The organism is Arthrobacter sp. AG367 (assembly GCF_007828995.1).
Taxonomy (GTDB): domain Bacteria; phylum Actinomycetota; class Actinomycetes; order Actinomycetales; family Micrococcaceae; genus Arthrobacter.
This window is the reverse complement of record NZ_VIVE01000003.1, coordinates 227550-285220: the sequence shown is the minus strand read 5'-3', so window position 1 is coordinate 285220 and position 57671 is coordinate 227550. Positions and strand designations below refer to the sequence as shown.

General features: G+C 67.7%; 44 protein-coding genes and 1 tRNA gene (1 of these 45 only partly in view). 20 read left to right on the top strand and 25 right to left on the bottom strand.

Features of this window, described 5'->3' with window-relative positions; all coding sequences use genetic code 11:
- From FB478_RS11010 to FB478_RS10990, 5 genes are all read left to right on the top strand, one after another.
- Positions 1 to 147, top strand: partial view of a TatD family hydrolase gene (locus FB478_RS11010; protein WP_144600457.1) — the 3' portion only. 759 nt of this gene lie to the left of the window's left edge; the window shows 147 of its 906 coding nt (coding positions 760-906); the start codon falls outside the window, past its left edge; its stop codon occupies positions 145 to 147.
- Positions 148 to 404: 257 nt separating this feature from the next.
- Positions 405 to 1598 (top strand): resuscitation-promoting factor, encoded by a 1194-nt coding sequence (locus tag FB478_RS11005; protein ID WP_186447783.1) that lies wholly within the window; start codon positions 405 to 407, stop codon positions 1596 to 1598.
- A gap of 113 nt (positions 1599 to 1711) precedes the next feature.
- A complete protein-coding gene (gene rsmA / locus FB478_RS11000) occupies positions 1712 to 2584 on the top strand; it encodes a 16S rRNA (adenine(1518)-N(6)/adenine(1519)-N(6))-dimethyltransferase RsmA (protein ID WP_144600456.1) in 873 nt (290 codons plus the stop codon).
- Entirely contained in the window at positions 2581 to 3558 is a 978-nt protein-coding gene (locus tag FB478_RS10995) for a 4-(cytidine 5'-diphospho)-2-C-methyl-D-erythritol kinase (protein WP_056393518.1), read from the top strand. Before rsmA ends, FB478_RS10995 begins: the two co-directional genes overlap by 4 nt.
- Before the next feature lie 37 nt (positions 3559 to 3595).
- Entirely contained in the window at positions 3596 to 5419 is a 1824-nt protein-coding gene (locus FB478_RS10990) for an ABC-F family ATP-binding cassette domain-containing protein (RefSeq protein WP_018770134.1), read from the top strand.
- Between the two features lie 108 nt (positions 5420 to 5527).
- Here FB478_RS10990 and FB478_RS10985 read toward each other — a convergent pair whose 3' ends face one another.
- The gene (locus FB478_RS10985) at positions 5528 to 6154 is read right to left on the bottom strand and encodes a TetR/AcrR family transcriptional regulator (protein ID WP_018770133.1); all 627 of its coding nucleotides are present in this window, start codon (positions 6152 to 6154) and stop codon (positions 5528 to 5530) included.
- Positions 6155 to 6286: 132 nt separating this feature from the next.
- Here FB478_RS10985 and FB478_RS10980 point away from each other — a divergent pair.
- From FB478_RS10980 to sufU, 9 genes are all read left to right on the top strand, one after another.
- A tRNA-Gln gene (locus FB478_RS10980) sits at positions 6287 to 6358 on the top strand.
- A 104-nt stretch (positions 6359 to 6462) separates the two neighbouring features.
- The gene (gene glmU, locus FB478_RS10975; protein WP_142067958.1) at positions 6463 to 7941 is read left to right on the top strand and encodes a bifunctional UDP-N-acetylglucosamine diphosphorylase/glucosamine-1-phosphate N-acetyltransferase GlmU; all 1479 of its coding nucleotides are present in this window, start codon (positions 6463 to 6465) and stop codon (positions 7939 to 7941) included.
- Positions 7942 to 7943: 2 nt separating this feature from the next.
- On the top strand, positions 7944 to 8924 hold the full coding sequence (locus FB478_RS10970; RefSeq protein WP_018770131.1) for a ribose-phosphate diphosphokinase: 981 nt from the start codon (positions 7944 to 7946) through the stop codon (positions 8922 to 8924).
- 225 nt (positions 8925 to 9149) lie between these two features.
- A complete protein-coding gene (locus FB478_RS10965; protein WP_018770130.1) occupies positions 9150 to 9764 on the top strand; it encodes a 50S ribosomal protein L25/general stress protein Ctc in 615 nt (204 codons plus the stop codon).
- Positions 9765 to 9872: 108 nt separating this feature from the next.
- Positions 9873 to 10478, top strand: coding sequence for an aminoacyl-tRNA hydrolase (pth, locus tag FB478_RS10960; RefSeq protein WP_018770129.1), 606 nt, complete (start codon positions 9873 to 9875; stop codon positions 10476 to 10478).
- Between the two features lie 208 nt (positions 10479 to 10686).
- A complete protein-coding gene (locus tag FB478_RS10955; protein ID WP_082581843.1) occupies positions 10687 to 13323 on the top strand; it encodes a LuxR family transcriptional regulator in 2637 nt (878 codons plus the stop codon).
- Positions 13324 to 13393: 70 nt separating this feature from the next.
- Positions 13394 to 15967, top strand: coding sequence for a helix-turn-helix transcriptional regulator (locus FB478_RS10950; protein WP_235509879.1), 2574 nt, complete (start codon positions 13394 to 13396; stop codon positions 15965 to 15967).
- 542 nt (positions 15968 to 16509) lie between these two features.
- The gene (locus tag FB478_RS10945) at positions 16510 to 17835 is read left to right on the top strand and encodes a SufS family cysteine desulfurase (RefSeq protein WP_144600454.1); all 1326 of its coding nucleotides are present in this window, start codon (positions 16510 to 16512) and stop codon (positions 17833 to 17835) included.
- Between the two features lie 23 nt (positions 17836 to 17858).
- Positions 17859 to 18308 carry a Fe-S cluster assembly sulfur transfer protein SufU gene (gene sufU, locus FB478_RS10940; protein WP_018770125.1) on the top strand — a complete coding sequence of 150 codons (450 nt, stop codon included), beginning with the start codon at positions 17859 to 17861 and terminating at the stop codon, positions 18306 to 18308.
- 90 nt (positions 18309 to 18398) lie between these two features.
- On the opposite strand, the gene FB478_RS10935 is transcribed toward sufU, so the two are convergent.
- Genes FB478_RS10935 through FB478_RS10925 form a run of 3 tightly spaced genes read right to left on the bottom strand, consistent with a single transcriptional unit; the run spans position 18399 to position 20671 of the window.
- The gene (locus FB478_RS10935) at positions 18399 to 18620 is read right to left on the bottom strand and encodes an SCO4848 family membrane protein (protein WP_056393524.1); all 222 of its coding nucleotides are present in this window, start codon (positions 18618 to 18620) and stop codon (positions 18399 to 18401) included.
- Between the two features lie 3 nt (positions 18621 to 18623).
- Entirely contained in the window at positions 18624 to 19121 is a 498-nt protein-coding gene (locus FB478_RS10930) for a DUF2505 domain-containing protein (RefSeq protein ID WP_018770123.1), read from the bottom strand.
- Between the two features lie 44 nt (positions 19122 to 19165).
- Positions 19166 to 20671 carry an SDR family oxidoreductase gene (locus FB478_RS10925; protein WP_056393527.1) on the bottom strand — a complete coding sequence of 502 codons (1506 nt, stop codon included), beginning with the start codon at positions 20669 to 20671 and terminating at the stop codon, positions 19166 to 19168.
- Between the two features lie 311 nt (positions 20672 to 20982).
- Between FB478_RS10925 and mfd the strand changes: the two genes are divergently transcribed.
- On the top strand, positions 20983 to 24747 hold the full coding sequence (gene mfd / locus FB478_RS10920; protein ID WP_261377382.1) for a transcription-repair coupling factor: 3765 nt from the start codon (positions 20983 to 20985) through the stop codon (positions 24745 to 24747).
- A gap of 6 nt (positions 24748 to 24753) precedes the next feature.
- On the top strand, positions 24754 to 25566 hold the full coding sequence (locus FB478_RS10915) for a metal-dependent hydrolase (RefSeq protein WP_018770120.1): 813 nt from the start codon (positions 24754 to 24756) through the stop codon (positions 25564 to 25566).
- A gap of 81 nt (positions 25567 to 25647) precedes the next feature.
- On the opposite strand, the gene FB478_RS10910 is transcribed toward FB478_RS10915, so the two are convergent.
- The 6 genes from FB478_RS10910 to nirB all read right to left on the bottom strand — a co-directional run bounded on the left by FB478_RS10910 (position 25648) and on the right by nirB (position 32728).
- Positions 25648 to 25911 (bottom strand): hypothetical protein, encoded by a 264-nt coding sequence (locus FB478_RS10910; RefSeq protein ID WP_018770119.1) that lies wholly within the window; start codon positions 25909 to 25911, stop codon positions 25648 to 25650.
- A 52-nt stretch (positions 25912 to 25963) separates the two neighbouring features.
- Positions 25964 to 26683: a deoxyribose-phosphate aldolase gene (gene deoC / locus FB478_RS10905; protein WP_056393529.1), complete on the bottom strand. Its 720-nt coding sequence runs from the start codon at positions 26681 to 26683 to the stop codon at positions 25964 to 25966.
- An 89-nt stretch (positions 26684 to 26772) separates the two neighbouring features.
- Positions 26773 to 27645 (bottom strand): FAD-dependent oxidoreductase, encoded by an 873-nt coding sequence (locus FB478_RS10900; RefSeq protein WP_144600452.1) that lies wholly within the window; start codon positions 27643 to 27645, stop codon positions 26773 to 26775.
- Positions 27646 to 27870: 225 nt separating this feature from the next.
- A complete protein-coding gene (locus FB478_RS10895) occupies positions 27871 to 29037 on the bottom strand; it encodes a uroporphyrinogen-III synthase (protein WP_018770116.1) in 1167 nt (388 codons plus the stop codon).
- 14 nt (positions 29038 to 29051) lie between these two features.
- Positions 29052 to 30083 carry a uroporphyrinogen-III C-methyltransferase gene (gene cobA, locus FB478_RS10890; protein ID WP_018770115.1) on the bottom strand — a complete coding sequence of 344 codons (1032 nt, stop codon included), beginning with the start codon at positions 30081 to 30083 and terminating at the stop codon, positions 29052 to 29054.
- 2 nt (positions 30084 to 30085) lie between these two features.
- A complete protein-coding gene (gene nirB / locus FB478_RS10885) occupies positions 30086 to 32728 on the bottom strand; it encodes a nitrite reductase large subunit NirB (protein WP_056393533.1) in 2643 nt (880 codons plus the stop codon).
- Positions 32729 to 33000: 272 nt separating this feature from the next.
- Here nirB and nirD point away from each other — a divergent pair, with 272 nt between their 5' ends.
- Positions 33001 to 33381, top strand: a complete 381-nt coding sequence (nirD, locus tag FB478_RS10880; RefSeq protein WP_018770113.1) for a nitrite reductase small subunit NirD — start codon at positions 33001 to 33003, stop codon at positions 33379 to 33381.
- 70 nt (positions 33382 to 33451) lie between these two features.
- Here the strand turns inward: nirD and FB478_RS10875 are convergent, their stop codons facing one another.
- Both FB478_RS10875 and FB478_RS10870 read right to left on the bottom strand, forming a co-directional pair.
- A complete protein-coding gene (locus FB478_RS10875) occupies positions 33452 to 35200 on the bottom strand; it encodes a phospho-sugar mutase (protein ID WP_056393535.1) in 1749 nt (582 codons plus the stop codon).
- A 57-nt stretch (positions 35201 to 35257) separates the two neighbouring features.
- Positions 35258 to 36076 (bottom strand): purine-nucleoside phosphorylase, encoded by an 819-nt coding sequence (locus FB478_RS10870; protein WP_056393537.1) that lies wholly within the window; start codon positions 36074 to 36076, stop codon positions 35258 to 35260.
- 103 nt (positions 36077 to 36179) lie between these two features.
- Between FB478_RS10870 and FB478_RS10865 the strand changes: the two genes are divergently transcribed.
- Entirely contained in the window at positions 36180 to 37595 is a 1416-nt protein-coding gene (locus FB478_RS10865) for an NAD(P)H-quinone dehydrogenase (protein WP_056393538.1), read from the top strand.
- 20 nt (positions 37596 to 37615) lie between these two features.
- On the opposite strand, the gene FB478_RS10860 is transcribed toward FB478_RS10865, so the two are convergent.
- The 3 genes from FB478_RS10860 to FB478_RS10850 are packed head-to-tail and all read right to left on the bottom strand — an operon-like array spanning position 37616 to position 42793.
- Positions 37616 to 39175, bottom strand: coding sequence for an FAD-dependent oxidoreductase (locus FB478_RS10860; RefSeq protein ID WP_056393540.1), 1560 nt, complete (start codon positions 39173 to 39175; stop codon positions 37616 to 37618).
- A complete protein-coding gene (locus FB478_RS10855; protein WP_056393542.1) occupies positions 39172 to 41379 on the bottom strand; it encodes a molybdopterin oxidoreductase family protein in 2208 nt (735 codons plus the stop codon). The genes FB478_RS10860 and FB478_RS10855 overlap by 4 nt, the downstream gene beginning before the upstream one ends.
- A gap of 1 nt (position 41380) precedes the next feature.
- Positions 41381 to 42793, bottom strand: coding sequence for an MFS transporter (locus tag FB478_RS10850; protein ID WP_144600450.1), 1413 nt, complete (start codon positions 42791 to 42793; stop codon positions 41381 to 41383).
- Between the two features lie 278 nt (positions 42794 to 43071).
- Here FB478_RS10850 and FB478_RS10845 point away from each other — a divergent pair, with 278 nt between their 5' ends.
- Complete coding sequence (locus FB478_RS10845; RefSeq protein WP_056393544.1) at positions 43072 to 44481, top strand: MFS transporter; 1410 nt, start codon at positions 43072 to 43074, stop codon at positions 44479 to 44481.
- A gap of 58 nt (positions 44482 to 44539) precedes the next feature.
- Here the strand turns inward: FB478_RS10845 and FB478_RS10840 are convergent, their stop codons facing one another.
- The 6 genes from FB478_RS10840 to FB478_RS10815 all read right to left on the bottom strand — a co-directional run bounded on the left by FB478_RS10840 (position 44540) and on the right by FB478_RS10815 (position 51581).
- Entirely contained in the window at positions 44540 to 45271 is a 732-nt protein-coding gene (locus FB478_RS10840) for a glutamine amidotransferase (protein WP_056393546.1), read from the bottom strand.
- Positions 45272 to 45314: 43 nt separating this feature from the next.
- On the bottom strand, positions 45315 to 45752 hold the full coding sequence (locus FB478_RS10835; RefSeq protein WP_018770100.1) for a nuclear transport factor 2 family protein: 438 nt from the start codon (positions 45750 to 45752) through the stop codon (positions 45315 to 45317).
- 18 nt (positions 45753 to 45770) lie between these two features.
- Positions 45771 to 47582 carry a biotin carboxylase N-terminal domain-containing protein gene (locus FB478_RS10830; protein ID WP_051081389.1) on the bottom strand — a complete coding sequence of 604 codons (1812 nt, stop codon included), beginning with the start codon at positions 47580 to 47582 and terminating at the stop codon, positions 45771 to 45773.
- A gap of 129 nt (positions 47583 to 47711) precedes the next feature.
- Positions 47712 to 48356 carry a nucleoside triphosphate pyrophosphatase gene (locus tag FB478_RS10825; RefSeq protein WP_018770098.1) on the bottom strand — a complete coding sequence of 215 codons (645 nt, stop codon included), beginning with the start codon at positions 48354 to 48356 and terminating at the stop codon, positions 47712 to 47714.
- A 9-nt stretch (positions 48357 to 48365) separates the two neighbouring features.
- A complete protein-coding gene (locus FB478_RS10820) occupies positions 48366 to 50888 on the bottom strand; it encodes an MMPL family transporter (protein ID WP_144600448.1) in 2523 nt (840 codons plus the stop codon).
- 18 nt (positions 50889 to 50906) lie between these two features.
- Entirely contained in the window at positions 50907 to 51581 is a 675-nt protein-coding gene (locus tag FB478_RS10815) for a TetR/AcrR family transcriptional regulator (protein ID WP_144600447.1), read from the bottom strand.
- Positions 51582 to 51744: 163 nt separating this feature from the next.
- On the opposite strand from FB478_RS10815, the gene FB478_RS10810 reads away from it, so the two are divergent.
- Positions 51745 to 52305, top strand: coding sequence for a hypothetical protein (locus FB478_RS10810; protein WP_144600445.1), 561 nt, complete (start codon positions 51745 to 51747; stop codon positions 52303 to 52305).
- Positions 52306 to 52398: 93 nt separating this feature from the next.
- Here the strand turns inward: FB478_RS10810 and FB478_RS10805 are convergent, their stop codons facing one another.
- The 4 genes from FB478_RS10805 to FB478_RS10790 form a co-directional block, all read right to left on the bottom strand.
- Positions 52399 to 53847, bottom strand: a complete 1449-nt coding sequence (locus FB478_RS10805) for a dicarboxylate/amino acid:cation symporter (protein ID WP_144600443.1) — start codon at positions 53845 to 53847, stop codon at positions 52399 to 52401.
- Positions 53848 to 54031: 184 nt separating this feature from the next.
- Positions 54032 to 55717, bottom strand: a complete 1686-nt coding sequence (locus tag FB478_RS10800) for a DUF885 domain-containing protein (RefSeq protein ID WP_144600441.1) — start codon at positions 55715 to 55717, stop codon at positions 54032 to 54034.
- A 68-nt stretch (positions 55718 to 55785) separates the two neighbouring features.
- Complete coding sequence (locus tag FB478_RS10795; protein WP_018770092.1) at positions 55786 to 56037, bottom strand: acyl-CoA carboxylase subunit epsilon; 252 nt, start codon at positions 56035 to 56037, stop codon at positions 55786 to 55788.
- Positions 56037 to 57620: an acyl-CoA carboxylase subunit beta gene (locus FB478_RS10790; RefSeq protein WP_018770091.1), complete on the bottom strand. Its 1584-nt coding sequence runs from the start codon at positions 57618 to 57620 to the stop codon at positions 56037 to 56039. Before FB478_RS10790 ends, FB478_RS10795 begins: the two co-directional genes overlap by 1 nt.
- Positions 57621 to 57671 lie beyond the last annotated feature (51 nt).

Here is a 57671-nt window from a genome sequence, read left to right as displayed (position 1 = left end):
CCGCACCCGCACAGGGGGCGTCCCAACGCGAGCTACACGGTCCCGTACACCGTGCGGGCCATGGCAGAATTGACAGGCTCCGACCTGGCCGGCCTGTGCAGCGCAATCAGCGAAAATACCGTACGGGCATACGGATCCTGGGCCTGACACTCCTTCCCCTGCGGGCTGCTAAATGCATATCTGGTATGCAAAAATGTTGGCCACTTTATAACGCTACGGTTACAGTGGGAAACTATTAGCCGGGGTCGGGGAAGGCCAACGGGTAATTTCACTTCATTCGCAGCCGGCCCGGCTTGTCCAGTATCCGGCCATGCCGCTGCGCGGAGTGTGGCGGCGCACCGGTGCCCGGACTGTCCTTTTCAAGGTTGCTCCGGGCATTTTATTGCGCGTTTCCCCGTGCCCGGATGGACCGAGAGTTACGGGCAATCGTGATCAAGTTCTTCACATCGGACGGCAAGTTCAGCTATATCAAAGTTGGCGCCCAGCTGCTGGTGCTTTGCGGCCTGGTCGCAGGCCTCGTAGCCTTCGTGGGCAATAACAAAACAGTCACGCTCAACGTGGACGGCAAAGCGTCGTCCGTGCAGTCCTTTGGCGGAACAGTGGAACAGGTGGTCAAGAGTGCCAACCTGGAACTGAAGCCCGGCGACCGCGTGTCGCCTTCCCTCGACGCGACGGTCCAGAACGGCACCGTCATCAACATCAACCAGGCCAAGGAAGTCAAAGTCAGCCTTGACGGGGCTGAAAAGACGGTGAACACCACCGCCCAGGACGTCGAAGACCTGGTGACAGAACTCGGCGTCGCCAGTGCCTCGTCCGTTTCAGCGCCCAAGGATGCCACCCTTTCGCTGGCAGGTTCCTACGTCTCGATCTCCACGCCCAAGACCGTCAGCATTGTGGCTGACGGCAAAGTGAACACCGCCACCACCACGGCCCCCACCGTTGGCAAGGTGCTGGAGGATTCCGGCGTGACCCTCGCCGCCAACGACCGCACCTCGCAGCCGGCCAACGCCAACGTGGTGAACAACATGGTCATCAAGGTGTCCCGGGTGGACACCAGCCAGACCACGGTCACCAGTGAAGACGTGCCCTTCGAGACCGTTACCGCCGAAAGCGCAGACATGCTCAAGGGTGAAAAGGAAGTGACCCAGGCGGGCGCCGCCGGAAAGCTGGAACGCACTTTCAAGCTGGTACTCGTGGACGGACGGGAAGCGTCCCGCACGCTGGTGTCCGAGAAGGTGGCCGTGCAGCCGGTCACCGAGAAAGTCACCGTTGGCACCAAGGCCAAGCCTGCACCCCAGGCCGCACCGGCGGCCGCTGCCGGCGCCAACACCGGCGCAGCTGCACCGGCCATGATGAACGAGGCCATGTGGGACAAGATTGCCCAGTGCGAATCCAGTGGAAACTGGAGCATCAACAGCGGCAACGGCTACTACGGCGGCCTCCAGTTCGACATCCGCACCTGGATCGGAGCCGGCGGCGGCGCCTACGCCCCTAACGCCAGCCTCGCCACCAAGGCGCAGCAGATCGACATCGCCAACCGCGTCTACGCGCAGCGCGGCCTGTCGCCCTGGGGCTGCGGCTGGGCAGCAACCAGCTGATCTACCGGACATAAGCGCAGAGTCAATGGCCGTGGCCGGGCCCGGGGTACCCGGGCCCGGCCACGGCCGTTAACCCGGCAGGGCGGACGTGCCGCGCGGGATAGGATACCTAGGTGACTGAACCGATCCCCGCCGTGCCCGCACCGTTGTTCGGTGCCTCCGACATACGCCGGCTGGCAGAGGAAATCGGGATCAGGCCCACCAAGACCCTGGGGCAGAACTTTGTCATCGATGGCAACACCATCCGGCGCATTGTCGCCGCGGCGGGCGTGGGACCGGATGAAACGGTGCTTGAGGTGGGCCCGGGGCTGGGGTCCCTCACGCTGGGCCTGCTCGACGCCGCGGCGGCAGTTGTCGCCGTCGAAATTGATCCTGTCCTTGCCGCGAAGCTGCCCGAAACCGTGCAGGAATGGCGGCCGGCCGCCGCCAACTCCTTCCACCTGGTGCATGCCGATGCGATGAAGGTCACCGAGCTGCCTGTCGAGCCGACAGCACTGGTGGCCAACCTGCCCTACAACGTGGCGGTTCCGGTGGTGCTGCACCTCCTGCAGTATTTCCCAAGCCTGCGGCACGGCCTGGTGATGGTGCAGGACGAGGTGGCTGACCGGCTGGCAGCCGGCCCGGGATCCAAGACCTACGGGGTGCCGTCCGTTAAGGCCGCCTGGTACAGCCAGATGCGCAAGGCCGGCGTGATCGGCATGAACGTTTTCTGGCCGGCACCGAAGATCCATTCCGGGCTGGTGGCCTTTACCCGCCGCGAACCGCCCGCCACCACCGCCACCCGCGAGCAGGTGTTTGCCGTGGTGGATGCCGCGTTCGCGCAGCGCCGCAAGACGCTCCGGGCCGCCCTGGCGGGCTGGGCCGGGGGAGCCCCGGAGGCCGAGCGCTGCCTGCTCGCAGCCGGCGTCGACCCCACCGCACGCGGCGAGGTCATCGACATCGCCGCGTTCGCCAGGATCGCCGAAGCCCGGGAAAAACGGCCGTGAGCGCGGGACTGGACAAGGCAGGCAGGGGGCGGTTCGCCGCCAGGACGGTCCGCGTCAAGGCGCCCGGTAAAGTCAATGTTTCCCTGGCCGTCGGTCCGCTCCGGCCGGACGGCTACCATTCCGTGGCCAGCGTCTACCTCGCGGTGTCCCTCTACGAGGAAGTGGCGGCGACCAGCACCGCCGAGCCCGGGATTACCATCAGCCTCAGCCCCGAAAGCACCCTGGACCTCGACGCGGTCGATATTCCCCTGGACAGCAACAACCTTGCCCATAAGGCGGCTGCCATCATGGCTGACGTCTCCGAACACGCCACGGGGGTGCACCTGGAGATCACCAAGCGGGTCCCGGTGGCCGGCGGGATGGGCGGCGGATCCGCCGATGCCGCCGCCACGCTCCTGGCCTGTGACGCACTCTGGAACAGCGGGCTGTCACGGGAGGAACTGGCGCACCTGGCGTCCGAACTCGGCGCCGACGTCCCCTTCTCGCTCCTGGGCGGGACCGCCGTCGGCCTTGGCCTGGGCGATGAACTCTCTCCGGCGCTGGCCAAGGCGCAGACCCACTGGGTGCTGGTGGTGGCCGACTACGGCCTGTCCACCCCCGAGGTGTACCGGACGCTGGACCGGCTGCGTGAGGCCGAAGGGGTGGAGGCCAGTGAGCCCACCGGAGTGGATCCACAAATCCTGACGGCGCTGCGGGGCGGGGATGCCGAATCCTTGAGCCGGGTGCTGGTCAACGATCTGCAACGGGCTTCCATTGAGTTGTCGCCGGCGCTGCGCGATACGCTGGGAATCGGCGAATCCCATGGGGCCATTGCCGGAATCGTTTCGGGTTCCGGCCCCACCGTGGCTTTGCTGGCTGATGATTCCGTTGCTGCGGAGGCGCTGGCGGAGGACCTGCGGCGCTACGGCCTGACAGCCCTTCCCGTCCACGGCCCGGTCCCCGGCGCGCGCATCATCTCCGACATCCTCCTTTAATTAAGACTTCCAGTCCGGCAGCAGAAAGCAGTTCCCTTTGGCACACCTTCTTGGCGGCGAGAACCTCACGGTTTCCTACGCAACCCGCACCGTCCTGGACGGCATCACCCTGGGACTGGAGGAGGGGGACCGGATCGGCATGGTGGGCCGCAACGGTGATGGCAAGTCCACGCTCATGCGTCTGCTGGCGCTGCGCTCCACCCCGGACTCCGGCCGCGTCACCAAACGCGGCGACGTCAATGTGGGGTACCTGGACCAGAGCGACGTGCTCGACGGCGACCTGACGGTGGGTGCCGCCATCGTGGGTGACCAGGCCGACTACGAATGGGCCCGCAACCCGCAGATCCGCGAGATCATGGGCGGCCTGGTGTCCGACGTCGACTGGCATGCCAACGTCCACGCCCTCTCCGGCGGCCAGAAACGGCGGGTGGCCCTCGCCAAACTGCTCATCGAGGACCACGACGTCATCATGCTGGATGAGCCCACCAACCACCTCGACGTCGAGGGCGTGGCCTGGCTTTCCCGGCACCTGAAGACACGCTGGCGGCCCAACCAGGGCGCCTTCCTGGTGGTGACCCACGACCGCTGGTTCCTGGACGAAGTCTGCACCAAGACCTGGGAGGTGCACGACGGGATCGTGGACCCCTTCGAAGGCGGCTACGCGGCCTACGTCCTGGCCCGCGCGGAGCGCGACCGCATGGCGTCCGTGGTGGAGGGCAAACGCCAGCAGCTGGTCAAGAAAGAGCTCGCCTGGCTGCGCCGGGGCGCCCCGGCCCGCACCGCCAAGCCCAAGTTCCGGATCGAGGCCGCCAACGCGCTCATCGAGGACGTTCCCGCGCCGCGCGACTCCATGGCGTTGAGCAAGATGGCCACGGCGCGCCAGGGCAAGGACGTGCTGGACCTGGAGAACGTGTCCCTCAACTTCCAGGGCGCCGACGACGGCCGGAAGCTTTTCGACAACATCACCCTTCGCCTGGCTCCGGGGGAGCGCCTGGGCCTGGTGGGCGTCAACGGTGCCGGAAAAACCACCCTCCTGAAGCTGCTCAACGGCGAGATCACACCCGATGCGGGCAAGCTGAAGCGGGGCAAAACGGTGGTCACCGCCGTTCTCACCCAGGAGGTCAAGGAGCTCGACGACGTCTCGGACCTGCGCGTGATCGAGGTCATCGAGCGGGAGAAGCGTTCCTTCAACGTCGGCGGCAAGGAATTCAGCGCAGGGCAGCTCGTGGAGCAGCTCGGCTTCACCAACGAGAAGCAGTGGACACCGGTCAGGGACCTGTCCGGCGGTGAGCGGCGCCGCCTGCAGCTGCTCCGGCTGCTGGTGGGTGAACCCAACGTGCTGATGCTCGATGAGCCCACCAACGACCTTGACACCGACACCCTCGCCGCCGTCGAGGACGTCCTTGACGGCTGGCCCGGCACGCTGGTGGTGGTCAGCCACGACCGCTACCTGCTCGAACGCGTCACCGACCACCAGATGGCGCTGCTGGGCGACGGCAAGCTCCGCGGCCTCCCCGGCGGCGTGGACCAGTACCTCGAGTTGCGCGAAGCCGCCCTCGCCGGTTCCACCGTCACCGGCGGTGGAAACCCGGTCACCAGCGCGGGCCAGGCGCCGGCCACCGGGACCGGCCCGTCCGAGGCAGAGAAGCGCGACGCCCGCAAGGCCCTCAACAGGATCGAGCGGCAGATCAAGAAGCTGGACCAGCAGGAAAAGAAGCTTCACGACGACATGGTCAAAAGCACGGAGAAGTCCGATTTCGACGCCCTGGCCGAACAGAACAAGCAGCTCAAGGACCTGGCCGACGAAAAAGACGCCCTGGAAATGGAGTGGCTCGAGGCCTCGGAACTTCTGGGCGACTGACCCTCACAAGCGGGGAGGGGGGTTATCCGGCAGCATGCGTCAGAGGCGAGGAACGAGCCAGCATGCAGAGGATGACCCCCTTCGCCGCGGACGCAACCACGGCGAGGCCTAGAGTTCAGACTGCAGTTCCGGCTCCTTTTTGAGGCCGGTCAGGCCGTTCCAGGCCAGGTTGACCAGGTGCGCGGCGACCGTGTGCTTGTCCGGCTGGCGGCTGTCCTGCCACCACTGGCCGGTCATGGCCACCATGCCCACAAGCATCTGGGCGTACATGGCACCGTCCTCGCCGCTGAAGCCGCGGCGGGAGAATTCGTCGGAGAGGATGTGTTCCACGCGCGCGGTCACGTGCGAGAGGAGGGTGGAGAAGGCGCCCTCCGGCTGGGACGGGGGAGCATCGCGCATGAGGATCCTGAACCCTTCGGTGCGTTCCTCGATGTAGGTGAGCAGTGCCAGCGCGGCGCGTTCGACGAGGACGCGGGGTTTGGCTTCCTCGGTGAGGGCCGCGTTGATCGAGTCCAGGAGAATGTGGAATTCACCGTCCACCACCTCGGTGTACAGGCCTTCCTTGGACCCGAAGTGTTCGTAGATGACCGGCTTGGACACTCCTGCGCAGGCGGCGATTTCCTCGATGGTGGTCCCGTCCAGGCCGCGGACGGCGAAAAGGCCGCGCCCGACGTCGATCAGCTGGCTCCGGCGCTGCAGGCCAGTCATCCGCGTCCGCGGAAGGTTGTTGCTCACCTTCCCATCATGCCTCACCGCCGGGGACGGGATTCCGCGGGACCGGCAGGACCCAACGCCCCGTGTCGCGCGGTGGCCTGAACCCATGGCAAAATAGGGACTTGTGCCCGGGCCTCGAGTCTTTCGGCACGGTCCGCTCTGGTGTAACGGCAGCACCCCGGCCTTTGGAGCCGTGGAGTATAGGTTCGAATCCTATGGGCGGAACTGCTGCGCAAGGAGCGATCATGAGGATGGCACCCGGTGCCCGGCGGGCTGGCCCGCCGGCTGCCGCAAAGCGCAAGCACAACCAAGCAAGGAGAACCCGTTACGTGATCCCCGAGAATACCGGCCCGGCCGCTGTAATCGTCCTGGCAGCAGGCGCCGGTACCCGGATGAAGTCGCGTACACCGAAGATCCTCCACGAGATCGGCGGCCTGTCCATGGTGGGCCACGCCCTCCGCGCCGCCCGCAGCATCAACCCGCAACGGCTCGCCATTGTGGTGCGCCACGAACGGGACCTGGTGGAGGGACACGTCGCAGCACTGGATCCGCAGGCCGTCATCGTGGACCAGGACGACATCCCCGGCACCGGCCGCGCCGTGGAGGCCGCGCTGCAGGCGCTGGACGCCGAACAGGAACTGTCAGGCACCGTCGTGGTCACCTACGGTGACGTGCCCCTCCTGTCCGGGGAACTGCTCACCGAACTCGTCGCCACCCACGAACGCGACGGCAACGCCGTCACCGTCCTCACGGCAGTCCTTGACGACGCCACCGGCTACGGCCGCATCCTCCGCGGCGAAGACGGCTCCGTTACCGGCATCCGCGAACACAAGGACGCCACCGAGGCAGAGCGGCTGATCCGGGAGGTCAACTCCGGGATCTACGCCTTTGACGCCGCGGTGCTCCGCGGGGCACTGGGGAAGGTCACCACTGACAACGTGCAGGGGGAGAAATACCTCACCGACGTACTGGGGCTGGCCCGCGAATCAGGCGGCCGGGTCGCGGCCGTCGTGACTGCGGACCGGTGGCAGGTGGAGGGCGCCAACGACCGCGTCCAGCTTGCCGCGCTCGGCGCCGAGCTGAACCGGCGCACGGTGGAAGCCTGGATGCGGGCCGGCGTCACCGTCGTCGACCCGGCCACCACCTGGATCGATTCCTCCGTCACCCTGGACGAGGATGTCCGCCTCCTGCCCAACACCCAGCTGCACGGCGCCACCTCCGTGGCGCGGGACGCCGTCGTCGGCCCTGACACCACCCTGACCGACGTCACCGTCGGCGAGGGCGCCACGGTGATCCGCACCCACGGTTCCGGCTCCGTGATCGGCCCGCGCGCCGCCGTCGGCCCCTTCACGTACCTTCGCCCCGGCACCGTGCTTGGTGAAAAGGGCAAGATCGGTGCCTTCTACGAAACCAAGAACGTCACCATCGGCCGCGGCTCCAAGCTGTCCCACCTGGGCTATGCAGGCGACGCCGAAATCGGCGAGGACACCAACATCGGCTGTGGAAACATCACGGCCAATTACGACGGCGAGAAGAAGCACCGCACGGTCATCGGCTCGGGCGTCCGTACAGGCTCCAACACCGTCTTTGTTGCCCCGGTCACCGTGGGGGACGGCGCCTACAGCGGCGCCGGCGCGGTGATCCGCAAGGACGTGCCGGCGGGCGCGCTGGCGCTCAGCGTTGCCGCCCAGCGCAACGCCGAAGGCTGGGTCCCCGCGCACCGCCCGGGAACCCGCTCCGCTGAACTGGCCCAGGCGGCCATCAATGACTCCTCAAGTACCCCGGCATCTACAGAAGAGGGCAAGTAACCATGAGTGAAATTACGGCGCACGGCGAGAAGAAGCTGGTGCTCGCCACTGGGCGGGCCCATCCGGAGCTTGCCCGGGAGATCGCCAAGGAACTCGGCACTGACCTCCTTCCCGTTGATGCCTACGATTTCGCCAACGGCGAGATCTATGTCCGGGCCGGCGAGAGCGTACGCGGCACCGACGCGTTCGTGATCCAGGCGCACCCCGCACCGCTGAACAACCACCTCATGGAACAGCTGATCATGATCGATTCGCTGAAGCGGGCCTCCGCCAAGCGGATCACCGTGGTTTCGCCGTTCTACCCCTATGCCCGGCAGGACAAGAAGGGCCGTGGCCGCGAGCCCATCTCCGCCCGCCTCGTTGCCGACCTCTACAAGACCGCCGGCGCGGACCGCATCATGAGCGTGGACCTGCACACTTCCCAGATCCAGGGCTTCTTCGACGGGCCGGTTGACCACCTGATGGCCATTCCGCTCCTGGCCGACTACATCCGCACCCGTGTCGCTGCCGACAACATCACCGTTGTCTCCCCGGACACCGGACGGGTCCGGGTCGCGGAACAGTGGGCTGAGCGCCTGGGTGGCGCGCCCCTGGCCTTTGTCCACAAGAGCCGTGACCTCACCGTCCCCAACCAGGCTGTCTCCAAGACCGTGGTGGGCCAGATCGAGGGACGCACCTGCGTCCTGATCGACGACATGATCGACACCGGCGGAACCATCTCCGGCGCCGTCACGGTCCTGAAGAACGCCGGCGCCAAGGATGTCATCATCGCCGCCACGCACGCCGTCTTCTCGGATCCGGCCGCACGCCGTCTCTCCGAGTCCGGCGCACGCGAAGTGGTGGTCACCAACACCCTCCCGCTGACGTCCTCCCAGCGCTTCCCGCAGCTGACAGTGCTCTCCATCGCACCGCTGATCGCCAGGGCCATCCGCGAAGTGTTCGACGACGGCTCGGTCACCAGCCTCTTCGACGGCAAGGCATAGCCCCGCACCAGGCCGGGGACGTTTTCAGGGAACGGCCCCGGCGCTGGTAAGCTGGTCAGCGATACCTTGGCGAGGGAGGGCATAGCCTCCGTTATCGACTGGGTCTGATCAGTCCTTCGGTTGAAGGACTGCCTTCTTGAAGGGCCGCCCTCCGGCGCCCGGCGTTGAAGGTCACACCAGACCTCCGCCCTTGCTGAACACCGTTTAGTCTTCAAGGAGATATCCATGTCTGAGCAGAAGCTCGCAGCAGAACTGCGCACCGAATTCGGCAAGGGCTACGCCCGCCGCGCCCGGATGAACAACCTGATCCCCGCCGTCATCTACGGCCACGGCGCAGAGCCCATCCACGTCACCCTGCCGGCAAAGGCCACCACCCTGGCCGTCCGCACCGCCAACGCCCTGCTGTCCCTGGACATCAACGGCGAGGGCCACCTGGCCCTGGTCAAGGACGTCCAGCGCGATCCCGTAAAGCAGATCATCGAGCACATCGACCTCCTGACCGTCCGCCAGGGCGAGAAGGTCACGGTTGACGTTCCGGTCCACGTTGAAGGCGAAACCGCTCCCGGCACCGTCCACAACCTGGAACTGACGGTTGTGTCCCTCGAGGCCGAGGCAACCCACCTGCCCGAGTCCGTCGTCGTCAGCATCGAAGGCCGCGCCGCCGGCGAGCACATCCACGCTTCCGACCTGGTCCTGCCCAAGGGTTCCGCCCTGCTGACCGACCCCGAAGCCCTCGTGGTGAACATCTCCGAAGCCATCGAAATCGCCGAGGAAGCAGAAACCGAAGCTGCCGGCGAAGCAGCAGAAGCTCCCGCAGCAGAAGAAGCCGCAGCAGAGTAATTTCACCGCAATTCATGACAGTGGCCGGACCCCCACGGGCCCGGCCACTGTCATGTCCGCACACCGCCGTTCCATTTCCGCGTAGCCGCCCCCAATAGGATTGACTCCATGACAGATACCTGGCTGATCGTTGGCCTCGGCAACCCAGGCGCCCAGTACCAAGGCAACAGGCACAACGTAGGCCAGATGGTGCTCGATGAACTGGCCGGCCGCATCGGCGCCGGATTCAAGACCCACAAAGCCCGCGCGCAGGTCCTTGAAGGCCGGTTGGGGATCGGCGGCCCGCGCGTGGTCCTTGCGAAGCCGATGAGCTACATGAATGTCTCAGGCGGCCCGGTCTCCGCCCTGGCCAATTTCTACGGGATCCCCGCAGACCACGTGGTGGCTGTCCATGACGAGATCGATATTCCGTTCAACACCGTCAAGCTCAAGCTCGGCGGCGGCGAGGGCGGCCATAACGGGTTGCGGGACATCTCCAAGGCCCTGGGTACCAAGGACTACCTCAGGGTCCGCGTGGGGGTGGGAAGGCCGCCTGGCAGGATGGACACAGCCGATTACGTGCTGCGTGATTTCGGCACCGCGGAACACAAGGAACTGCCCTTCCTGCTGGACGATGCCGCCGACGCCGTGGAGTCCCTGTTGCGCGATGGATTGACGGCTGCCCAGCAGAGGTTCCACCCGGCCAAATCGGGATCACAACAGCTGGAATCGTAAAAGTTCCTTTTGACCCTGTTTCCTTGTCTGTGGCAGGGGGTACTCTTCTTCCTATGCGGGGGAGCAATGGGGCTACATCCCGCTATTGCAGGATGTAGGGGAAAAGTTCATGTCAATCGAGCCACTCAGCTGGGGACGTGGGTCAACACCTCAGGGTGACAGGCTGCCCACACCACCCTCCGCGGCGCCGGAGGGCCAGCAATGGTCCATGCCTGCACGAAGCGCCAACCTGGATGCTGTCCGCACCGCACTGACCAGCGAAAACTCCCTGGGCGTTGTCATCACCGGAGCCAGGGGCGTGGGCAAGTCCTCCCTGGCGCGCGCTGCCGTTGCGGACCTGGGTCCCGATGTCTGGTCGCTGCAACTCCGGAGCGGCCCCTCCGGTCCCAGCACCCCGTACGGCTGCCTCTCCTTCCTGCTGGCCCGGCTCCCGCAGGCCTACATGGGCTCGCCCACCGCCATCCTCCGTGGCATAACCTCCCTGATCCGCAGCGACGCCGCCGGCAGGCCCTGCGTCATCACTTTGGACACGTCGGCCTGCATCGACGACATGAGTGCGGGGGTGCTGTTGAATGTCCTGCTGACCGGCACGGCAAAGATCATCGCTGTGGCCCCCAATGCCAGCGACCTGCCGGCAGACTTCCACTGGCTGCTGACGGAGCGGAAGCTCACGGAAGTGCGGCTCAACAACCTCAACGAACTCCAAACCCGGCAGGTGCTCCTTTCCCTGCTGGGCCACCGCGTCGCCTCTTCCCTGGTGACCACCTACCACCAGATGGTGGGTGGAAATCCCTTGCTGCTCAAAGCGCTTGTCACCGAACAGCAGCTCTCCGGAAACCTGGTCCTGTCCGATTCGGTCTGGACGCTGCGGGACAAAGTGGTGCTCGACGGCGCCGCCAGCCTTGACGACATCGTCCGGTCCCGCTGGTCACGGGAGACACCCGAAACCCGGGACGTCATCGAAATGCTTTCCTGTGCCCGGCGGGTGGAACTGGCCGCCCTTACCGCCATCTATGGCGCGGACGTGGTTGCGGACATGGAAGACGGCGGCCTGCTGGAGATCGACGACTCCGAGCACCGCTGGGTGTCGCTGCGGGAGAAGTACATCGGTGACGTAGTCCGGACCTGGCTGAGCATTTCCCGCCGGCGGGAGCTGCGCAGCGTCCTGCTGGGCGGCCAGGAGCCGGACCCGGCAGCCATGACGGTGGAAGAATTGATGTCTTTCGCCGCGTGGACCCATGAGTGCGAGGCCGAGCTGAGCCCGCAGTTGGCACTCGCGGCCGCCCAGGCCGCAGTCCAGCTCTTCGACCCCCGTTTTGCCCTGACGTACGCGGAGATGGTGCAGAGGACCGACGCCGGGTGGGCATCGGCGCAGCGGCAAAAGGCTGCGGCGTACCTGCAGCTGGACATGCCGGTCCAGGCGCTTTCCGCCCTGGATGGCATCTCCCAGCCTGAACTCGAGGCTTTGGATCCCCTGGAGTACGCCGAAGTCGTGGCCGCCAAAGCGCGGGTCATGCTCTGCATTCCGGAGCGTGCGGGCAAAGTCCGGGAACTGCTCGCCGCGGCGCGGGAACGGCTCGGGAAAGCGGACAACAACTCCTCCTGGCCGGCAGCGGCAGCGGTGGCGGCAAACCGTATCTCGTTGAGTGAATTCGAATACCAGGCCCATGCCGGCGATTACGCCGCCATGATCCCGGCGCTCGAGCGGGCTGCCGATCCCGCAGGCAATCCGGACACCGGGTTCCGGCTCCAGTGCGCGATCATCCTGATGGGCGCGCTGGCCATGACCGGGCGCGAGATGGACGCGCTGGGCCTCATGCGAAAGCTCGGCGGCCAGCTCACGGACGCCTCGCACGTCGTGGGCCTGCGCGAGCGCTACGCCAGGGAGGCCTACTTCGTCGCACTGATGGCTGGCCAGTGGCGCCGCTGCATCGACCTCCTCAGCCCATTCAGCACGGGCCAGCCCCACCGGCTTCCATACCGCAGCGCCGCCACCGAACTCGCAGCCGGCGTGGCCTTTGTCTTTTCCGGGCGCGGCGAGACCGCCCTGGAGCCTTTGATCTCAGCCGCCGCCCAGCTGGAGTTGCAGCCTGTCCAGGCCGCACTGCGTACCGCCTACGCAGCCACGGCTTTGGCGTACGCCCAGACCGGCAACGCCGCGTTCGCCCGCAAGTACCTGACCAAACTGCAAAGGGCGCCGGGCAAGGCAGGATTTGCCACGGAGAGCATTATCGATTTTTGTTCGCTCGTGGCGGGGCGCTGGCTGGGCGACTCCGAGGCAGTGGCAGCGCTGAAACAAGGGGCCCGCCGGAACCTGGAGGCGGGCAGGCACACAGTGGCCGGCATCTACCTGCTGGCAGCAACGGTGAACGGCAGCGACGCCGACTTCCGCCTCCTGGAGGAGATCGCAGGCCGCCGGCAGGGACCGCTGGCCGATGTCTCGCGGCTGATCGCAGTCGGCAGCAGGACAAAGGATGCCAAAACCCTCCTTGCCGGCGGTGAAATTGCAGCCACGCTCGAACTCGATGCGGTCGAGGCCAGGTGCATGGCGCTGGCAGTGGACTTTGCCCGGCAGGACGGGGATGCCCTTTCGGCGAGGACTGCGCAGGCCCGGCTGGACATCCTGGCTGCCACCGTGGCCAACCTTCCCATTGTTCCCAGCAGCGGAAGCCCGCTGCTGACCAGCCGGGAACGGCAGATTGCCCGCATGGCCGGCCGCGGCGTCTCGAACCGTGACATCGCCATGGAGATGGGTGTTTCCGTGCGCACCGTGGAAGGCCACCTGTACCAGGTCTTCACCAAGCTTGGCGTAACTTCAAGGGGTGATCTGACTGGACTCGTCTAATGGCCACAAGCCGGCGACTGCACACCGGCTCCTGACCGGCCGCCGCGAGCCGGTGGACCGCATCTGCACCATGGTCCGGAACGGAACCCACCGGGCCGTCTTCATCATGGCCGGCCCGGGCATCGGAAAGTCGGCCGTCACTGACGCCGTGACCGAGCGCCTGGCCGGAAACATGAAAATCCTGCGCATCCACGCCAGTTCGGCCCTGGCCGGAGTGCCATTCGGAGTCCTGACACCCTATACGGGGGAACTCAGCGCCGAGGAGTCCGTCTCGCCGGTCGCGGTGCTGCGTTCCATGTGGTCCTACTTTGAGAAGCTCAAGGCCGGCAGCGGGGGAGCGGTCCTGCTGGCGGTGGACGATGCCCACCACCTCGATGATGCTTCCGCGGGGGTGCTGGCCGAGGTGATTTCAGCCGGATGGGCAACGGTGCTTGCTGCCGCCCGGCCACGTCCGGGTCTCCCACAGCCGCTCGACCAGCTCTGGTACGACGGCCTGGCCGAACGCGTGGACCTCCGGCCCCTCAACCGTGAACAGATTGAAGAAGTCCTGGACCACGTCCTCGACGGGACCGTGCCGGCTGCAACGGTGGACTCCATCTGGAACGCATCAAGCGGCAATCCCCGGATCCTCGACGCCCTGCTGCACGACTCCGCCGAGGCCGGCGTCCTCGCCAAGCGCAACGGAATTTGGATGCTGCTGGGCCCGCTGCCCGCGGATGGGGACCGCCTCGCAGGCGTGGTGGCCAAAGACCATCTCCGGCGCCGGACCGAAGAGCAGGAAGCACTGAAGCTCATTGCCCTTGCCGGGCCGGTGGGCAGGAAGGTCATCGAAGACATCAGCGGGGCAGCCGTGGTCCGGTCCCTGCTGGACCAGCAGATCATCGTCGAAGCCCCCGGCATCCCGGCGGAGCTTTCCATCTGGAACGGACTCTTCGCCGGCGCCATCCGGAACACCGTGTCGGTCTCCCGCAGCCTCCAGCTGCTGGAGAAGGTCAGGGCCCACCAGGACCCCACCCAATTGCGCGGGGAGGGCCGGTTGCGGGCAGTGGAGTGGGCCCTGGAGTGCGGCGTCAGGGTCAGCGACGACGAGATGCTGGCCGCGGCCAAGGAAGCCTTGCTGCGGTTCCGCAACGACAGTGCACGGTCCATTGCGTCCCGTATCCACGACCCCGCCATGGTCCCGCTGGCCCAGGCCATCCAGGCGCGGGCCCTGTATAACGAGGGCGCCTATACCGGGGCCGCGGCACTCCTTGACGAGTGCTGGCTCCGGCTGGCCGATGATCCCCAGGGACCGGCCGTCCTGCTGCTCCGGGTTTCGGCCCACCTGGCCATCGGCCATCCCCTGGGGATGATCGCGGACGACGTCGAAAAGAACGTCCCGCTCTCCAGCGACGGCGAAAGGAGCTGGCAGGAAGGGCTCCTGCACCTGCTCCACCTCGGTGCCGAGGTGAACTTCCCGGCGCTGAACGACGAAGTGGACACGATGCGGAAGCGCCCCCCGGCAGAAGCCGGAGAACCGCTCCGCGCCTTGGCTGAGGGCCTTCTCTCCCACGCCCTCGGCTCGGCGGGACGCCCCGTGCAGGGGCTGGAGGCCGCACTGCTGGCAGCCTCGGAACTTCCCCCGCTCGAAGGCAGCCTGTTCTTCTTCCCTGAGTTCGTGCTGGGAAGGCTCGTCTCCGACTACCTGGCCATGGGTGAATGGGAGCCGGCGGAGCGCGAGATCGACCATTATGCGGCCGGACACACGCTTGGCGCGGCCACCTTCAACGGAAGCCTCCAGCTGCTGCGGGGGTATTCGCTGCTGCGGCAGGGGAGGATGGAACGCGCTTATCAGGTCCTGCTGCCCGCTGTTGAGGCGCTGAGGCTCAACGACCCGCTGCAGCTGTACCGGTTCGGCACGGCCCTCGGCTTCTACGCCGCGGCCCGGCTGGGCGACACGGAACAGGCACAGCGCCTTGAACAGGATCACAAGGACGCCGACGCCGGCTGGCCGGCGCATGATCTTTTGGCAGAGGCCTACATGGCCGCTGCCGCCGAATACCTGGCCCGCGACGGCAAGGGATTGGCCGCACTGCAGACGCTGATGACCACCACCCAGGCCTCTGCACGGAAGGGAAACCTGCTCCAGGTCCTGGCCATGTGCTGGGACCTGGGCGACCCCTCGGTGGTGCCCATGGTGCAGGCGGCGGCCCGGGACGTGGAAGGCCGGTGGGCAGAAGCTCTTCTGACGCTGGCCACCGCCTGGGAAAATGCCGACGGCGACACCCTCATGGCAACAGCTGCCTCGCTGGAGGAGGCAGGCTTTGTCAACCTGGCCCGCGAAGCCTATGCCCGTGCCAGCACGGTGCTGGAGCAGGCCGGTGAACGCCGGCGCTCACGCCAGGCCGTGGCCCAGCGCGAAAAGTGCGACCACGAACTGGGCGAGCGGTTCCGTGAAGGACGCTTCATCGCCGCGGCGCCCACCGTTCGCCTCACCAGGCGCGAACAGGACATCGTGGAGCTGGCCGTGCAGGGCCTGACCGACCGCGAGATCGCACAGCGGCTCATGGTCTCCGTCCGGACCGTGGAGGGCCACCTCTACCGCACCTACGTCAAGCTCGGCGTCCGCAGCCGCGATGAGCTGGAAGCGGCCCTGCCAAAGTAGGCCTGGCCTCCCAAACCGGCCCTGCCGTGCCTCCGTGCTGCCAGTCGGGCATCGGAATCCCTGCTGACCGCCCGACGTCGAAATCCCTGCCCCCGGCCACCCGCTGCCCACGGTGTTTCCACCCGGGAAGCACCGCCGGGCCGCCGTCGTACCCAAGCCCGCCAACCATCCCGCCCGGAGGGTGCGCAGGAGCGCCAACCCGGTAGTGCACCCGCCTGGATTCGAGTACACCCTACTCGTGTACGTAAGGGCCCCACGGGATTTACTTAAGGAGGCAAAGCAAAGCGGCACGCCGGAAGCCGCAGAGCAGCCAATCAGGACAGTGAGGCCCTCTCAACTTCCGGTCCCCAGGGACCGGGTCAAGACGGGGCCGGCGACGTCAGAGTCTTCTGAGACCGAGACTCTCCCCCCAGCCGTCGCCGGCCCTTTACTCCCTCGGCCGAAGCCCGGGGCAGCGGTGGCGGCCGCCCCTTCCGGGCGGCCGCCACAGCCGTGTGTGGGACAATTGGGTTGTCAGACATGGGCAGCCCAAGGAGTTCGTTTTGGCCGTAGTATCAACGCCAGCCACACTGGAACGTGCCGTACCTGTCATGGACAACGCCGAGGTGCTGCGCATCCGCAATGACTTCCCGGTCCTCAATCAACTGGTGAACGGACAGCCGCTGGTCTACCTCGACTCCGGGGCGACATCCCAGAACCCCGTGAGCGTCATCGAAGCCGAGCAGGAATTCTATGAGCAGCGCAACGCTGCCGTGCACCGGGGCGCCCACCATCTTGCGGTTGAGGCCACCGAAGTCTTCGAGGACGCCCGCCAAACCATCGCCGACTTCATCGGTGCGGACTACGAGGAAACCATCTGGACCTCGAACGCGACGGAGGGACTGAACCTCCTCTCCTATGCGCTGTCCAATGCCGGACTGTGGGCTGCCCAGGGCCGCGGCGACCAGCGGCTCGGGGAGCTGTCCCTGGGGCCCGGGGATGACATCGTGGTGACCGAGATGGAACACCATGCCAACCTGATTCCATGGCAGGAGCTGGCATTCCGCACAGGAGCCACCCTCCGGTACATCCCCATCGGAGATGACGGCAGCCTTCGCATGGACCAGGCCGCCGGGATTATCGGCCCGCGTACCAAAGTCCTGGCCTTCACCCACGCTTCCAACGTCCTGGGAATCATCAACCCGGTAGCGGAACTGGCGGCCCTCGGGCATGCGGCCGGCGCCTTGGTTGTCCTGGACGCCTGCCAGTCGGCTCCCCACCTGCCCTTGAACGTCAAGGAACTCGGCGTGGACTTCGCGGTTTTCTCCGGCCACAAGATGCTCGCCCCCACGGGGATTGGCGTGCTGTACGGGCGGCAGGAGCTGCTGGACATCCTCCCGCCGTTCCTGACCGGCGGGTCAATGATCACTACCGTCACCATGGAGCGGGCCGAGTACCTCCCGGCGCCCCAGCGCTTCGAAGCGGGCACCCAGCGCATCTCCCAGGCGGTAGCCATGGCGGCCGCAGCGAACTACCTGACGGAAACCGGGCTGGCCCGGATCCATGCGTGGGAGGCCGCACTGGGCCAGCGCATGGTGGCGGGGCTGGAATCCATTCCCGGCGTCCGGGTCCTGGGCCCGGCAGCCGGAAAGGAACGGATCGGCCTTGCCGCATTCGACGTCGAAGGCGTCCACGCCCATGACGTGGGACAGTTCCTGGACTCCCGGGGAATCGCCGTCCGCGTGGGACACCACTGCGCCCAGCCGCTGCACCGCAGGCTTGGACTGACCGCCACGACCCGGGCCAGCGCCTACCTCTACAACACCACGGACGACGTGGACCGCTTCCTTGAAGCCGTTGCCGGCGTCCGGGCCTACTTCCGCGCATAGCGGAGAAGACGAAAGGTGACACCATGAGCCTTGACCAGCTGTACCAGCAGATCATCCTGGACCATTCGAAGGCCCGCCACGGCAGCGGGCTCGCCGCGACCGAAGCGCCCCAAGGCACCTCCACCGGGCAGTCGCACCAGCTCAACCCCGTGTGCGGCGACGAAGTCACACTCCGGCTCGCCGTCCAGGACGGGAAAGTGGCACAGGTGGCGTGGGACGGCGCCGGCTGCTCCATTTCCATGGCCTCGGCGTCCGTCCTCAGCGACCTCGCCGAAGGCATGACCGTGGCTGAACTGCACGAAATTATCGACAGCTTCCGGGAGGTGCTGAGGTCCCGTGGGAAGGTCCATGCTGATCCTGAGCTGCTTGGGGATGCGGCAGCGTTCGAAGGAGTGGCACGCTACGCAGCCCGGGTCAAGTGCGCCATGATCTCCTGGGTTGCTGCGGAGGACGCGCTTAACCAGGCAGCCTAGGCCAGGCAACCCAGGCCAGACGGAAACAGCCCGGACCTTGCTCCAACAGGAGTAAGGTCCGGGCTTTTTCCGCGCCGTGGAACGGCTGGTTCAGCCCAGCAGGCCGAGAACGCCGATCACCGCTGTGGCGAGTCCCAGCACCATGGAGATGCTCACCAGCACCACGTGCACGGTCAGGAATTTGGTGGCCTTTCCTGCCGCATCGCGGGCGCGGGGATCCTTCATCACGCGGCGCAGGAACTGCGGCCAGACCACCAGGGACCAGACGCCGGCGACGATGAGGACCAGCGCTGCGAGGACGGGAAGCTGCATGGGTTAGTGGCTTTCCAGCCAGGCCTGAGCCTGTGCGGCCTGCAGGTTCAGGGCTTTGGCCACCATGGGTTCGGCGGCGTCGGCGATCTTGCCGCCCAGGAACGGAACAGAGGACTTAACGGCGCCCTCGAGCTCCACCCGGGTTCCACCGGCATCGGCCACCAGGCGCTGGACGGCCGTGACATCCACCGGGGCGCCGGCGATCTTCAGCGAAATGTTGCTCTGGCGGGAGCCGTCGGCGGCCGGGGCCTCCCAGTTTTCAACCTGCGTCACCTTCAGGTGCTCACCCACGAACTTGCGGGCAATCTCGGGCAGGCGCGTGGTGGGGAGGGTACGCACCGAGGTGGCGTTGAAGGCCCCTGCGATGTCACCGTCCACGCTGAAGGACTCCAGGGTGCCGCCTACCAGTTGGCTGACGTGGCGCTGGAAATCTTCGTTCACCAGCACAGCAGCAACGCTGTCAACGGAGTGCGGAAGGGTTGTGGTTGCGCTCAGCGCCATGGGTCCTCCTGGGATTTGGGGAAAGGATTTACGCCTCCAACATCCTACGGGGTGACCGGCGAGGGCTCCGCATCGGCAAGTTTCTGGGCGGCAGCGGTGATGTTCCGGGCCATGGCCGGGAAGATCAGGCTGTGGAACGGAAGCACGGCGAGCCAATAGAGCCGTCCGCTCAATCCCTTGGGGAAGAAGATGGCGCGCTGCCGGTAGCGGCTGCCCGCGCCGTCGGGCTCCACGGAAAGCTCAAGCCAGGCCCGTCCCGGCGCCCGCATCTCGGCCCGCAGCCGCAGGAGCCTGCCCCGGTCGATCTGCTCCACCCGCCACCAGTCCACCACTTCGCCGATGGCCAGGGTGTGCGGGTGCCGCCGGCCACGCAGCAGGCCCGCGCCGCCGGTCAGTTTGTCCAGCCAGCCGCGGACCTGCCAGGCCAGGGGCAGGGAATACCAGCCGTTGCGCCCGCCGATGCCCTCGATGATCGTCCAGACGTGGGCCGGGTCCACATCGCCGTGGAAGGTCCGCTCGTCGATGTACACCTTGTGCCCCGACCAATCGGGGTCGCTGGGAAGCGGATCGGAGTCGGCACCGGCGTTGGCCCAGGTGGTCTCCACCTGGCCGTCCCGCTCCTTTCCCAGCGCCAGGGCCACCGCCGTGCGGTAGGGGGTCAGGCCGCCGTCGGGCTGGGGAATGTACTGGTCGATGTCGTGCTCGTTGGCCACCGCGTCATGCTGCAGGGACTGGACCAGCGGCACCGCCATGGAGAGCGGGATGGGTGTTGTCAGGGCCACCCACATGCCTGCCAGCTTGGGTGCCGGTACCGGCAGCGCCAGCACCACCCGGTAGGGCAGGCCCGCTTCGGCGGCGTACTCCTGCATCATCCCCGCGTAGGTCAGCACCTGCCGGCAGCCGATGTCGAAGGTGCGGTTGATGGGGCCCTCCAGCGACGCTGCGGACACCAGGTAGTAGAGGACATCACGCACGGCGATGGCTTCGATCCTGTTGCGCACCCAACTGGGCGCCGGCATCAGGGGCAGCGTTTCGGAGAGGTGCCGGATCATCTCGAAGGAGGCGGAGCCGGAGCCGATCACCACGCCTGCCTGGAACACTACGGCGTCCACCGGGCTGTCCAGGAAGACCTTGCCCACCGCCTCCCGTGACCGCATGTGGGTGGACAGCTCCACCCCCTGGGGGTGCAGGCCGCCAAGGTAGACGATCCGGCGGACCCCCGCGGCCGCTGCAGCATCCGCGGCCGTCCTGGCCATGGCCTTTTCCTTGGCTTCGAATCCCGCGCCGGCGGCCATCGAATGCACCAGGTAGTAGAAGACCTCGACGCCGGCCAGGGCGTCGCGGAGGGCGTCGCCGTCGTCCAGGCTGCTTTCCACCACGTCCACTTTGTCCCGCCAGGGCACGCCGGCGATCTTGTCCGGCGAGCGGACCAGCACCTTGACGGTGTGGCCTGCTTCCAAAAGCCGGGGCACCAGGCGGCCGCCGATGTAACCGGTGGCCCCGGTGACAAGGACAGTCTTTGGTGCTGGCTGGGCGCTCATTGCAGTCATGCTGGCTCCTGTATGGTCCTGGCCCCTGTTCGTGCCGGCCTGGCTTCGTCCTTTGTAGTTCGGAGCCGCGGCCCGTCCGGACGGGCCGCGGCGCCGGACCACGGGGCGCCCAACAAAAAGGCGCCCCACAAAAAGGCGGCCTACTGAGGGGGGGCGCACCGGCCACCGTCCCGGCGCGCCAGCCTAGGCCTGTGGGCGCCGCGCTGCCATGTCGTTCCTGCGCGGTAGGCTGGGAGTACCCGGGATTCGCAGCGAATTTCGGGTTTTCGCGTTGCCTGCGACCCTCGATGAACACCACAGGAGCTTCTGCCATGAGTCTTCCCGGCCAGTCCGCCGCCGGCACATCCAGCACAGGCACATCCAGCACGGGCACGTCCAGGACAGGCACGGCCCGGCCCGCCAAGACCAGTGCCGCCCCGTCGCTGGACGGGCTGCGCCGTGCCCTGGCGCCGGACCAGACGTTCGCCCGGGTCCGCGCCGAGGCTGCCCGGGGATTCGCCGTCCGCGGACAGGACTACCAGATCAGCGCTCCTCCGGGACTTCGTCCGGTGCTGCTCGCGGAGATGGCTGACGGGCTGGCGGCCAAGGCGGAACAGGCGGGCGGTATGGAGCCGGGCGTGGTGCTGGCCGTCACTGCCACCGGCCGGGAGGCGGAGGACCTCACTGCGGCCCTGCGCGCCTACCTGCCCGCGGATTCGGTGGCCGAGTTCCCCAGTTGGGAGACCCTCCCGCACGAGCGGCTGTCGCCGCGCTCGGACACCGTAGGCCGCCGCTTGTCCGTGCTGCGCCGCCTGGCCCATCCGGAAAATCCAGCGCACCCGGAAGGCTCGACGGCGGGCCGGCTCCGCGTCGTCGTCGCGCCGGTCCGCGCCGTGGTCCAGCCGGTGGTGGCGGGCCTGGGCGACCTGGTTCCCGTCACGCTGAAGGTGGGCCAGGAGGTGCCGTTCTCCGACGTCGTGAAGAGCCTTGCCGACGCCGCGTACGCCCGTGTGGACATGGTGACGCACCGCGGTGAGTTCGCCGTCCGCGGCGGCATCATCGACGTTTTCCCGCCCACCGAGGACCACCCCATCAGAGTGGAGTTCTTCGGGGACGAAGTGGACCAGATGCGCTGGTTTGCCGTGGCCGACCAGCGCTCGCTGTCCGCCCCGGGCGTCCACCACCCCACCGAACTGCATGCCCCGCCGTGCCGGGAAATCCTCATCACCCCGTCCGTCATGTCCCGCGCCGCCACGCTGAAGTCCCAGCTTCCGGCCGCCGCGGACATGCTGGAGAAGATCGCCGGCGGAATCGCCGTGGAGGGCATGGAATCCCTGGCGCCGGTGCTGGTGGATGCGATGGTTCCGTTCGTTGACCAGCTGCCTGCCGACTCCATCGCCGTGCTGATCGAGCCGGAGAAGGTGCGCACCCGCGCCCACGACCTTGCCGCCACCAACGAGGAGTTCCTCGAAGCGGCATGGTCCACCGCGTCCGACGGCGGTGCGGCACCTTTGGACCTCAGCTCGCAGGCGAGTGCGGCGCTGCACTCTGCCAGCTTCCGGTCCCTGGCGGAAACGCGCACGTCCTCGCTGGAGCACGGCGTGTCCTGGTGGTCGATTACGTCACTGGCGCAGGACGCGGAGCTGCTGCCCGAGATCGACGTGCTGAACCTGCATGCCCGGGAGCCGCGGGGCTACCAGGGCGACGTGGCGGAAATGATGGAGTTCATCGGTTCGCACGTCCGCGACCAGTGGCGGATCGTGGTGGCCACGGAAGGGCCCGGGCCGGCCCAGCGCCTGGCCGAGTTGTTCCATGAGAACGACATTCCCTGTGCCCGGGTGGACAGCCTGGACCACGAACCCCAGCCGGGCATCATCGAGGTGACCACTGCCGCCGTCGGCCGTGGTTTTGTCCTGGACGGCCTCAAACTGGGCCTGCTCACCGAAGCCGACCTGCTGGGACGGACCTCCGCCGGGTCCACCAAGGACATGCGGAGGATGCCCTCCAAACGGCGCAACGCCGTCGATCCCCTGCAACTGGTGGCGGGGGACCACGTGGTCCATGAACAGCACGGCATTGGCCGGTTCGTGGAACTCATCCAGCGCAAGGTGGCCGGCGGCGGCGACGGCGTCCGGGAATACCTGGTGCTGGAGTACGCGCCGGCCAAGCGCGGCGCACCCGGCGACCGGCTGTTCGTCCCCACGGACCAGCTGGACCAGGTGACCCGCTACGTGGGCGGCGACACCCCCGTGCTGAGCAAGATGGGCGGCGCGGACTGGGCCAGTACCAAGTCCAAGGCCCGCAAAGCCGTCAAGGAGATCGCCGGCGAACTGATCCGGCTGTACTCTGCCCGCATGGCCTCCCGTGGCCACGCGTTTGGACCCGACACGCCCTGGCAGCGGGAACTGGAGGAGGCGTTCCCGTATGTGGAGACGCCGGACCAGCTGACCACCATCAACGAGGTTAAGGCGGACATGGAGCGGGAGATTCCCATGGACCGGCTGGTGTCCGGCGACGTGGGCTACGGCAAGACCGAGATCGCGGTGCGCGCTGCCTTCAAGGCGGTGCAGGACGGCAAACAGGTGGCGGTGCTGGTGCCCACCACCCTGCTGGCCCAGCAGCACTACGAGACCTTCACCGAACGCTTCTCCGGCTTCCCGCTGCGGGTGAAGCCGTTGTCCCGGTTCCAGAGCGCCAAGGAAGCGAAGGAGACGGCGGAGGGTGTGAAGAGCGGTGCCGTGGACGTGGTGATCGGCACGCACCGGCTGTTGGCCAAGGACTTTGAGTTCAAGGACCTGGGCCTGGTGATCGTGGACGAGGAACAGCGGTTCGGCGTGGAGCACAAGGAAGCGCTGAAGAAGATGCGCACCAACGTGGACGTCCTGGCCATGAGTGCCACCCCGATTCCCCGCACCCTGGAGATGTCCCTCACCGGCATCCGGGAAACCTCCACCCTGGCCACCCCGCCGGAGGAACGGCACCCCGTGCTGACCTACGTGGGCCCGTACACGGACAAGCAGACCTCGGCCGCCATCCGCCGCGAGCTGATGCGTGAAGGCCAGGTGTTCCTGGTCCACAACCGGGTGTCCACTATCGAGCGGACGGCCGCCAGGATCCGCGAGCTGGTGCCCGAGGCACGGGTCGAGGTGGCGCACGGCAAGATGTCGGAGAGCCGCCTGGAGCAGATCATCGTTGACTTCTGGGAGCGGCGCTTCGACGTGCTGGTGTGCACCACCATCATCGAGACCGGCCTGGACATCTCCAACGCCAACACGTTGATCGTGGACGGCGCGGACAAGTACGGCCTGTCCCAGCTGCACCAGCTCCGCGGCCGCGTGGGCCGTGGCCGTGAACGCGCCTACGCCTACTTCCTGTATCCGTCAGAGAAGCCGCTGGGCGAGGTGGCGCTGGAACGGCTCAAGGCCGTGGCCGCGCACAACGAACTGGGCGCCGGCATGCAGTTGGCCATGAAGGACCTGGAAATCCGCGGTGCCGGCAACCTGCTGGGCGGCGAACAGTCCGGCCACATCCAGGGAGTGGGCTTTGACCTGTACATCCGGCTGGTGGGCGAGGCCGTGGCGGACTACCGGGGCGAGGCCGAAGAAAAGGCCGCGGAGATGAAGATCGAGCTGCCCGTCAACGCCCACCTGCCGCACGACTATGTCCCCGGCGAACGGCTGCGCCTGGAGGCCTACCGGAAGCTCGCGGCGGCCATCACCAATGAGGCCATCGACGAGGTCCAGGCCGAGCTCGTTGACCGCTACGGTGAACTTCCGCTGCCCGCCCAGAACCTGGTGGCGGTGGCACGCTTCCGTGTTGGTGCGCGCGAAGCCGGCCTGTCCGACGTCGCTCTGCAGGGCAACTTCATCAAGTTCTCCCCGGCCTCGCTCCCGGAATCCAAGATCATGCGCCTGAACCGGATGTACCCCGGATCGCAGTCCAAACCCGCACTCGACGCCGTCCTCATCCCCAAGCCCAAGACGGCACGGATCGGCGGACGGGATCTGCAGGACGCCGAGATCCTGGAATGGGCCAACGGCGTGATCCGGAATATCTTCTCCGACGCCCCGCTCGCCGCCCCGGCAGTCAGCGGCTAGTACGTGATGGGAGGACACCACGCCGCGTCTGGAGCCGCGGCGTGGGTAGCTGTTGCGTCCACCGGCCCCTACACCCTGGGTTGGTACCCGCTGGATCCCACGGGCATCCTCATCGGCGGCATGGCCACCGCGGGCACGGCACTGGTGTGCGACTGGGACCACCGGGCAAGCACGGTGGCCCACTCGCTGCCGCCGCTGTCCAACGTGATTGCGCGCGGCATCGAGAACGCCAGCGGGGGCCACCGGCAGGGAACGCACTCCATCCTTGGTGCCGCGGTTTTTGTCTTCCTCGCCGGCCTGGCATCGCAGGTGCACCTGGACACCGGCTGGGGCCGCCTGTCCGTGGGGGCCGGGCTGCTGTGCATGTTCCTGATCAACATTGCGGCGAAGGCGCTGAAGCTCTTTCCCAAAAGCGGCTTTATCTCCAACTGGATCTTCGCGCTGGTCATGGCGGGCCTGGTCACCGTATACGCGCCGGGGCAGTGGACCTGGCTGCCCACCTCGATGCTGATCGGGGTGGTGGTGCACATCGTGGGCGACCTCATCACCACCGGAGGAGTGCCGCTGCTGTGGCCGCTGGTGGTCCGGCCGCCGAAAATACTGCGCCGGCTGCCCCTGCTGCGGAACGTCTGGCGGGCCAACGGCGCCCTGTCCCTTCCCCTGCTGGGGCGTGCCGGTTCCAAGCGGGAGTGGCTGGTGCTGATCCCGGTCAGCGCGTACGCCATGGTGGGCATGTCGATGGCCGGCTGGGCCATCGCCCAACAGCACTGGGGCCGTGCGGCGGCTGCCGCGGGCGCCTGGATCAGGCTCTGGTTCTAGCAGGCAACACCCTTCAGCGGGAAACAGCAACGGACCGGCGGAAAAGTCCGCCGGTCCGTTGTTTGCTGTATGGAGTGGGTGTTAGTGCTCGCCCGCAGAGTCGGACCGGCCCAGGATGGTCTGCGGGATCCAGAAGGCCAGCGCAAACAGGGCCAGGCAGGCGGCCATGGGCCAAGGGTTGCCCAGGCTGAGGAAGGACAGCGAGTAGATGGCGCCCAGGAACAGCACGAAGCAGACCGCGAACAGGATGACGCTGGTGGCGAGGTTGTTCTCGTTCTGCGGGGTCCGGACGGAGTCCTGGTTCGACGCCGAGTCCCGGCTGGACGCGTTGATCTGGCTGGACATATGTTCCTCCTCGGCCCCGCGGGGCTTGGTCTGCGGCCGCTTCCGGGTCCGGTCAGTAAGCGGTTGAACCCTGTTCACCCTTGACGATGGCAATCCCGGAGCTGGCACCAATTCGTGTTGCACCTGCTGCAATCATAGCCTGCGCGTCGGCCAGGGACCGTACGCCGCCGGAGGCCTTGACCCCCAGGTCAGGGCCCACCGCGCGGCGCATCAGGGCCACGTCTTCAACGGTGGCGCCGCCACCGTTGAAGCCCGTGGAGGTTTTCACGAAGTCCGCCCCGGCCTCAACGGCCGCCCGGCATGCCAGCACCTTCTGCTCATCCGTGAGCAGGGCTGTTTCGATGATGACTTTCAGGATGGCGCCGCCGGCGTGCACCGTCTCGGCCACCGCGGCGATGTCCTCGGTCAAGGCGCCCTGGTCACCGGCCCTCGCGGCGGCAATGTTGATCACCATGTCCACCTCGTCCGCGCCGTCCAGCACGGCGCCGCGGGCCTCGAACGACTTCACGTCTGTAGGGGTGGCCCCCAGCGGAAAGCCCACCACGGAACAGGTGAGGACGCCGGAGCCCTTGAGCGCCTTGGTGACGGTCTTGACCCAGATGGGGTTGACGCAGACCGACTTGAACCGGTACTCGGCTGCCTCCGCGCAGACCTTCAGCACGTCAGCTTCCGAGGCTTCGGGCTTGAGCAGCGTGTGGTCGATGCAGGAGGCGATGTTCGCGGTCCCGGCCGGATCAGCGGTTCCTGCGTGAACGGTGGCTTCGTTGCTCATGATGGTCCTCTCGAAGGGCCTTTTGGGCCCGGCGTTGACTCGGTTTCGGGAACCATCTTGTCACAGCGCACGGCGCCGGTGGCGGCCGCTCAGGCGGCAGCCTGAAGGACCGGCGCTGCAGCCGCGGCAGTCAGCAACTGGGTGGCACAGGCACCTGCCGCCGACGCGGCGGCCACCAGCAGCCCCAGCCGCACGCCGTCGAACGCTGCTGCGTCGCCGATCGCCCAGATCCCCGGCACGGACGTCCGGAAGTCCCTGCTGATCTCGATGCCGCCGCCGGCGGCCGTCCGCAGGCCCGCGCTGGCGGCGAGGCCGTCCCGGGATACCCGCTCCTCGGCCAGGACCACCAGGTCGCCGGTCATGCTGCTGCCGTCTTCAAAGACCACGGCGGAGGCGGCGAGGGGGGAACCGGCCCCTCCGGAAACGACCGCGGGGATGATGGCCGCGGGCCGGGCGGTGGTGCGGATTGGCCGCACCCCCTTGGCCCGGAGTACCGCTTCGGCCTGCCCTGCCGCTGCCCCGGTGCCCACCAGGATCCCCACGGGGCGGCGGCCCAGCTCGCGGGTGACTTCCTGCACTCCGTCCGCAATGCGCGGGGCGTCATCGATAGTGGAGTAGCTCAGGCACTGCGCGGCGCCGTCCACCGGGTTGGCCACGGGAGCCGAACCGGTGGCGATGACCAGCTGGTCGTAGGCGAATTCCATGCCGTCGGCGGTTGCCACGGTGCGCATGGCAGCATCGATGTGGCTGGCCGGCTGGCCAAAGCGGACGGAGACCTGGGGGAGCATGGCCAGCTCCAGCAGTTCCGCCGGGGTGTCATCGCGGTTGCTCAGCACGGTGATGGTGCCGGCGAACCGTGCCCGGTCCAGTTGGGCCACCAGGGCCTGGGCGGCGGGGCCGGCGCCGGCGATGACGATACGGGTTGCGGCGGAGGTGGACGTTGAGGGTGCCGGAGCGGACATGTGCTGGCCCTTTCGCTGGCGGCCGGGAACCGGCCGGAACTTCATGATGGAACCCAGCGTAGGGGCCTGCTTTTTCGGTTGTGTTACCCACCCATTGCTGTTTACCGGGCCCGTGTTCGCCAGTATTTACCGGCCGGTAACAGAACCCGTGACCCACCTCTCATTCACCGGCCGGCGGACACAATCCGCCATTCCCGGCGCACAAGTGGCCGGCACAGGCGTTCCTTAGACGCGGATCCGGTACCCGCGCTTGACTACCGTTTCAATGAGCTTTCCGTCCGGCAGTGACGAACGCAGCCTGCTGACCGTCATGTCCAGTGCGTGCACGGAACCCCGGAGTTCCAGCAGGTCGGAGAGGGATTCACGGGACAGGACAGCGCCGCCGGCACCCAGCAGGGCGCGCAGGAGCAGCAGGGGAGCGGGTGCCAGTTCCACCGCCTGGCCGTCGATCCGCAGGCTGCGGCCGCGAAGCTCGATGTTCCCGGAGCGGGTGTCCAGCCGCCGGACATGGTTCAGGGCCAGGTGCTCGCACACCAGCCGGATGAGGGCCCCCATGCGGAAACGTTCCGGGATGAGGGGCGTCACGCCCGCGTCCAGGAGTGGCTGTGCCGTCACGGGACCCACCACCGCGGTGGTGACGTTCAGCTTCAGGCTTTCCACCAGCTGCTTGTACAGGCCCATTTCGTGGGCGGTGCTCCACATCGCGTCCACGGCTGGGGCGCTGGTGAAGGTCAGGACGTCCAGGTTCCCGCTGCAGGCGGCCTCGATCAGGCGCGGCAGCCTGTCCTCGCCGTCGGGCTTGACCCACCGGTAGGGCGTGACGGTGAGGACCGTGGCGCCGGACATCCGCAGGCGTTCGATCTGGCGGACGTCGGTGTAGCCGTGCAGCTGCATGGCGACGGTCTTGCCCCGGACGCCTTCGGTGAGCAGCATGTCCACCAGCGTGGCGGTGGTTTCGTCGCTGCTGATGCCGACGTCGGCAAGGCCGGCCGCGCGCACGGCACCGCGGGCTTTGGGCCCCCGGACGAACATGCGGCAGTTTCCCAGCGTTTCCAGCAGTTCGTCGCCGATCCCGAAGGAGTCAGCGGCCTCGCACCACCGGCGCATGCCGTAGGCGGTGGTGGCGATGCACAAGTCCGGCTTGGCGGCGATGATGGCCCGCGTGTCCTCGATGAGGCGCATGTCCTCCTGGACGGGGGCGATCTTCAGCGCCGGCGCATGCAGCACTTCGGCACCCCGGCGCTCCAGGGCCTCGATCAGGTCGCGCGACCGCCGGTCCGAGGTGACGCCGATGCGGAACCCTTCCAAGGGCGACTCCGCGGCATCGGTGGCTTCTTCGGCCTGCGTCGTCGGTGCGGCCTGGGCCGGTTCAGCCGGTGCAAGTGCAGTCATGGGGGTCAATCCTTTCATGATCCCAGCAGCGAGGCCGCCAGCCTGTCCAGGTCTGCGGCGGCACCGGCGTGGTCACGGTTCGCTTCAGCCACCCGCACCACCTCGCCGATGACCAGCACTGCCGGATTGCTGCAGCCGGCAGCGGCGGAGGTGATGGTGCCGAGGTCAGCGATGGTGGTGCGCTGGCCGGGCCGGTAGCCCCGCTCCACCACGGCCATGGGCATGTCCGGGCGCATCCCGGCGCGGCGCAGGCCTGCCGCCAGTTGGTGGAGGGTGCCGATGCCCATGAGCACCACAATGGTGCCACCCAGACCGGCCAGGTGGTGGTGCTCCTTCTCCGTCAGCGGGGCGTGCCCGGAGACCACGGTGAACATGTGGCTGACTTCGCGGTGGGTCACCGGGATGCCTGCTGCTGCCGGGACCGAGATGGCGCTGGTGACTCCGGAGATGACGTGCACTTTGACGCCGGCTGCCACGCAGGCGGCAACTTCCTCGCCGCCGCGGCCAAAGACGTAGGGGTCCCCGCCCTTGAGGCGGACCACGTTGTTGCCGGCAAGGGCACTTTCCACCATCAGCTTTTCGATGTCAGACTGGCTGACCTTGTGGTGGCCAGGCTTCTTTCCGACGTCCACGAGTTCCGCGGAGGTCAGCCGCGGCAGTTCCTGGTACGGCGCCAGTCGGTCGTAGAACACGACGTCGGCATCGCGGAGTGCCTTGACCGCCGCCACGGTGAGCAGGTCGCTCGTGCCGGGGCCGCCGCCCACCAGGGTGACGTGTCCGGCGGGTCCCGCAGCAGGCTCGGCCGCGACCGGGATGCCGGTCTTCCGGCAGCGGTCCAGGAAGGCGTCCCAGCCGGGCTGTCCGTCCTCGACGGCGGCGACCAGGAACAGCCGCTCCGGCAGGTGGACGAGCCGCGCCTCTTCGGGGCTGCCAAGGCGGTGCACGACGGCGCCCGCGGCTTGGTACCGCCGCACCGCCTGCCGCGCGGCGTCGGGGGCGCCGGCCACCAGGACGTTCCGGCCGGTGAGGTCGATACTGAGCTGCATGGCTATGCCTCGTTTCCAGGGGTTTCCGTGGTGGCGGCGCGGACCGGGATGGAAGCCCCGATCAGGACCTTGCCTTTTTCCTCCGGAGTGGCGGGGCGCATCTGGCCGCGCTCGTCCGGGACGAAGGTGATGGAGTCGTCCTTCTGGTCGGGGGCATTGACGAAGGAGCGGAACCGGCGCAGGCGTTCGGGGTCCTTGAGGGTGTCTGCCCATTCATCCACGTACGTGTCCACGTGCTTGGCCATGGCGGCCTCAAGGTCCTCGGCGATACCCAGGGTGTCCTTCACCACCACGTCCTCAACGTGCTTGATGCCGCCGTCGAGCTCCTCCTGCCAGCGGGCCGTGCGCTGCAGGCGGTCCGCGGTGCGGATGTAGTACATGAAGTAGCGGTCGATGTACTTGATCAGGGTTTCGTCGTCCAGGTCCTTGGCCAGGAGCTGGGCGTGGGCCGGGGTGGCTCCGCCGTTGCCGCCCACGTACAGGTTCCAGCCGTCGGCCGTGGCGATCACGCCCACGTCCTTGCCGCGGGCCTCCGCGCATTCGCGGGCACAGCCGGAAACACCCATCTTGAGCTTGTGCGGGCTGCGCAGGCCGCGGTAGCGCAGTTCCAGCTTGATGGCCATGGCCACCGAATCCTGGACGCCGAAGCGGCACCAGGTGGAACCGACGCAGGACTTCACGGTCCGCAGGCTCTTGCCGTAGGCCTGGCCGGACTCGAAGCCGGCGTCCACGAGTTCCTTCCAGATCTCCGGCAGCTGCTCCAGCCGGGCGCCGAACATGTCGATGCGCTGGCCGCCGGTGATCTTGGTGTACAGGCCGTACTTCTCGGCCACGGCCGCAATGACGCCCAGCTTCTTGGGGGTGATCTCACCGCCGGCGATGCGGGGGACCACCGAGTAGGTGCCGTCCTTCTGCATGTTGGCCAGGGCGCGGTCGTTGGTGTCCTGCAGGGTGCCGCGGCCGGCGTCCAGGACGTAGGCGCTGTTCTGGCTGGCCAGGATGTTGGCGATGGTCGGCTTGCAGATGTCGCAGCCGGCGCCGGTGCCGTACTTGGCCATGATCTCTTCGAAGGAGGTCAGCCCCAGGACGCGGATGGCGTCGAACAGTTCCTGGCGGGACAGTTCGATATGCTCGCAGAGGGCCTTGGAGACCTCCACGCCGGACTTGGTCAGCTCGGTTTCCAGCAGCTTCTTCAGCATGGGGACGCAGGAGCCGCACTGGGTGCCGGCCCGGGTGCAGCCCTTCAACTCGCCCAGTTCCTGGACCGGGGCGTTGCCCTCGCAGGCGCCGCAGGCGTTGATGGTGTCACGGATGGTTCCGGCCGTGACGTTGTTGCAGGAGCACAGCGTGGCGTCATCCGGCAGTTCGGTCTCCGGCGCCTCGCCACCGCCGGCCGCGCTCAGGAAGGCGCCCGGTTCGGCCGGGAGCTCGCGGCCCAGGAGCGGGCGCAGGCTCATGTAGGGGGAGGCATCGCCGACGAAGATGCCGCCCAGGAGGGTCTTGGCGTCATCCGTGGTCACGATCTTCTGGTAGACGCCGCGGGCCGGGTCGGCATAGACGATTTCCAGGGCGTGCTCGGTCTTGGCGAACGCGTCACCGAAGCTGGCCACGTCCACACCGGACAGCTTGAGCTTGGTGGCGGTGTCGAAGCCCGGGAAGGTGGCGTCCCCGCCGTGCAGCCGGTCGGCCACGATCTCCGCCATGGTGTTGGCGGGCGCCACCAGGCCCAGGCACATGCCGCCGTAGTTGGCCACTTCACCGATGGCCCAGATGCCGGGCACTTCGGTTTCGCAGTAGTCGTTGATGACCACGCCGCCGCGGGGACCCAGGCTGAATACCTGTTCCTCGCCCTCGGCGGCGCGGAAGAGTTCATCGCGGGGACGGACGCCGATGGCGACGATCACGATGTCGGCGTCGATGACGCGGCCGTCGGCCATCAGCACCCCGGTGACCTGGCCGTCGTCGTCGGAAAGTACCTCCGAGGGAAAGACGCCGCCGTGGACTTCGAAACCCTTGGATTTGATGAGCCTGCCCATGGCCTGGCCCGCGCCCTCGTCGAGCTGGGTGGCCATCAGCCACTGGGAACCGTCGATGACGATCGGGTTGGCGCCGAGCTGCTCGGTGCCGGCAGCTGACTCGAGGCCCAGGAGCCCGCCGCCGATAGTGACGGCGTTGACCTTGCGGCCGAGCTTCTCCGTGAGCTCCGCGATGGCCTTGTTGATGGCCCAGACGTCTTCAAGCGTGCGGTAGACGTGCGTGTGCTCCGCGCCGGGGATGGGCAGGCGGGCCGCATTCGAGCCGGTGGCGACTACGAGTTCGTCGTAGGGGTAGCTGTTGCCGGCGGCGGTTTCCACCGTCTTCGCTTCGGCGTTGATCTTTACGACGCGCTCGCCGGTCTTCAGGTCCAGGCCGGCGTGGTCCCACATGGACGCCGTGCCGAGCGTCAGGTCGACGTCGTTGTCGGTGAGGGCTTTGGACAGCGCCACCCGGTCATAGGGGAGGTGGACTTCCTCGGTGAGGACCGTGACATGCCAGCCATCGAGGCCGCGGGCATGCATTGCGTCCGCAAAACGGTGGGCCGCGGGGCCGCCGCCGGCGACGACGATGCGGCGCGGAGTCTCTGTGCTTGAAGTCTGTTCGGTCACTGATGGGCCTTTCGCATGGGCCGCAGGCAGTTTTCCTGCAGCCTTCTCTGACGAGCTGTCCATCCAGACTAGGGAGACGCAGTTTCGCTTCAGTTTCCCATTTGTTTCGCCAACTTAACTTCTGCATCACGAGCGCATTTCCGGGCGGGTTAGGTCTCTTTTACGCGCCGGACACATTCACCGCACCCCGTTGAAACACCCGGACCCTAGCGTTGGAAACGGCCGCAAAAGCAGCCGTGCAAGGACAACAGGCACAGGGAAAGGAGCCGGACATGACGGCAACACTGGAACTTGGGGCGCTCGCCGCCGAATCTGACATCGCTGGATTCCACACCGGCTGGCACCGTGTCTGCGCGGTGGAGGACCTCGAACCAGCCTGGGGCGAGGCCGCACTGGTGGCAGGCCGGCAGGTGGCGCTGTTCCGCACCGGCCCCAGTGAAGTCTTCGCCGTGGCACACGAGGACCCGGCCACCGGAGCCCACGTCATGGCGCGCGGCATCCTGGGCTCAAAGGGGACGCGGCCCACCATCGCCTCCCCCCTGCACAAGGAGGTCTACGACCTTGAGACCGGCGAATGCTTCACCACACCGGGCCTGCGCCTGGCAGCATTCAGCACCCGGGTCACCGACGGCATCGTCGAGGTGCAGCTGTAACACCTGCACCCCTTATGGGGCGCCGGGCCTTCAGTGGCCCAGGCGCCCTTTGGTGTTTAACCGGCAGTTCCTACAGGCCCAGCGCTTCGCTGACGTCGTGCAGGACCTCGTCCAGCGAGGCACGCGCGGCCTGGCGCGCTGCCGGCAGTTCCGCGGCGGACCCCACCTGGTGGATCACCTCGAGGTAGCACTTGAGCTTGGGCTCGGTGCCGCTGGGCCGGATGATGACACGGGTCAGGTTTCGGGTGATGTAGAGCAGCCCTTCGGTGGGCGGCAGGTGCGCGCTGCCTTCAGCCAGGTCCGTGAAGACCTCCACAGCGGACTGTCCGAACGATTCCGGCGGCGAAACCCGCAGGCGGTTCATCATGGCGTCCAGGAGTCCCAGGTCCGCAACCCTGATGCTTAGCTGGTCGCTGGCGTGCAGGCCGTGCTGCAGGTACAGCTCATCCAGGGTGTCGAAGACCGTCTTGCCTGCGGCCTTGGCCGCTGCCGCGAGTTCGGCGATCAGGACGGCGGCGGAAATGCCGTCCTTGTCCTTCACCAGCTCCGGGGCAACGCAGTACCCCAGCGCCTCCTCGTAGCCGTAGACCAGCCCGGGAACCCGGGAGATCCACTTGAACCCGGTCAGTGTTTCCTCATGGGCGAAGCCGGCCGCGGCGGCGATGCGGGCCAGCAGCCGTGAGGAAACGATCGAATTGGCGAAGACGCCCCGGCCGTCAGCGTCCGCGCCGGCGGTGCCGTCCGCGAGCCGGGCCACCATGTGGGCGCCCAGCAGGGAACCCACTTCGTCGCCCCGGAGCATCCGCCAGGCGCCCGTATCGGGGTCCTTTGCCGCCACGGCTGCCCTGTCGGCGTCGGGATCATTGGCGATCACGAGGTCGGCGTCCAGCTGCGCGGCCGCCTCGAGGGCCAGGTCCAGGGCGCCGGGTTCCTCCGGGTTGGGGAAACTTACGGTGGGGAAATCAGGGTCCGGTTCGGCCTGTTCAGCCACCACGGTGACATCTTTGAAACCTGCCGCTTCCAGGACGTCCAGCGCAGTCCCGCCGCCGACGCCGTGCAGCGGGGTGAGGACTATCCGCAGGTCCCGGGCGGGGAAGCGGTCCGCCATGGCCAGTGCCGCCGTCGCCCGCTCATACCCGGCTGCCAGCGAACCGTCCAGGACGGTCCAGCCGCCCTCTGCCAGCGTGATGGATTCCAGCGGCCCCACGGCGCTGATCCGGCCAGCGATTTCCGCGTCGTAGGGCGCCACGATCTGGGCGCCGTCGCCGTCTGCCGGCACAGCATGCCGTCCCAGGTACACCTTGTACCCGTTGTCCTGGGGCGGGTTGTGGCTGGCGGTGACCATGACGCCGCCGTCGCAGTCCAGGGCGCGGACGGCGTACGCCAGCAGGGGAGTGGGGAGGGGCGCCGGGAGCAGGAAGGTTTCGATGCCGGCCGCGGTGAAGATTGCCGCGGTTTCGGCCGCGAAGACATCCGAGTTATGCCGGGCGTCATACCCGACGACGGCGCGCGGGCGGGTGCCCGGGGCGGCCTTGGCTGCGGCGTCCCCCAGGAAGGCCGCGAGTCCCGCTGCGGCGCGGCGCACCACCACCCGGTTCATCCGGTTCGGCCCCGGGCCCAGGGCGGCGCGCAGCCCTGCCGTGCCGAACTGGAGCGTTCCGCGGAAGCTGTCTTCCAGTTCCTGCCGGGCCGCGGGATCGCCGTCCTCAACAAGGCGGACAAGCTCAAGGAGCAGCGCCTTCGTTGCGGGATCCGGGTCTTGGGCAGCCCATTCGCGGGCTTCGGTGAGCAGGCGAAGTTCGGCATCGGAAGACGTCATGGGCCTAACGCTATCGTCATTGCCCGTGCCCGTGACGCACCCTGGGCGCCTGATCCGTTAGAGCCGGGCGATGATATCGGCCAGCAGCCTGGAGATGCGCGGGCCGGCTGCCCGGCCGGATTCGATGACTTCCTGGTGGCTGAGCGGCTGGGGGCTGATCCCGGCCGCGAGGTTGGTGACCAGCGAAATTCCGAACACTTCCATCCCGGAGTGCCGCCCGGCGATGGCTTCCAGCGCCGTGGACATGCCGATCAGGTCGGCACCGATCCGCTTGGCGTACTGCACCTCGGCCGGTGTTTCGTAGTGCGGGCCGGGGAACTGTGCATACACGCCCTCGTCCAGGGTGGGGTCCACCTCGCGGGCCAGCCCGCGGATGCGCGGCGAGTACAGGTCGGTAAGGTCCACGAAGGTGGCGCCTTCCAGCGGTGAGGACGCGGTGAGGTTGATGTGGTCCTTGATCAGCACCGGGGTGCCGGGGGCCCAGTCCTCGTTGAGTCCGCCGCAGCCGTTGGTGAGGACCAGGGTGCTGCACCCGGCGGCCGCCGCGGTCCGGATTCCGTGGACCACTGCCCTGACGCCCTTGCCCTCGTAGTAGTGCGTGCGGGCGCCCAGGACCAGGGCGCGCTTTCCCGAGGGCGTCAGTATGGAGCGGATGGTGCCCACGTGGCCTTCCACGGCGGGGGCATGGAAGCCGGGGACTTCTTCGGCCGACAGGGTGGCGGTGGTCTCGCCGATGAGGTCGGCGGCCTCGCCCCACCCGGAGCCGAGGACCAAGGCAGTGTCGTGCCGGTCCACGCCTGTCTCTTCGGCGATGTAGTCCGCTGCGGCGCGTGCGGCGGCAAACGGGTCCGTGTTCAGGAAGTCTGTTGTACTCACCAGTACAAGTTATCGTGCCGCCCGTGTTGCCCCCGTCACGGCCGGCCCGGAGAGCGCCCTGTTTTCTTGGTGGTCAGCGGCAAATGGGCGAGAATGGATGACTGTGACTACGCATCCAGATTTCAGCTCCCCCCGGATCGCAATCCTGGGAGGTGGTCCCGGCGGATACGAAGCCGCCATGGTGGCCGCCTCGCTCGGGGCGACGGTCACCATCATCGAACGCGCGGGCCTGGGTGGATCCGCCGTGCTGACCGATGTGGTTCCCTCCAAGACCCTCATTGCCACGGCCGACCTGATGACCCGCGTGGCAGAGGCCGGCGAGCTGGGAGTGAAGTTCGACGTCGACGGCGGCGACTTCGTGCCGGTGATGCGAGCAGACCTCAAGCACATCAACGACCGCCTCCTCAACCTTGCCCGCAACCAGTCCCAGGACATCCGGGACGGCCTGGAAAAGCTGGGCGTGCGGATTATTGCGGGTTCCGGCCGGCTGCTGGACACCCACACCATCGAGGTCATGACGGTGGACGGCACCGAGACTGTAGAGGCGGACACCATCCTGCTGGCCGTGGGTGCACACCCGCGCGAGCTGGAGACCGCCCGCCCCGACGGTGAGCGGATCCTGAACTGGACGCAAATCTACAACCTGGACGAGCTGCCCGAGGAGCTCATCGTGGTGGGGTCCGGTGTTACCGGCGCGGAGTTTGCCTCCGCCTACAACGGCCTTGGTTCCAAGGTCACCCTGGTGTCCAGCCGCGACCGCGTGCTGCCCGGCTCCGACGTTGACGCCGCCGTGGTCCTGGAGGAAGTCTTCGAACGCCGCGGGGTCCGGGTTTTGTCCCGTTCCCGTGCCCAGACCGTGGAACGCACCGACAACGGCGTGGTGGTGACCCTTTCCGACGGCTCCACGGTGACCGGCAGCCACTGCCTGCTCTGCCTGGGGTCCATCCCCAATACGGCAGGCCTGGGCCTCGAGGAGGCCGGCGTCGCCGTCAGCGAGAGCGGCCACATCAAGGTGGACGGCGTCTCCCGCACGACGGCCCCGAACATCTACGCCGCCGGTGACTGCACGGGCGTCCTGCCGCTGGCCTCCGTGGCCGCCATGCAGGGCCGCATCGCGGTGGCGCACTTCATGGGCGACGGCGTGACCCCGCTCAAGCTCCACCAGGTGGCATCCAACATCTTCACCTCGCCCGAAATCGCCAACGTTGGCGTATCCGAAGCCGAGATCGAGTCCGGCAAGTACCAGGCCGACGTCGTCAAGCTCTCCCTGCGCAGCAACGCCCGCGCCAAGATGCGCAACGCCAAGGACGGGTTCGTCAAGATCTTTGCGCGGAAGGGTTCCGGCACGGTGATCGGTGGCGTGGTGGTGGGGCCGAACGCCTCGGAGCTGATCTTCCCGATCTCCATCGCGGTCAAGCAGAAGCTGCACGTTGACGACGTCGCCAGCACCTTCACGGTGTACCCGTCGCTGACCGGATCCATCTCCGAAGCCGCCCGCCGCCTGCACGTCCACATGTAACGAGGGGCGGGCAGCCCCGGTCAGGCTGCCGGCACCGCCCGGAAATGCCGTTCAATGAGGCCCTTGATGTCCTCATGGCAGCCACCGCATCCTGTGCCCGCCCGGGTGGCCTTGGAAACGTCCGCCACCGTGGAGCAGCCGTCGGCCACGGCGCCCGTGATGGTGGACCCGCTGACTCCGGCGCACCGGCACACGGTCCCGGCCGGGTCCGCGGCTGCGCCCGGCAGCTGGTCCGGCCCGTCCAGGCGGAGGAGGAGCGACCGGTCGGCAGGCAGTTCTGCGCCGCGTTCGAAGAGTCCCACCAGCTCGGCCGCCGTGCGGGGCATGCCCACCGCCACCAGGCCTTCGAGCACTCCGCCTCGGGTGGTCATCTTGACGTACCGGCCGTGCTCAGGATCAGCCCACTGGGCCACCTGCAGGCGGGCCCTGCCGTTGGCCGCGCCCGCCGTGAGCGCTTCCTCGTCCCACGGATCCGCGTCGTTGTTCCCGGCCACGGCCATGTTCAGGCCGCGGGCCTTCAGCACCACGACGCCGGGCTGTTCCGGCGGGAGCGCGGACAGCAGTTCCGCCTCCTCCACCCCACCGGAGGACAGCAGGGTCAGGTAGCCCGCCAGCCACTCGGCCTGCCGCCAGCCAGGGCCCACCAGGCCGGAGGGCCCCGTGGCGTTCCGGCATGCGGCGCAGCCCGGATCGGGGCAGTGGACCTCCGCGCAGTCGCCGATGGCAAAGATATGCGGTTCGTGGTGCGCCCGCAGCCGGTGGTCCACCAGGATCCCGGTGCCGGTGGCCAGCCCGCAGCCGTCGGCCAGCTCCGTCCGGGGACGCACCCCGCATGAAATGACCAGGAGGTCCCCGTCAACCGCCTGCCCGTCATCCAGCAGCAAAGCCGAGAAACCGCCGTCGGGCGCGTTGTGCTCAACGCCGGTGGAACGGGCGTTGCCTGCCACCCGGACCCCGCAGCGCCGCAGCCCTGCAGCGAGGACGGCCCCGCCGGCACGGTCGATGCTGCGCCCCAGGGGGTGCGGGCCGTTGTGGACCACCGTGACGGTGGCGCCTTCCTCCGCTGCGGCCAGCGCCGTTTCCAGGCCCAGGACGCCGCCGCCCAGGACCACTACGCGCTTGCCGCCGTCCACCGCCTGCCGCAGGACAGCGGCGTCGCGAAGGTCCCGCAGCGCGGTGACGCCGGCGGGAAGCACGGGGGAGGAAGGATCCGGGTTGATGCCGGTCAGGTTGGGAATGACGGGCCGGGATCCGGTGGCGAACACCAGCCGGTCGTAGTGCACGGGTGCTCCTTCAGCAAGCAGGACCTGCTGCCGGGGCCTGTCCACGCGCTTGACCCGCACGCCCAGGCGGACGTCCACGCCGTCCGCGGCCAGCTCGGCGGCATCGGCAAGGGCCAGTGCGTCAGCGGTGGTCCGGCCGACGCCGAGGTCGGCCACCAGGACGCGGTTGTAGGCTGCCTCGGGTTCCTCACCGAGCACGGTGACCTGGACCTGCCCTGCGCGCACGGCGGGCAGGAGCTCGTCCACCAGCCTGGCGGCCACGGGGCCGAATCCCACGATGACAATCTGCTCGCTCATGAGGCCTCCGTCGTTTGCAGCATGCGGGCGGAATCGGGTGCGGCCACGGGCCGGACCCATACGGTGTTGAATTTGAATTCGGGCATCCCGGAGATGGGATCAGTGGCGGCTTCGGTGAGGCGGTTGGCGCTTTCGGAGCCGGGGAAGTGGAAGGGCAGGAACACTGTCTCCGGGCGGATGGCTGTGCTCAGCTCCGCATGGCACACCACCTCGCCGCGCACGTTCGCCACGGAGACCAGCGATCCGGCGGCGATGCCCATGGCGGCTGCCGCCGAGGGGTGGATCTGCACCCTCGCCTCGGGCTGTGCGGCGACGAGTTCGGCCACCCGCCGCGTCTGGGCCCCTGACTGGTAATGCTCCAGGAGCCGGCCGGTGATGAGGGTCATGGCTTTGCCGGCGGGGTCTCCGAAGGTCCCGCCATCGCCGGCAGAAGTACGACGGCGGCGCGGCACCACCGGGACCATCACGGCCTTGCCGTCGGGGTGGGCGAAGCGGCTGGCGAACAGCCGCGGCGTTCCGCTGCTGCCGGCCGGGTAGGGCCAGTAGGCGGCCTCCCCGCGGTCCAGCATGGCGTAGTCAATGCCCGAGTAGTCTGCCAGGCCCCCGGCGGAGGCACGCCGCAGTTCCTCGAAGACCGTCTCCGGATCCTCGCTGTAGGTGGACGGGGCGTCCAGCCGCTCGGCGAGGCGGGCCATGATCCACAGCTCGCTCCGGGCACCAGCCGGAGGTGAGATGGCACGGCGGCGGCGCAGGACGCGCCCCTCCAGGTTGGTCAATGTCCCCTCCTCCTCCGCCCACTGCAGCACGGGAAGGATAAGGTCCGCCTCCGCGGCGGTTTCGGACATGAAGAAGTCGCAGACCACCAGGAAGTCCAGGCTCCGCAGCCCTTCGATGACGGCGTTGGCGTCGGGAGCTGCCACCGCGATGTTGGAGGCATGCACAAAAAGGCACCGGACGCCGTCGGGCTTTCCCAGTGACTTCAGCAGCTGCACGGCGGGCAGGCCGGGTCCGGGGATGGTCTCCTCCGGAACGCCCCAGACGGCCGCGACGTGTGCGCGGGCAGCCGGGTCGGTGATCTTGCGGTAGCCCGGGAGCTGGTCCGCCTTCTGGCCGTGCTCGCGGCCGCCCTGGCCATTGCCCTGGCCGGTAAGGGTCCCGTACCCGCTGCGGGCGGAGCCCGGCAGGCCCAGGAGGAGGCTGAGGTTGATGGCCGCGGTTGCGGTGTCGGTGCCGTCCACGTGCTGTTCCACGCCGCGTCCGGTGAGGATGTAGCTTCCGCCTTCCCGCGCCCCGGCAGCGAGCATGCGGGCGGTTTGCCGGATCAGTTCCGCGGGGACGCCGGTCAACGACTGGACGCGTTCGGGCCAGAAGGCGTTGACGCTGCGGACTACGGCGCTGTAGCCCGAGGTGCGCTCTTCGATGTAGGCGGTGTCCACCAGGTTCTCGTGGATGACCACGTGGGAGAGGCCCAGCAGCAGGGTAAGGTCGGTGCCCGGCAGCGGCTGGAGGTGCAGGCCGCCGCCGTCGGCCGTAAAGGCTGCCGTGGCGGAGCGGCGGGGGTCAACCACCACCAGCCCGCCGGCGTCGCGGGCTCCGCGCAGGTGCTGTACGAACGGGGGCATGGTCTCGGCAACGTTTGACCCCAGCATCAGGATGGTGCTGGCGGTGTCCAGGGCTTCGAGCGGGAAGGGCAGGCCGCGGTCCACGCCAAACGCCCGCATTCCGGCGGCCGCGGCGGATGACATGCAGAACCTGCCGTTGTAGTCGATGCGTGAGGTGCCCAGGGCCAGCCGGGCGAACTTGCCCAGCTGGTAGGCCTTCTCATTGGTGAGTCCGCCGCCGCCGAAGACGCCGACGGCGTCCGCGCCGTGGCGTGCGCGGGCGTCCTTCACTGCCTGGGCGGCAAGGTCCAGGGCCTGGTCCCAGCCGATGGGCCGGTGGACGCCGTCGGGTCCCTTCAGCAGCGGCTCGGTGATCCGGCCCGCATGGTTCAGGAGCGTGGGGGAGGTCCACCCTTTGCGGCAGAGGCCGCCGCGGTTGGTGGGGAAGTCCCGGCCTGCAACCTCCAGTGCGGGCGCGGGATTCGGTGCAGGCACGGGGCCTGGCCCCGGCTGGGCAGCCGGGGCCAGGCCCGCAGGGGACGTGAGCGTCATGGCGCACTGCAGGGCGCAGTAGGGGCAGTGCGTGTCGGCGCTTTTGGTCATGTTAGACGTGTCCCATCGCGTTCCGGCCGGCGTTGCGGATGTAGCAGGTCCAGCAGACCAGCAGCATCACCACGTAGGCGGCAACGAATCCGTAGAAGGCCGGGGTGTAGGAGCCACTGGCGGTGCTGGAAGCGTTCAGGACCTGGGGGATGACGAAGCCGCCGTAGGCTCCGATCGCTGAGATCAGCCCGAGTGCCGAGGACGCCAGGCGCTGGGTTGCCACGGAGCTGGCGCCGTTGCGTGCGGCCCGGCTGGAGGTGGCGAAGATGACGGGGATCATCCGGTAGGTGGCGCCGTTTCCAAAGCCGCTGGCGGTGAACAGCATCAGGAAGAGGACCAGGAAGAGCCAGAAGTTCTTCAGCGGCAGGGTCCAGATCATGGTGAGGGTGATGACGGCCATGGAAGCGAAGGCTGTGACGGTCATCCGGGCCCCGCCCATGCGGTCCGCCATGCGTCCGCCGTACGGGCGGGCCAGCGAGCCCACCAGGGGGCCCAGGAATGCAAGGGACAGGGCCACGGTGCCTACTCCGATGGAGGAGAACGCGGGGAAGTAGTCCTTGATCAGCTTGGGGAACACGCCGGCGAAGCCGATGAATGAGCCAAAGGTGCCGATGTACAGCAGCGCCATGATCCACAGGTGCGGTTCCTTGAGCGCAGCGACCGAGCCGGCCACGTCACCCTTGGCGCTGGTGAGGTTGTTCATGTACTTGAAGGCGCCGAACGCTGCGAGAAGGATGAAGGGAACCCACATCCAGCCGGCCATGGGAAGGTTGACGGTGCCGGCGGCCAGCAGGGTGATCACGATGGGAACGGCAAGCTGTGCGACGGCGGCGCCCAGGTTCCCGCCTGCGGCGTTCAGGCCCAGCGCCCAGCCCTTTTCCCTGGCCGGGTAGAAGAAAGTGATGTTCGCCATGGAGCTGGCGAAGTTGCCGCCGCCGAAGCCGGCCAGTGCGGCCACGAGCAGCATGACGCCGAAGGGCGTCTCCGGGTTGGAGACACACAGCGCCAGGCCGGTGGAGGGGATCAGGAGCAGCAGGGCGGACACGATGGTCCAGTTGCGTCCGCCGAACCGGGGAACCATGAAGGTGTACGGGATGCGGAGGGTGGCGCCCACGAGGCTGGGCATGGAGATGAGCCAGAAGATCTCCGAGATGGAGAATGTGAAGCCGGCGGCCGGCAGCTGGACCACCACAATGGACCACAGCTGCCAGACAACGAAGCCGAGGAACTCGGCGAAGATGGACCAGTTCAGGTTGCGGCGGGCGATGGCGCGGCCGGCGGTTTCCCACTGCTCCTTGTTCTCGGCATCCCAGTTGGCGATCCAGCGGCCGGGGCGGAATTCAAGGGCAGGGGTGTCTGTGGTGCGGGTAGAGCCGGGCTGTACGCCGGCATCGACGGTGCGGTCAACAGTCACGGGTTACCTCCTTCAGGGGGATGTTGTTCCTCAAAGGTAGGGACGGCGCGTTTCACGGACGGTCGATGTTTGTTAACGCGCTGTGACTTTTGCCTATCCGGTCCGGCCCGGCGGCGTGAGGCCGCCTGCCGGACCGCATTGTGAGACATGCAACACACGTCCGAATGGTGGACGTTTCGTCCATTGACTGGACGTGGCGAAGTAAGATCGAACTCTAACTATTCGAGCCGGGAGGCAGCCCTGCCTGTGCCCGGCCGGTCTCACGAAAGCGTTTACCTATGTCATCCACCGATACCACCACGGTGCCTGGTTCGCACCAGCCGGTGAACTCCCGCGGCCGCGTCATCGTGGCCAGCCTGATCGGCACCACAGTGGAGTTCTACGACTTCTACGTCTATGCCACTGCCGCCGTGCTCGTTTTCCCGAAGCTCTTCTTCCCGGGCGCGAACGAAACCACCCAGCTGCTGAGCTCCTTCGCCGTTTTTGGCGTGGCATTCATCGCCCGGCCGCTCGGCTCCATCGTCTTCGGGCACTTCGGCGACAAGTTCGGCCGCAAGGGCACGCTGGTGGCGTCGCTGTTGACCATGGGTATTGCCACCTTCCTCATCGGCTGCCTCCCCACCGCGCTGGTTCCGGGCTGGGAATTCTGGGCACCGGCCCTGCTGGTGGTCATGCGCTTCGCCCAGGGCCTTGCGCTCGGCGGGGAGTGGAGCGGGGCCGCGCTGCTGGCCACCGAGAACGCCCCTGCCAACAAGCGGGCCATCTACGGCACCTTCCCGCAGCTGGGCGCCCCGATCGGCTTCATCATCGCCAACGTCATCTTCCTGGTTGCGAGCTACACCCTGACGCCGGAAGCTTTCCAGGCGTGGGGCTGGCGCGTCCCGTTCCTGCTCAGCGCCGTCATGGTGATCCTGGGCCTGTACGTACGGCTCAAGCTGATCGAAACCCCCGCCTTCACCAAGGTGCTGGAATCCAAGGAGGTGGCCAAGCTGCCGCTTGGCCGCGTCTTCAGGACCAGCTGGCGCCAGCTGATCCTGGGCACCTTCATCATGCTGGCCACGTACGTGCTCTTCTACCTGATGACCACGTTCACCCTTACCTACGGCACCAAGCCAACCCTCGAAGGTGCCAAGGCCGCGGCCGAAAAGGCCGGAAAGCCCATGTCTGACGCCGCTGCTGCCGCGTTCGTTCCAGGCCTCGGCTACACCCGCAACGACTTCCTCTGGATGCTGATTGCCGGCGTCGTCTTCTTCGGCATCTTCACCCTGGTCTCCGGACCCCTGGCCGAAAAGTACGGCCGGCGCAAGATGCTCCTCGCCGTCACCGCGGGCATCTTCGTGTTCGGCCTGCTGTTTGTTCCGCTGTTCAGCGGTGGCTTTGTGGGCACCATGGGCCTGCTGATCCTCGGGTTCTCTCTCATGGGCCTCACCTTCGGGCCCATGGGAGCGCTGCTGCCGGAGCTGTTCCCCACGAACGTCCGCTACACCGGCTCGGCGATCAGCTACAACTTCTCCAGCATCCTGGGCGCTGCGGTGGCACCGTTCATCGCCGTGGCCCTGTGGGAAGCGGCCAAGGGCAGCCCTGTCCTGGTGGGTGTCTACCTGACGGCCATGGCCGTGCTCACCCTGATTGCGCTGTTCCTTACCCGCGAAACCCGCGACCTGGACTACGAGAACAACGTGGCCTGACGCTTCGGGTGCCGAAAATGCCCGGCGCGGCCATCCGGCCCGCCGGGCATTTTCATGCTCACCGTGCGTAGCGCGCCACGAAGTTCTTCAGCACGGCCATGGGCTCGGTGACCGTGAATTGGCGTGCGGCCGCCATCAGCTCCTCGGCGGATTCGGGCGGAAAGTAGCCGGCGTGCCGGTAGATATCGATCCGGGTCACCAGCCCGTCGGTGTCCAGTTCGGGATGGAACTGGGTGGCATAAAGGTTGGTCTTGACCCGGAACATGTGCACGGGGCAGGTGGCTGAGCGCGCCAGCAGCACCGCGTGCGGTGGCAGGGAACTGACCGCTTCCTTATGGCCGGTCAGGGCCGTGAAGGTCCGGGGCATGCCCTGCAGCAGGGGATCCTGCAGCCCGGCATCCGTCAGCTCGATTTCCACGGCGCCCAGCGGCTCGCCGTAGGTCCTGTCGATGACCGCGCCCTGGTGGCGGCCCAGCGTCCCCACCCCGTAGCAGGCGCCCAGGAAGGGAAAGTCGCGGGCCACCAGCTGGTCCAGGAGGCCGGACAACTCCCGCTCCACCCGGTGCTGGACCGGGCTCTTCTGCTCCGGCGGATCGCTGGACGTGAACGGGCTGCCGCCCACGATGACGCCGGAATAATCCGCAAGATCCAGCGCGGGCAGGGGAGCGGCCTCGAGCCTGACCCGGCGCAGCTCCCGTTCCTCAAGCCCGCCGTACCTCAGGTAGGCGGCATATTCCTCCTCCGCGGCAGCGTCTTCCGGGCGGGAGGCGAGGAGCAGGAAAGGCAGCATGAGCTAAGTCTGCATCCTGGCGGCGCCCCCTGCCAGCACCGGCTCAGCCGGCGGGCTGGGTCAGCGACCGGCGGGACTGTGGCCGGGCTGCGGGGTCGGCGTGGCGGTGCACCAGCTTCCAGTAGCCTTCCTCGCGCCGGAAGATACTGGTCACGCGAAGCGCGAATTCCTCGGTGGCGGCCGCCGCGTCCAGCCGTGCCCGGAAGTGCTCGGTCTCCACCAGGTAGGCGGTGTCCCGGGCGGTGTAGGAGGTGACGGTGTCGAAGCCCAGCATCTCGCCGTCGCGGAACTGCCGCGCCGCCTGGTCAAGCCGGGCCTCCACCTGGGCCCAGCCGCGCGCTATGCCGCCGAAGGGATTGGCCAGGGTGACGTCGTCAAGGCGGGAGTAGAGCTCCTTGATGGGGGCCGGGTTGCCCCGGGTGATTTCGGGAACCGCCTGGTGGTAGCGGTCCACTTCTTCCTGGAAGCTGGGTGCGAGCATGGCTGCCGGGACTGCTTTCTAGTCTTCGATGGTGGCGATGATGGCGCCCGCGGACACCGTTTCGCCCGCCGTTGCCGTCAGGCCGGTGATGGTCCCGGACCGGTGTGCGGTGAGGGGCTGCTCCATCTTCATGGCCTCGAGGACCACCACCAGGTCACCTTCGGACACAACGTCCCCGTGAGCCACGGCCACCTTCACGATGGTGCCCTGCATGGGGGAGGTCAGGGCGTTGCCGGTGGCAGCCGCGGGACCGGCGGAGCGGGACCGCTTCTTGGACTTGCCCGGCTTGGCGGCGGCGCCTGCTGCAGTGCCCGGCGTGCCCAGGGACGCGGGGAGGACCACCTCCAGCCGCTTGCCGCCCACCTCGACCACGACGCGCTGGCGGTCTTCTGCGGAGCCGTCTGCATCGGTTGGGGCATCCGGCGTCCAGGCGGGAAGGTTGTTGCTGAATTCGGTTTCGATCCACCGGGTGTGGACCTTGAACGGGCCCTCGGCCGGGGCGAAAGCGGGGTCCGACACAACTGCGAGGTCGAACGGGATGACGGTGGGGATGCCCTCCACCACCATCTCCTCCAGCGCGCGGCGGGCACGCTGGAGGGCCTGCGGCCGGGTGGCGCCGGTGATGATCAGCTTGGACAGCATGGAGTCGAAGTTCCCGCTGATCACGTCGCCCTGTTCCACGCCCGAGTCCACGCGCACGCCGGGACCGGTGGGGTTCTTCAGGACGCGGACCGTGCCGGGGGCCGGCAGGAAGTTGCGGCCCGGATCCTCGCCGGTGATGCGGAATTCGATGGAGTGTCCGCGGACCTCGGGATCGCCGTAGCCCAGTTCCTCGCCCCTGGCCAGCCGGAACTGTTCGCGCACCAGGTCGATGCCGGTGACTTCCTCGGAGACGCAGTGCTCCACCTGGAGGCGGGTGTTGACTTCGAGGAAGGAGATGGTGCCGTCCTGGCCCACCAGGAATTCGCAGGTTCCGGCGCCGAGGTAGCCGGCCTCCTTAAGGATGGCCTTGGAGGATTCGTAGAGGCGCCGGTTCTGGTCCTCGGTGAGGAACGGTGCCGGGGCTTCCTCCACGAGCTTCTGGTTGCGCCGCTGCAGGGAGCAGTCGCGGGTGGACACCACCACCACGTTGCCGTAGGCGTCGGCCAGGCACTGGGTTTCCACGTGCCGTGGGGCGTCCAGGAAGCGCTCGATGAAGCACTCGCCGCGGCCGAAGGCTGCGGTTGCCTCACGGACGGCGGATTCGTACAGCTCCGGGATTTCTTCCCGGGTGCGGGCCACCTTGATGCCGCGTCCGCCGCCGCCGAAGGCAGCCTTGATGGCCACGGGCAGGCCGTGGCGGTCCACGAAGTCCAGGACTTCGTCCGCGGACTCAACGGGGTCGGCGGTGCCCGGAACCAGCGGGGCGCCCACCTTTTCGGCGATGTGCCGGGCCTGGACCTTGTCGCCCAAGGCGGAGATTGCCTCCGGGGAGGGGCCGATCCAGGTGATGCCGGCCTCGATCACCCGTGCGGCGAACTGGGCATTTTCGGCCAGGAAGCCGTAGCCGGGGTGGATGGCGTCGGCGCCGGACTGGCGGGCGGCGTCAATGATCTTGTCCATCACCAGGTAGGACTCCGCCGCGGTGGTGCCACCCAGGGCGTACGCCTCGTCAGCCAGCCGGACGTGCAGCGCGTCCCGGTCCGGATCTGCGTAGACGGCCACGGAGGCAATGCCCTCGTCCCGGGCCGCCCGGATGATGCGCACGGCGATTTCGCCGCGGTTGGCGATCAGCACCTTTGTGAGGCTCGGCTGTGTAGTACCTGCGGACTGCTCCAAATTTGCTGACAAGGCGTCTCCTTCTTTCCTTCAGGGAGCCTAGCGCGCTTTTGGAGGTTCCGCCGATATTACTTGCGGAATCCGCGTGTAAACCGGCCGTCCTTTGTAGGGAAGCTACAAGCAGTGTGGAAACCGGGCGATTTACCGCCGGGGCCAGAGGTCCGTAATGCGCACGTTGGCGGACGCGAGCAGCCCGCGCAGGGTGGAGACGGAAAGGCCGACGACGGCGTGCGGGTCGCCGTCGACCTTCCGGATGAAGGCGCCGCCCAGGCCGTCGATGGTGAAGGAGCCCGCGCAGTGGAGCGGCTCTCCGGTGGCGATGTAGGCGTCGATCTCTGCCGGATCCATCTCCAGGAAGGAAACCTCGGCTGAGGCGACCGCCCCCACCGTGGCGCCCGAGCCGCGGCCGCTGCCGCCGTCGTCGTCCGTGTCCCTGCAGTCCACCAGCCAGTGGCCCGTGTGCAGCACTCCCGCGCTGCCGCTCATCCGGAGCATCCGCTCGCGGGCGACGTCGGCGGTGTAGGGCTTGCCGTGCGCCTCGCCGTCGAATTCAAAGACCGAGTCGCAGCCCAGCACCAGGGCGCCGTCCGCTTCCGGCAGCGCCGCCACGGCCTCGGCCTTGGCGCGGGCCAGCAGCAGCGCGGTGTCGTGCGGGTCCGTGACGCCGTACCGCGCCTGCACGGCGGCCTCGTCGACGTCGGAGACCAGCACGGTGTGCCGGATGCCGGCCTCGGCCAGGAGCTTGGTGCGGGCGGGGGACTGGGAGGCGAGAATCAGATGGAGCACGGCTTCAGCCTAGTGGACCAGCTCGCCGGAGGCGGGTGCTGCCTGGCCCCTGTTGAGCTTGGCGCCCTCCACGTCCACGTCCGGCAGGATCCTGTCCAGCCACCGCGGCAGCCACCAGGACCTGGCGCCCAGCAGGTACATTACGGCCGGGACGATGGTCATGCGGACCACGAAGGCGTCGAACAGTACGCCGAAGGCCATGGCAAAGCCCAGCGGCCGGACCATGGTGAGGTGGCTGAAGATGAAGCCGGAGAACACGCTGACCATGATGATCGCGGCCGCGGTGACTACGGCGGCCGCGTGCCGGAAGCCCACCCTGACCGCTTCCTTGGCGGACGATCCGTGCATGTATGCCTCGCGCATGCCGGAGGCGATGAACACCTGGTAGTCCATGGCCAGGCCGAACAGCACGCCGATCAGGATAATGGGCAGGAAGCTGAGCACGGCGCCGGGGTTGGCCACGTCGAAGATGTTCCCCAGCCAGCCCCACTGGTATACCGCCACCACGGCACCGAAGGCGGCGGACAGGGACAGCAGGAAGCCGCCCGTGGCCAGCAGCGGGACCACGATGGACCGGAACACCAGCAGCAGCAGGATCAGGGAAAGTCCGACGACGATGGCCAGGTAGGGCGGCAGGGCGTCACCAAGCTTGGTGGAGACGTCCACGTTGCCGGCGGTCTGCCCGGTCAGTCCCATGGCCACGCCGTAGTCGGACTGGATCTCCCCGTTGAGGCCGCGGAGCTCGGAGACCACCTTGACGGTGGTGGCGCTGGCCGGGCCCTCCTTGGGGATGACCTGGAACACGGCGGTCCGGCGGTCCTCGCTGAGGGCGACGGGCACGGCTGCCACCACATTGTCCACGGCACGGAGCTTGTCCGCGATGTCGTACTGCAGCTTCTGTGCCTGGGCTTCGTCCAGGTCCGCGGGGAACTCGCCGACGGCCACGATGGGTCCGGTGACACCTTCGCCGAAGCTGCGGGCCGTGAGGTCGTAGGCCTGGTAGGCCTCAGACTCCACGGGTTCGGAGCCTCCGTCCGGCAGGGCCAGCTGCAGCTGGGTGGCGGGCAGCGCAAGGGTGCCCAGCAGGAGGATGCCCGCGATCAGTGCCACCCACGGGTGCCGGGTGACCAGGCCGCCCCACCCGCGGGTGCTGCGTTCCTTATCGGCGGCGAGGTCGGCCGTTTCGTGGTCCGGTTCGGCGTTGTGGGCTTCGGCTTTGGCCCAGGCCCGCCGGGAGATGATGCGCCGTCCAATCAGGGACAGCATGGCAGGGGTCAGGGTGATGGCCACGAGCACCGCAACGGCCACGGTTCCCGCTGCCGCAAGGCCCATGACGGCGAGGAAGGGCAGCCCGGGGACCACCAGGGCGGCAAGGGCGATGATCACGGTCAGGCCGGCGAAGACCACGGCGTTGCCGGACGTGCCGTTGGCCCGGGCAACAGACTCCTCCGCATCCATGCCGGCAAGGAGCTGGGTGCGGTGCCGGTTGACGATGAACAGCGAGTAGTCGATGCCGACGGCGAGGCCAAGCATCAGGGCCAGCATGGGCGAGATGGAGCTCATGTCGAAAAGGCCGGAAAGGGCGAACGTGATGCCGACGCCCACGCCGACGCCGATGATGGCCATCAGCAGGGGCAGCCCGGCGGCGATCAGCGTACCCAGCATGAGGATGAGGACCAGCGCCGCAACGGCGATGCCGACGATTTCCGCAGTGCCGAACAGTGCCGAAATGTCCTCGGTGATTTCCTTGCTGGCCAGCGCCGTGACGCCTGCCGCGGAGGTCTCGTGGGCGATCTCCTGCACCTGCTTGCGCACGGCCGGGGCCAGCCCGTTGATGGAGGTCTTGAACTGCACCTGTGCCACGGCGGCCTTGTTGTCCCCGGACACGAAGCGGATGGCTGATGCTGCCTGGGCCTGCCGTTTGCCCTGTTCCAGCTTGGCCTTGTTGGCCGCCAGTTCCTGGGCGCCGGCGTCCAGCTTGGCCTGGCCCTGGGCCAGCGCTGCCTTCTGCTGGCCAAGCTGGGCTTCAATCAGTGCTGCCGGCGCCCCGGCGGCGGTGAGCTGCTGCTCGGCTGCCGCCAACTGCGCCTTGCCGGCTTCAAGCTGGGCCCGGGAGGCGTCCAGCTGTGCCTGCCCGGCTGCCAGCTGCTGTTCGCCGTCGGTGATGGCCTTGCCGGCCTGGTCCACCTGTGCCTGGGTGGCGAACGGGTCCACCGTGCCACGCACCTCGGGGAGGGTCTGGAGCTTCTTCAGCGCCTCCGTCACGGCCGTCCGGCTTTGGGCCGTGAAGCCGCCGTCCGGGGCTTCGAAAACGATCGTGGCGCTGCCGCCGGAGGCCGAGGGCAGCTCCTGCTTGAGCTTGTCCGCAATCCGCTGGGTTTCGGTCCCGGGAATCTGGAAGTTGTTGGACAGGGTGCCGTGGAATGCCGCGGCCGAGCCGCCCACGGCCACCAGCACGGCGAGCCACAGGGAGATGACAAGCCAGCGCCGGCGGTAGGAGAACTTGCCGAGGCGGTAGAGGAGCAATGCCATGCGGGTGAACCGATCTGATCAGGAGGAACGGGTGGCGGATGGTGGAGCGGGGGTGTTGAAGCCGGTGGCCAGCAGGGCCATGGCATCGATGAGCAACTGCCGGAGCTCGGCCAGGGATGCGGGTGTCAGGTCCGGACCGCGGCGGCTGAACCACACCTCCATGGCGGCCTTTCCGCAGGAGATGATCGAGCCGGCCAGGGCGTGGACATAAAGCTCGTCCTGGGCGCCGGGGGTGCCGGCGAGGCGTTCGCGGGCGACGGTGAAGACCTGCGCCCGGCAGTGGTCCCACGCCTCGAGTTCCGGGTGCGACATCAGCGGGCTCTGCTGGGTCAGCGTGAACAGTTCCGCCAGCGGCGCCACGGCCTTGGGGTCGGCAAGGGCCATCAGCGCGGCCTGGGCGGATTCCAGCATGGGCTCGTCCGCCGGGCGGAGGCGCAACTGCAGAATCGCGTTGTCCAGGAAGCCATGGACGATGGAGGCCAGGGCGGCGTCGGTGCTGCTGAAGTAGTTGAAGAAGGTGCGGCGCGAGATCCCCGCGGCGTCGGCGATGTCTTCCACCGTGAAGTTTCCGGGGCCTTTGGAGCGCAGGAGTCCCAGTGCGGCGTCGGTGATCGCCTGGCGGGTGGCGGCCTTGTTCAGCTCGCGCCGGGAAGGTGCGGCGGGTTCGTCCGGCGGGGCAACGGGTGATGTCACGCGCTTACACTACGTGCAAGTTTGCACTCAATGCAACTTAAATTCACAGGAGAACCATAGCTTCCCGACAGCCCTTCCTGATCCTTGCGCCGGATGCTTGGTATGCCTCGCCCGAGGCGAATCACCAGGAGCCGTCAGTTGACGGCGAATCAGGAGACACGACATGAGACGCACGAAGAAGATGACCGTGGGCCTGACGGCCGCAGCGCTGGCGCTTGGTGCCGGAATCGGCGTGGCCGGCATGGCATCCGCCACCACGACGCCCACTCCCACACCCAGCACGGGTTCCAGTGCTGCCGCTGACGGAACTACCGGCAGCGCCCCCGATGGCATGGGTAGGCACGGCGGCCGCGGCGGCCATGGGATGGAGCAGGCCTCGGCGCTGGCAGCGAAGCTGGGCGTTGATGAAGCCAATGTGGCCGACGCCTTGAAGGCCTTCCGCGAAGCCAACAAGCCCACCACGCCGCCGGCCGAGGGCCAGAAGCCGGATCCTGCCGCCCGCGATGCTGCACTCGCCAAGTCCCTTGCTGCATCGCTGGGCATCGATGAAGCGAAGGTGACCGCAGCGCTGCAGGAGATCCGCAGCGAGGAAGAGGCCGAACATGCAGCCGGACTCAAGTCCCGCCTGGACAAGGCTGTAGCGGATGGAAAGCTGACCCAGGCTGAAGCCGACGCCGTGACGAAAGCCATCCAGAACGGGGTAATCGGAGGTGGCTGGCACTGACCATCACTGTTGTTGAGCGATACGCGCAGCCCTGATTGCAGAAAGGCGTCCCCGGGAGAGTCTCCCGGGGACGCCTTTCCTTGCTGCTGTGCCTTACGCCTTTGCATCCTGCAGTTCGCGGGGTGCGGTGTCGGCGCTGGTGCCGTCGGTAGCGGTTTCGCCGGCGGCAGCATCGGCGTCGCTGTCATCCACGAACGGGGTCCCGTTGCGGGGTGCGTTGTACAGCGATTCGTCCAGGATGCCCTGGCGCTTGGCCACGATGGTGGGAACCAGGGCCTGGCCGGCCACGTTCACAGCGGTGCGCCCCATGTCCAGGATGGGATCAATGGCCAGGAGGAGTCCGACGCCGGCCAGCGGCAGTCCCAGCGTGGAGAGCGTCAGGGTGAGCATCACCACGGCGCCGGTGGTGCCGGCGGTTGCGGCGGAACCGAGGACGGAAACCAGTGCGATCAGCAGGTACTGGCTGAAGTCCAGCTGGATGCCGAAGAACTGGGCCACGAAGATTGCCGAGATCGCGGGGTAGATGGCTGCGCAGCCGTCCATCTTGGTGGTGGCGCCCAGCGGCACGGCGAAGGAGGCGTAGGCGCGGGGGACGCCCAGGCTGCGTTCGGTGACGCGCTGCGTCAGCGGCAGGGTTCCCACGGACGAGCGGGACACGAAGGCCAGCTGGACGGCGGGCCACACGCCGGAGAAGTACTGCTTGATGGACAGTCCGTGGCTGCGGACCAGGATGGGGTAGACGACGAACAGCACCAGGACCAGGCCGGCGTAGATGGCCACGGTGAACTTGCCAAGCGAGCCGATGGTGTCCCAGCCGTAGACGGCCACGGCGTTGCCGATGAGGCCAACGGTGCCCAGCGGCGCGATGCGGATGATCCACCACAGGACCTTCTGGATCACGGCAAGGGCTGAGGCGTTGAGGTTGAGGAACGGCTCCGCAGCCTTGCCCACCTTGAGCGCGGCGACGCCCACGGCGATGGCGATCACGAGGATCTGAAGGACGTTGAAGCTGACCGAGGTGGTGACGGCGCCGGAATCGCCGAAGGTGGAGCTGGCACCCAGGCCCAGGAAGTTCTTGGGGAAGAGGCCCACCAGGAAGGCCCACCAGTCACCGGACTTGCCGGTGTACTTGGCTTCCCCGCTGATGCCGGTGTTGGCGCCGGGCTGCAGCAGCACGCCCAGGCCGATGCCGATCAGCACGGCGATCAGGGACGTAATGGCGAACCACAGGAGCGTGTTCCAGGCCAGCCTGGCGGCGTTGGACACCTGGCGCAGGTTGGAGATGGAGCTGACGACGGCGGTAAAGATCAGCGGGACCACGGCGGTCTGCAGCAGGGACACATAGCTTGAGCCGATGGTCTGCAGGGTGGCGCCGAGGGCGTTGGGGTTGGCCTTGGTACTGCCGGTGTACTTGGCCAGCAGGCCGAGGCCAAGGCCCACGATGAGGGCGGCGATGATCTGGAAGCCGAACGAGCCCGCCCACCTGGGCAGCTGGAATCCGGTCTTCCCTGCGGGGGACGGGGTGCTTGTCTGAGTGCTCACCCGACTACGCTAGAGCCACCCCGCATACCACGACGAACGAACATTGAGAAATATTACGCGCCCACGCTCACGCAGGAAGCCGGCAAACCGAGCAAACACAAGGCAGACGACGGTCTATGTTACTTATTCCCGCCCCGGGTGTGCTTAATGTCTCCTGTTGCCCTCCCTCCCCGAAGGGGGGAGACTACGAGAGCAGCGCCCGGCGGAGCGTGTCGAGTCCAACGGAGCCGATGTTGAGGGCCTTGGTGTGGAACTCCTTGAGGTCGAACCCGGGCCGGGCCTCAAGTTCGGCGCGGATCTGTTCCCAGAGGCGCTGGCCTACTTTGTAGGAGGGGGCCTGGCCCGGCCAGCCGAGGTAGCGGGTGAACTCGAAGTTGAGTTGGCCTTCGCTGATGGGGAGGTTTTCCTTGAGGAAGCCGTAGCCCTTGTCCGCGGTCCAGGTGCCGGATCCCCAGCGTTGGGGTATCTCGAGTTCGAGGTGCACGCCGATGTCGAAGACCACGCGGGCGGCGCGCATGCGCTGCATGTCCAGCATGCCCATGTGGTCGCCGGGATCGTTGAGGTAGCCCAGTTCCTGCATGAGCTTTTCCGCGTAGAGTGCCCAGCCTTCGCCGTGGCCGGAGGTCCAGCAGACGTTCCGGCGCCATTTGTTCAGCAGCTCGCGGCGGTAGGTTGCGGTGGCCACCTGGAGGTGGTGGCCCGGGACGCCCTCGTGGTAGACGGTGGTGGTTTCAGCCCAGGTGGTGAACGTGTCCTCGCCGGCGGGGACGGACCACCACATGCGGCCGGGGCGGCTGAAGTCGTCGGACGGGCCGGTGTAGTAGATGCCGCCCTCGTCGGTGGGAGCGATCCGGCACTCGAGTTTCTTCATGACGTCGGGGATGTCGAAGTGCACTCCGGCGAGTTCGGCAACGGCTTTGTCGGAGAGGCCCTGCATCCATTCCCGGAGCGCCTCGGTGCCTTTCAGTTGCCGGGAGGGGTCGTTGTTGAGGATGTCCTTGGCTTCGGCGATGGTGGCGCCTGCCTTGATGGTGTCCGCAACGCGCTCCTGTTCCGCGATGAGGCGGTCCAGTTCCTCGACGCCCCAGGCGTACGTTTCTTCCAGGTCCACTTCCGCCCCCAGGAAGGAGCGGGAGGCCAGGGCGTAGCGGGCCCTGCCCACGGCGTCCTTCTCAGGCGCGGCGGGGAGCAGTTCGGTGCGCAGGAATTCTGCCAGCCGGGCGTAGGCACCCCGGGCGGCGTCAGCACCGGCGTCGAGCGTAGTTTGCAGCGCAGCGGGCAGTGGCCCGTCAGCCGTGGTGGCCTCTGCGGCCAGTTTGGCGAAGAAGCCGTCCGGGGCGGCGTACTTGGCCACCTGTTCGATGACGGTCCGCACCTGGCGGGCAGCGGCCACCCGGCCGGAGTCCCTGGCCATGCGCAGGGATTCGGTGTAGCCGCTGATGGCGGCCGGCACGTTGTGGGCGCGCCCGGCGATGTGCTCCCAGTCCTGTTCGGTGCCGGTGGGCATGAGGTCAAAGATGGCCCTGATGTCCTGGGCCGGGGAGGCGATGTTGTTCAGGTCCGCGTATTCCCAGCCGGAGGCGTGGATCAGCAGTTGCAGGCCGAGCCGTTCCCGCATGGCGTCCAGGGTGACGGCGTCCACGTCGTCTTCCGGTTCCAGGCCCTCCAGGGCAACCAGGGCCTCCCGCGCCGCCTCCGCGAATCCGGCAATGCCGGCGGGGGAGAAATCCTGGTACTCCGTTTCATGTCCCGGCAGGCCAAGGGTGGTGGCGAAGGTCGGGTTGAGCCTGATGAGGGTGTCCGTGTAGTTGTCCGCGACGGCGTCGATCCGGGTGTGCGGGCGCGCGGCGGGTGCAGTGTCTGTAGTCACATGACGAGACTATCGCCCGGACTGCGCCGAGGCCTGGGCCCACGCCGCCGGGGATCCACGCCCGGGACTCAGCCGCGGCTTCGTTTCCAGGCGCCGGGACCGGGCGTGGGTTCGAGCTTGAGCTGCTGCCGGCGCACCCAGTGCCGAACGGTCGGTTTGTCCGCACGTGCAGGTTCGGCGCCGCCAAGGGAGAGGACGACGGCGGTCAGTGCGGCCAGTTCCTCGGCGTTCGGCTGTCCTTTGACCACAGAGAGCAGCGGGGCGGCAAGCGCTTCGGCGGCGTCGGCGGCCGGCCCGGTCCCGGTATTTTCGGTGGCCATCACAGCGGGATGTTCCCATGCTTCTTGGCGGGGAGGCTGGCGCGCTTGTCGCGCAGGGCACGCAGTCCCTTGATGATTTGGATCCGGGTATCGGAGGGGGCGATGACGGCGTCCACGTAACCCAGTTCGGCTGCCTGGTACGGGTTGAGGAGTTCTTCCTCGTACTGGCGGATCACCTCGGCGCGGCGGGCCTCAACGTCACCGCCGTCCTGGGCGACCGCGGCGAGGTCGCGCCGGTAGAGGATGTTCACCGCGCCCTGCGCGCCCATCACACCGATCTGGGCCGTGGGCCATGCCAGGTTCAGGTCGGCGCCGAGCTTCTTGGAGCCCATCACGATGTAGGCGCCGCCGTAGGCCTTGCGGGTGATGACGGTGAGCTTGGGAACAGTGGCCTCGGCGTAGGCGTAGAGGAGTTTGGCGCCGCGGCGGATGATGCCCTGGAATTCCTGGTCCTTGCCGGGGAGGAACCCGGGGACGTCCACCAGGGTGATGATGGGGATGTTGAAGGCGTCGCAGTGCCGCACGAACCGGGCGGCCTTCTCTGACGCCGCGATGTCCAGGGTGCCGGCGAACTGCAGCGGCTGGTTGGCCACGATGCCCACGGTGTGGCCCTCCACCCGGCCGTAGCCGATCATCACGTTGGGGGCGTACAGGGCCTGCATCTCCAGGAAGTGCCCGTCGTCCACGATCTGTTCGACGACGGCGCGCATGTCGTAGGGCTGGTTGGCGGAATCCGGAACCAGCGTGTCCAGGGCGAGGTCGTCGTCGTCGACCTCCAACTCCTGCTGGTGCCCCAGCACCGGTGCTTCGGAGAGGTTGTTGGAAGGCAGGAAGTCCAGCAGTTCGCGCACGAACTCGATGGCGTCGGTCTCATCCGAGGCCAGGTAGGCGGACGTTCCGGTGGTGGCATTGTGCTGCCGGGCGCCGCCCAGGGTTTCCATGTCCACATCCTCGCCGGTGACGGTCTTGATGACGTCGGGGCCGGTAATGAACATGTGCGAGGTCTTGTCCACCATCACCACGTAGTCGGTGAGGGCCGGGGAGTAGGCGGCGCCGCCGGCGGAAGGCCCCATGATCAGGGAGATCTGCGGCACCACGCCGCTGGCGTGGACGTTGTTGCGGAAGATGTCCGCGAACATGGCCAGCGAGGCCACGCCTTCCTGGATGCGGGCGCCGCCGCCGTCCAGGATGCCGACGACGGGGCAGCCGTTGCGGAGCGCGAACTCCTGCACCTTGACGATTTTTTCGCCGTTGACCTGGCTCAGCGATCCGCCGTAGACAGTGAAGTCCTGGCTGTACACCGCCACCAGCCGGCCGTCGACGGTGCCGTAGCCGGAGACCAGGCCATCGCCCAGGGGTTTCTTCTTCTCCATGCCGAAGGCGGTGGAGCGGTGCACGGCCAGGGCGTCGAATTCTACAAACGAGTCTTCGTCCAGCAGCAGGGCGATGCGCTCGCGGGCCGTGTTCTTGCCGCGCGCATGCTGCTTTTCGATGGCTTCGGGGCCGGAGGGCTGTTCGGCGCGCGCCTGGCGGTCGCGGAAATCGGCAATCTTTCCCGCAGTCGTTGTCAGATCGTGGCTCATCAAGTGTCTCCGGCTCTGTAGCAGGTCAATTCTGTTGGCTGGCGGGCCCGT

What these genes read in the sequence shown, in the direction of transcription:
- FB478_RS11005 (WP_186447783.1), top strand. Translation starts at nt 405, where the DNA reads ATGGACCGAGAGTTACGGGCAATCGTGATCAAGTTCTTCACATCGGAC.
- FB478_RS10970 (WP_018770131.1), top strand. Translation starts at nt 7,944, where the DNA reads ATGAGTGAAATTACGGCGCACGGCGAGAAGAAGCTGGTGCTCGCCACT.
- FB478_RS10965 (WP_018770130.1), top strand. Translation starts at nt 9,150, where the DNA reads ATGTCTGAGCAGAAGCTCGCAGCAGAACTGCGCACCGAATTCGGCAAG.
- pth (WP_018770129.1), top strand. Translation starts at nt 9,873, where the DNA reads ATGACAGATACCTGGCTGATCGTTGGCCTCGGCAACCCAGGCGCCCAG.
- FB478_RS10955 (WP_082581843.1), top strand. Translation starts at nt 10,687, where the DNA reads ATGCCTGCACGAAGCGCCAACCTGGATGCTGTCCGCACCGCACTGACC.
- FB478_RS10950 (WP_235509879.1), top strand. Translation starts at nt 13,394, where the DNA reads ATGGTCCGGAACGGAACCCACCGGGCCGTCTTCATCATGGCCGGCCCG.
- sufU (WP_018770125.1), top strand. Translation starts at nt 17,859, where the DNA reads ATGAGCCTTGACCAGCTGTACCAGCAGATCATCCTGGACCATTCGAAG.
- FB478_RS10935 (WP_056393524.1), bottom strand. Translation starts at nt 18,620, where the DNA reads ATGCAGCTTCCCGTCCTCGCAGCGCTGGTCCTCATCGTCGCCGGCGTC.
- FB478_RS10930 (WP_018770123.1), bottom strand. Translation starts at nt 19,121, where the DNA reads ATGGCGCTGAGCGCAACCACAACCCTTCCGCACTCCGTTGACAGCGTT.
- FB478_RS10925 (WP_056393527.1), bottom strand. Translation starts at nt 20,671, where the DNA reads ATGACTGCAATGAGCGCCCAGCCAGCACCAAAGACTGTCCTTGTCACC.
- mfd (WP_261377382.1), top strand. Translation starts at nt 20,983, where the DNA reads ATGAGTCTTCCCGGCCAGTCCGCCGCCGGCACATCCAGCACAGGCACA.
- FB478_RS10915 (WP_018770120.1), top strand. Translation starts at nt 24,754, where the DNA reads ATGGGAGGACACCACGCCGCGTCTGGAGCCGCGGCGTGGGTAGCTGTT.
- FB478_RS10910 (WP_018770119.1), bottom strand. Translation starts at nt 25,911, where the DNA reads ATGTCCAGCCAGATCAACGCGTCCAGCCGGGACTCGGCGTCGAACCAG.
- deoC (WP_056393529.1), bottom strand. Translation starts at nt 26,683, where the DNA reads ATGAGCAACGAAGCCACCGTTCACGCAGGAACCGCTGATCCGGCCGGG.
- FB478_RS10900 (WP_144600452.1), bottom strand. Translation starts at nt 27,645, where the DNA reads ATGTCCGCTCCGGCACCCTCAACGTCCACCTCCGCCGCAACCCGTATC.
- FB478_RS10895 (WP_018770116.1), bottom strand. Translation starts at nt 29,037, where the DNA reads ATGACTGCACTTGCACCGGCTGAACCGGCCCAGGCCGCACCGACGACG.
- cobA (WP_018770115.1), bottom strand. Translation starts at nt 30,083, where the DNA reads ATGCAGCTCAGTATCGACCTCACCGGCCGGAACGTCCTGGTGGCCGGC.
- nirD (WP_018770113.1), top strand. Translation starts at nt 33,001, where the DNA reads ATGACGGCAACACTGGAACTTGGGGCGCTCGCCGCCGAATCTGACATC.
- FB478_RS10875 (WP_056393535.1), bottom strand. Translation starts at nt 35,200, where the DNA reads ATGACGTCTTCCGATGCCGAACTTCGCCTGCTCACCGAAGCCCGCGAA.
- FB478_RS10860 (WP_056393540.1), bottom strand. Translation starts at nt 39,175, where the DNA reads ATGAGCGAGCAGATTGTCATCGTGGGATTCGGCCCCGTGGCCGCCAGG.
- FB478_RS10855 (WP_056393542.1), bottom strand. Translation starts at nt 41,379, where the DNA reads ATGACCAAAAGCGCCGACACGCACTGCCCCTACTGCGCCCTGCAGTGC.
- FB478_RS10845 (WP_056393544.1), top strand. Translation starts at nt 43,072, where the DNA reads ATGTCATCCACCGATACCACCACGGTGCCTGGTTCGCACCAGCCGGTG.
- FB478_RS10840 (WP_056393546.1), bottom strand. Translation starts at nt 45,271, where the DNA reads ATGCTGCCTTTCCTGCTCCTCGCCTCCCGCCCGGAAGACGCTGCCGCG.
- FB478_RS10835 (WP_018770100.1), bottom strand. Translation starts at nt 45,752, where the DNA reads ATGCTCGCACCCAGCTTCCAGGAAGAAGTGGACCGCTACCACCAGGCG.
- FB478_RS10820 (WP_144600448.1), bottom strand. Translation starts at nt 50,888, where the DNA reads ATGGCATTGCTCCTCTACCGCCTCGGCAAGTTCTCCTACCGCCGGCGC.
- FB478_RS10810 (WP_144600445.1), top strand. Translation starts at nt 51,745, where the DNA reads ATGAGACGCACGAAGAAGATGACCGTGGGCCTGACGGCCGCAGCGCTG.
- FB478_RS10795 (WP_018770092.1), bottom strand. Translation starts at nt 56,037, where the DNA reads ATGGCCACCGAAAATACCGGGACCGGGCCGGCCGCCGACGCCGCCGAA.
- FB478_RS10790 (WP_018770091.1), bottom strand. Translation starts at nt 57,620, where the DNA reads ATGAGCCACGATCTGACAACGACTGCGGGAAAGATTGCCGATTTCCGC.